This is a genomic window from Rothia nasimurium, assembly GCF_928392795.1.
Lineage (GTDB): Bacteria > Actinomycetota > Actinomycetes > Actinomycetales > Micrococcaceae > Rothia > Rothia nasimurium_F.
Window position 1 is genome coordinate 1 of sequence record NZ_CAKMTJ010000012.1, and the last position, 48611, is coordinate 48611.

Sequence of the window (48611 nt, forward strand, 5' to 3'; positions counted from 1 at the left end):
TGCACGCTCGGCGATATGGTGCACGCTCGCTTAACCTGTGGAAAACTGCCGGCTCAGTCGGTAAAAGCCGCTGAAAACCCCGCGTTATCCACAGTGTCGCTGAAATCTTCAGAAATAAACGGTTCCCGCTCTAAGGCATTTCACAATAGCGCTATGAAAGAACTCAGCGACCGGGTCAAAACCTCACGAGAACTTGCCGAGAGAGGGATCTCGCACACGCGCGTCCGCACCTATTGTGCACAAGGGGTCTACGCCAAAATTGCCCCCAACAGCTACTGCCTAACGCGCGAATGGAATTCCCTCACCCCAGAACAACAACTAAAAGTCAGACACTACGCATTCGCTAAAAATCACCCGGGGTATGTTCTGAGCCATGCCTCGGCGGCACTGTTCTGGGGTGCTCCTTTTCTGAGTCTGCCTGGCCATATCTGGGCTAGCGTGCCCTCGGCGCATATTAGGGCGCGAACGCCACATCATAAGATTTTTTCTAATCGAGCAGTAGAGTGCGAGCGGGCGCTACTGCACGAAGAGGTCTACCTGACCGACCCGCTGCAGACCTCGGTTGATTGTGCCCGCACCCTTCCTCTGATTGAGGCACTGTGCATCGTGGACTACATGCTGAACAGTAAGCTCTGCTCGCCGGCTGCTTTGAAACCACTGCTGATGAACGTGAGTGGGCGAGGTGCTGCGCGGGCCCGCCAGATCGCGCAGCGAATGAGTCGGTACGCGGCCTCTCCTGCAGAGACGATTGCCAGAAACCACATGATTGACTGGAAGTTTCCCCGGCCGCAAGAGCAGGTCAAACTGGTGGTTATGGGAAAAGTTTATCGGCCAGATTTTCTGTGGGAAGAGCTGAAGCTCATCTTAGAAGTCGATGGGGCCATCAAATACGACGGTACCTACGGAGAGCCAACCGGGGTGATACAGCGGGAGCATCTGCGACAAAGAGAGCTTGAACAGCTCGGATACGTTGTGGTGCGTGTGAGGTGGGACGACATTACCGCGCACCCCGAGAATCTTAAAGACCTACTGATGCGCCACGGGCTGAAGCCAGTTACCTAGTGCCGGGGCGGCTTTTTGGCGAGCGTGCGTTAAATCGCCGAGCGTGCGGCAGAAAGATGCACGCTCGGCGATATGGTGCACGCTCGTTGTGTAGGGGGCGGACGCACGGGGCGGCCTCGATCTGGCAGGGAAGTTGAGCGGGCGTAGAGCGAGCTAGGCAGCTCGGTTGAAACTCTGCCTGGCTTCGTGTAAAGTAATGCGAGTTGCGGTTGTAGCTCAGTTGGTAGAGCACCACCTTGCCAAGGTGGATGTCGCGAGTTCAAGTCTCGTCAACCGCTCTCTCGAAAACAACTCGTTTTCGCAACTCAGACCACGGTCTGAGCGTGTGGTGGGGTGGTCGAGTGGTTAGGCAACGGTCTGCAAAACCGTGTACGCGGGTTCGAATCCCGTCCTCACCTCCACGCGCGATTGGCGCAGCGGTAGCGCACTTCCTTGACATGGAAGGGGTCACTGGTTCGATCCCAGTATCGCGCACAAAGAAAGGCTCCCCGGCTTCAGCCAGGGAGCCTTTAGCATGTAGCAGGCACTGGTTCTCCAAGCTCGCAGAGCTCGCTTATTCCGCGGCCTCTTGAGTGCTCGCGCGCTCGCACCCGGCCGCTCCATCCATTAACGCGCACAAAGAAAGGCTCCCCGGCTTCAGCCAGGGAGCCTTTTACTTGCCCCGCATACATCAGGCCACACTGTGCAAGACTAGAACCATGCACCTGACCGTCACGCACTTCGGTTACAGCCCCCTCAAAGGCGCTCGCCATCAAGCGCGCACCACAGCCGAGATCACCGCGTCCGGCCCCCTCTACAACCGCCGCTGGGCCCTCGTCTCACCCGCCGACCGCACCGTGCTCCGCACCGTTGCCCATCCGACCCTGATGGGAATTACCACCGATCTGACCGCCCGCGACGGAAAGACAGACCTTACCCTACACATACCAGGGGCAGGCAGCTACACCGTTCCCTCCCTCACCAAGGCTGTCACCAGCACCTTCACTTCCTGGGGCGCTACAAAGCAGCTGGCGGTCTACAAGCACCCGGTCAATGATGCCCTGAGCACCTACCTGGGCAAGCCCGTGGCCCTGGCCTTCGCACCCCGGCAGAACCTGGTATACGCCGGGGCCTTCTCACTGATCGGCACCGCCACTCTGGCCGAGATTGCCCGGCAGCTCAACCCTGGACAGCCGCCGAACCCGGATGAGATAGCGGCCAGGCTGCGCTGCAACCTGGTGGTAGAAACCTCAACGCCCTACATTGAAGATAGATGGCAGGGGAAAACGCTTACCCTCCAGGCAGGACGCGGCGTGCCAGTTGAGCTGCACGGCCTGCAACTGGTTGCCGGTGAAGGTATCGGCAGGTGCGCCGTCATCGACGTCCAGCCAGACACCGGCCAGCGTACAGCCCGACTGCTCAAACTTCTGGCCTCTTATCGGCCCCGCAACCTGCGCGGTGAGCCAATGGCGGGTATATACGCGAGTCTCATATCTGCCTGACCCTACCCAATGAGCTGCATGGTGCTACAGTAACGTCCATCGAGTTGCAGGGTGGGGAATCAACCTACGCCCTGGCAGGCGTAGACATCTGGTAACAATATGTACCCTGCGGCACCTTTAGGTAGGGTTGTGGTGGTAACACCCCTGCTGAAAGGACCCCACCGTGCGCCGTCACCTCTTTGCCTTCCTCTGCCTGAGCACCCTAGCCCTGGCAGGTTGTAGCTCGCAGGAGACCAACCCGCAGACGACGGAAAGTAGCGGGGCGGACGCCGCCGCTCAGCAGGACGGGCAGGGGCAGTCGGAACCCACAGAGGCAGGGCAGGCCAGCGAATCGGGTACCCTGACCGCTTCAGCCGCCGGCGGGGCCTGCGGCGAGGCGGACTGCGTCTCCCTACTCTTTACCGGTGATTTTCTGATGCACAATATGCTCTGGGATCAGGCAGAGGCTGACGCGGCGGCAGCCGGTAGCTCGGGCCTGGACTTCACCCCCCTCATCAGCGAACAGCGCCCCTACCTAGACCGTGCTGACCTGGCGGTCTGCCAGATGGAAACAGTGGTCGCTGATGCCTCCGGCCCCTTTTCTGGCTACCCCAACTTCAACGTGCCGCCCCAGATTCTGACGGCGGCCGCTGAAACCGGGTGGGACGTCTGCATGACGGCATCTAACCACTCCTACGACCAGGGCACCGAAGGGCTGGAGCGAACCTACCGCGCGGTTGAAGCGGCGGGAATGGGTGTTACCGGCACTTCTCTCACCGAAGAAGAGGCAGCCCAGCCCGATATTTTCACCACCGCCAACGGCGCCCGGGTAGCGATTATCACCGGAACCTATGGGCTCAACGGTTACGTTCCTGAACACTCCTGGCAGGTCGATATGCTCGACTCAGCAGCCATGATTGCTAAGGCTGCCCGTGCCCGCGAAGAGGGCGCTGACCTGGTCATTGCCAACATGCACGCTGGCGATGAGTACGTGCACGAGCCCTCCGCCCAGCAGGTCGAGGTGGCACACGCTCTCGTTGATTCAGGGGAGTTCGACCTGATTGTGGGCCAGCACGCCCACGCCGTGCAGCCCATTGAATACTACAAGGACACCTGGATTGTTTACGGCATGGGGAATAACCTCACCGAGCTTTCACCCAGCTACGTTGCCAACAACGAGGGCATCATGGTCAACCCTATTTTTGAGCGAGGGGAGGGCGGCACCTGGCAGGTGCGCGACCTGCGCTGGGTCTCTAGCACCATGGTTGACTCCCCGTCCTACCGCTACTGCATCACCTCACCCAGCCGCCCCGCTAGTGACTGCGTTGATGAAGCCTACGCCCAGCAGTCTAACGCCCGTGTTCAGCAGATTGTTGAGTCCATGGGAGCGGCTGAGGCTGGCGCTCGCCAGTGGAGCTAGGGTAAGCGGTCTAACCTATCGGCCCTCTCGTACTTGGCAGAGCAGACGCGTATAATCGATAGAGCGCCAAATAGAGCTGAGAAGGCTGGGCGCTTTTTCGATTTTTCCCCGACGTCAGGACGGCCGCGTGACCACACCCATGCTAGCGTCAGCAACCGACCACGGTCGCATGTACGCGCGCGCGGTTGGCGGGGAGCTACTGGTTCCATCTATCACTACGGTCATTGGGCAGCAAGCCAACGACCTCTCGGGCTGGCACGGCTATATGGCGGCCAAGGCCGCCCTGGAAGACCAGCGGTCCTACCGGGCCACCAGTTCAGCCGGGCTCAAGTTCGCGGTGATTCGGGACGCGGCGGCAGCCTCAGAACGCTACCGGGACGCCGCAGCAGCCAGGGGCGATCGCGTGCACAATTACGCGGAACAGGTAGCCCTGCGCGCCATGGGCCTGCCCCACGAGGTAGAGGGCTATCGCGAGAATCTCATCGCCCACGGGGAACAGGCCTACGCAGACCGCTTTGACGAGTGGTGGGACCTCTACCGCCCCAAGCCCCTGGCCACCGAAGTGACCATCTGGAACGAAACCGTGGGCTATGCCGGTACCCTCGATCTGGTCGCCGAAATTGCTGGTCACACCTGCATTATCGACTACAAAACCAAGGGCACCGACCGCAAGGGGCGGGTCAAGCCCCTAGACGATAAAGTGGTCATGCAGCTGGTCGCCGGTGTCAAAGCAGAAGAAGCACTGGTTGACGCTGAACACGGCAGCTGGGAACCCTGGCAACACGGGGGAGCGAGCATCCTCATGGGTGTTGCCCTGGGTGAAACCCAGGTGGTGCCCCAGCAGGCCAACCCCCGGGTACTAGAACGTAACTGGTACAAGTTCTGCGCCCTCAAACGGGTCTGGGACCTCAACCGCGACCTCTCCGAAACCCCCGAAGACTCCCTCATGCCGGTAGTTCCGCCCCCGGCAGCTACCGGAACAGACCTACCTGACGCAGCGGCGTCCTAACCTCACCGACGAGAAAGAGAAGCATGACTATTCTGCCCATTCGCACCGTAGGCGACCCCGTGCTACGCACCGAGTGCGACGACATCACCGTATTTGACGCCGACCTGGAAAAACTGGTGGCCGACATGCTCGAAACCATGTACGACGTTGAGGGAGTAGGTCTAGCTGGGCCCCAGGTGGGTATCTCCAAGCGCATCTTCACCTTCGGCAATATTGACGGCCGCGAGGGGCACATCATCAACCCCGTACTTGAGGTGGGGGACGAACCCCAGGAGGGCGGCGAGGGCTGCCTGTCGGTACCGGGCCTGTCGGCTGCCACCCCGCGCAAGAACTGGGCGCGCGTGACCGGCGTGAACTGCAAGGGCGAGCCGGTGGTCTACGAGGGTGAGGGGCTCTTCGCTCGTATGCTCCAGCACGAAACCGACCACCTCTACGGCACCATGTTCATCGACCGGGTTGAGGGCGAGGACAAGAAGAACATCTGGCGCAAGATTCGCCAGGCAGATTACAACCAGGTTGCCGCTGCGGTGCAGGGTGAACGCGCCGCGAAAACTTCATCGGGCTTTGGTGCCCTGGGTGGTTCCTTCGGCGCTGCTGCCCAGACCGGCGGGGCTCAGCAGCCTGCCGCTAAAAAGCCCGGCGCTTTTGGTATCTAAACCTGCTGGTTCGAAAGTTTGAGTGGAAAGGTAAGCATGAAGGTTCTCTACGCCGGTACCCCGGAGGTCGCCGTCGCGCCCCTGAACGGCCTGCTTGAGGCGGGCTACGAGGTGGTGGGGGTGCTCACCCGCGAGGACGCCCCCGTCGGACGCAAGCGGGTACTGACCCCGTCCCCGGTGGCAGCCCGTGCCCAGGAGCTGGGCCTGCCCATCGTCAAGGCTAACCGCTGGTCCGATGAGGTTGCGGACGCCGTTGCGCAGCTGGGTGCCGATATTGCGGCGGTGGTGGCCTTTGGCGTCCTGCTGCCGCAGAGCGCCCTCGACCTGCTGCCCCAGGGCTGGATTAACCTGCACTTCTCGCAGCTGCCGGCCTGGCGCGGGGCAGCCCCCGTGCAGCGGGCCCTGATGGCGGGGGAAACCGAGATTTACTCCAATACTTTCCGCATTGATGCTGGGCTGGATACCGGCCCGGTTTTCCGCTCTGAATCAGCTACGGTAGGGGAGCTCGATACCGCCGGGGATATGCTGAACCGTCTGGCCGCAACCGGCGGTGCCCTGCTGGCAGCTACCTTTGACGATATCGCTGCCGGTGCTACCGGTACCCCGCAGACTGGCGACGCCACCCACGCAGCCAAGCTCACCATCGCCGACGGGAAAGTGGACTTTACCCGCCCGTCCGCTGAGATTATCGCTCAGGTGCGCGGGGTCATCCCCGAACCCGGTGCCTGGGCTGAACTCGATGGCGCTCGCTTCAAGCTTGGTATGGTGCGGGCTCTTGACCTGGCTCCGACCGGTGAACCTGGCACCCTCTTCTGGGCTGGTAAAAAGGTGGCCGTCACCTGCGCCGACGGTGCTCTAGAACTGACCCAGGTGCAACCTGCAGGCAAGAAAATGATGAACGCCGCCGACTGGGCGCGCGGTCAGGGCTCGGCCCTGGCAGAAGGGAAAGTGGTGCTGGTATGAGCATGAACGCAGGTGGACGCGGAGCAGGCGGACGCTCGAACGGCGGCAAGGGCCGGGCGGGGGCTAACCGCTCCGGTGCTAACCGGGCTGGCCAGGGCCGCAGCGGGGCTCGCAAGCGCGATGACCGCCCCCAGCAGGGGCAGGCCGGGGGCACCCCGAACCCCCGTGGCTCGCGCGGCAACCGCAACCCAGGCGGCGAGCCCCAGGCCAAGCGCGGCGGCGGGGGAGAGACCCGCCGCAATGCTAAGGGGCACGAGCGCAACCGCAAGGCGGTCAAGGACCGGGCGTTTTCGGCGTCCGCCCCCTCCCAGCGCGCCCGCACAGCAGATAGGGCCCGCGCCGTGGCCTTTGAGGTGCTGAGCGCTGTTGCTCTGGACGACTCCTATGCGAACCTGGTGCTGCCCAAGGCGATTCGCTCTGCCCGGCTTGATGCCCGCGACGCTGGCTTTGCCACCGAGCTGACCTACGGCACCCTGCGCAACCAGGGCACCTACGATGCGATTTTGGCCCGCTGCGTTGACCGCCCGGTGGAGAAAATCGGTACCAAGATTCTGCTGGTGCTGCGCCTGGGCGTCCACCAGCTGGTGGCTATGCGCGTGCCCGACCACGCCGCCCTTAACCAGACGGTTGCCCTGGCCCGCGCCGAGATCGGCACCGGCCCGGCTAACTTTGTGAACGCGGTACTGCGCAGGGTTTCTGAGCGAACCCCCGAAGACTGGTACGCCCTTATCGCCGAGGAAGCCCCCGACGAGCTCACCCGCTTGGCCCTTGAGAAGTCTCACCCGGCCTGGGTGGTGCGCTCCTTCCGTCAGGCTCTGGCTGCCCACGGCCGTAACCCTGGCGAAGTTGAGGCCCTGCTGGATGCCGACAACGCCTCACCCGTGGTCAACCTGGTCGCTCTGCCGGGCCTGGGAACCCTGGACGAAGCCCACGCCGCCGGTGCCGAGGACGGCCCCCTGGTCGAGGGCTCCGCCCTCTACTCGGCAGGCGACCTTGCCCGCCTTGAATCGGTGCGGGAGGGGGTTGTGCGAGCCCAGGACGCCGGCTCCCAGCTGGTTGCCCGCGCCCTGGCTGACGCCCCCCTTGAGGGCAGCGACAGTAACTGGCTTGACCTCTGCGCCGGCCCCGGCGGTAAGGCTGCCCTGCTCGGTGCCCTGGGCGCCCAGCGCGGGGCCCGCCTGCTGGCCAACGAAGCTGCCGAGCACCGGGCCGAGCTGGTGCGCCGCTCCCTGGCCCCGCTGCCGTCCGCCTCCTACTCGGTAGTGGCCGGTGACGGCCGCCAGATTGAGCGCACCGTCGCTGCGGGTACCAACCTGCCCGAGGGAATGCCCAGCGATGTGCGCTTTGACCGAGTGATGGTCGATGTGCCCTGCTCCGGTCTGGGCGCCCTGCGCCGCCGCCCCGAAGCCCGCTGGCGTAAGAGCCCCCGCGATATCGCTGAACTGCTGCCCCTGCAACTCGACCTGTTTAAGGCAGCTGCCTCGGTGACCCGCCCCGGCGGCCTGATTGCCTACGTGACCTGCTCACCCCACACCGCTGAAACCCAGAGCATCGTGCACGATATTCTGCGTAAGGTCGATGTAACCCTGCTGGACTCCGGTGCCGCCCTGCGGGCCGTTGCCCGTAGGGACGAGACGGGGGCGTCCGTCCTTGCCGGGGAACTGGACCCGGCTTTCACTCCCGAAGCGCCCAAGGGCGCGACCCTAGCTGATGGGGCTACAACTGCCCAGCTCTGGCCGCACATCCACGGTACCGACGCTATGTTCTTCGCCCTCTTCCGCAAGAACTAGGCTCCCCACAACACTAGGGACCAGGTAAATCAGAAAAGACCACCAATGAGGTGGTCTTTTCTGATTTACCTGGTCCTTTTGGGGTGCTAGAGAACCATCGCCGCTACCCAACCTGCAATCATCAGGGGGATGTTGTAGTGGATGAAGGTGGGAATCACCGAATCGCGGATGTGGTCGTGCTGGCCGTCCACATTCAAACCGGCGGTGGGGCCCAGGGTAGAGTCGGAGGCAGGGGAGCCCGCATCGCCCAGGGCACCTGCGGTACCGATAATAGAAACCGTAGCCAGGGGCGAGAAGCCCAGGGCCAGGCAAAGGGGCACGTAGATGGTGGTGATGATGGGCAGGGTAGAGAAGGACGAGCCGATACCCATCGTCACAATCAGGCCCACTACCAGCATGGCCATGGCAGCTGCTGCCTTGTTGCCCGCGAAGAGGTCAGCCACGGTGGTCACCAGGGGGTCAACGTCGCCGGTGGCGTCCATGACGGCAGCGAAACCCTGGGCCGAGATCATGATGAAGCCGATCAGGGCCATCATGCGCATACCCGCGGTGAAGACGTCGTCGGCCTCCTTCCATTTGACCGCACCGGTCACCATGAAGATGGTCAGACCCACCAGGGCACCAACCAGCAGGGAGTTGGCCTCGGTACCCATCGACTGCATGACTACCTGAACCACGAAGGTTGCAACAATAGCGATGATCGCGACGACCACGTTGAACTTCTTGACCTCGGTGGTCACGGTTTCAGTGGGTGCTAGCTCAACGGTCTGGTAGGCGCGGGGCTTACGGTAGCTGAAGAAGACCGCAATCAGCAGGCCAATGACCATGCCCAGGGCCGGGATTGCCATAGCGGTCATGACGTTGATGTCGCTGGTATCCATACCGGCTAGTTTGATGTTGCCCAGCAGAATATCGTTCAAGAAGATCGCGCCGAAGCCTACGGGCACGTACATGTAGGTGGTGACCAAGCCGAAGGTGAGCACACAGGCAATGAGCCTGCGGTCTAGCTTCAGGCGGTTAAAGACAGCCAGCAGGGGCGGAATAATTAGCGGAATGAAGGCGATATGAACGGGAATCAGGTTCTGCGACATAATCGACATGGCCAGAATACCGGCCAGCAGCAGCCACTTGACGGTGTATTCGATGCGATGGTTGGTCTCTGAGCTTTCTGAGCCGACCTTGGCAATGATGCCGTTGGCGATGAGCTGGGGCAGGCCCGAGCTTGAAACCGCCATGGCGAAAGCACCGAGCAGGGCGTAGGAGAGCGCCAGCATAGCGCCGCCGGAGAGGCCCTCCTGGTAGGCGACCATGGTGCCATCCAGCCCGAGCCCGCCCACAAGACCACCCACGAGAGCTCCGATGAAGAGCGCCAGGACGACGTGTACGCGTACTGCGGAGAGGACGAGCATGACCAGGACCGCAAGCAGAACCGAGTTCATATAATCCAAACCTTTGAATAAGTATGTAAAAGACCGTACAAAGTTTAGTCTGCCCGGCTTATTCGCTAGCCCTCAAAACCACCAGTTGGACTGTGACGGGCCTTGCTTTCTGCGCCCTGTGCCTTCTCGGCACTACGATGGGTATAAGACCGGCAACGAAAGGATCCCTATGACCTGCCTGATTAACCCTTCCATTTTGAGCGCTGACTTCTCCCGGCTGGGGGAGGAGCTCACCGCCATCTCGACCGCTGACGCCGCCCACATTGATGTGATGGACGGCCACTTCGTTCCCAACCTGACCTGGGGGCTGCCGGTTGTGAAGCGCCTTAAAGAGGTCTCGCCCATTCCTTTTGATGTGCACCTGATGATTGAGGACGCCGACCGTTGGGCCCCTGCCTACGCTGAGGTTGGGTGTGAGTCAGTGACCTTCCACGCCGAGGCCGCTATCGCTCCCATCAAGCTGGCCCGTACCCTGCGTGAAAGCGGTGCTAAGGCGGGCATGGCCCTGCGCCCTGCCACCGGCGTTGAACCCTACATGGATATGCTCAGCGAACTCGACATGCTCCTGATTATGACCGTTGAACCGGGCTTCGGCGGCCAGGCCTTCCTTGACGTCACCCTTCCCAAGATTAAGCGGGCGGCCGCCGCCATTGAGGGCTCAGGGGCTGAGGTGATTCTGCAGGTTGACGGTGGTATCACCGAAGAAACAATTGTGCGGGCGGCCGAGGCCGGTGCCACCTGCTTTGTTGCCGGTTCATCTGTCTACGGTGCGGACGACCTCGAAGCCGCTATAGCGGGCCTGCGCCGGGCTGCCGCGTCCGCCCACACCCACTAGGACGCCATGACCCAGAACCTAACTCCCCTTGAAGAAGCCGACCGCGAGCTAGCCCGCGCCCAGGAGCTCATCGCTGCCGGGCAATTGGCCGACGCCCTGCCCGCCCTGCAGACCGCCGCCGGTGGTTTTGAGAGTGCTGGCGAAGTCTTCGGGCAGATTCTTGCCTTGAAAATCTTGAGCGAAGTCAACCGCGACCTGGGGAATCTCGCGCCAGCTCTCACAGAAGTTACGCGCGCCCACGCCCTGCTGGCCGATGCTAAACCTGATGCCGAGCAGCTGCCCGACTTCGCCACCGAGGTGGGTTCCCTGCACGCTGAACTGGACGACTTTGAGCGCTCTAAGACCTGGTACACCCAGGGGCTGCGCGGCTATGAAGCTCAGGGGAATGCCGAGGGTCAGGCCCATAACCTGGTTGCCCTGGCGGGACTTGCCCGCCAGGCCCAGGATGAAGTTGGTGCCCAGAGTTATCTGGCCCAGGCGTACGAGCTGTACGCCGCGGGTAAACACACGGTTCAGCTCATGCACGTGCGCAATGCCCAGGCCCAAGGGTTGTTGGCAGTGGGGGATACGGACGCTGCCCGCCCCCTGCTCAGCGAAGCCCTCAATTTTGCTGAGGAGCTGGACGACCAGGCTTTTCTCGCCGAGACCTACCAGCTGCTTGCCCTGGTCACAGCTCAGGAAGGGGACGCGGACGCCGCCCAGGGCTACCTGGAGCGGTCGGCGGAGCACTACGCCGCCGCTGGGGATGCCGATAACGAGGCCTTTGTGAAGGAGCTTTTAGAAAGCCTCGAAAAGTAGGCATAAGGTCTAGAGATTGTGATGAAAGCCAGGGGTTGGAACCTTTCTGCCCCCTGGTTCTCAAGATGCAAAACCTGGTGATACCTATCACTGCTAACGGTATATGATGTATATATTTGTACCGACCCGTATAAATATTTTGGATAGGGTATGTCTCGTCATATATCAGCGACCAGGTTGGTTAGCCTTAAGCGGCAACTACCTGCCCCCGACGTGCTGAAAGATTTACTGAAGTTTCAAGCACCAGCAATAGACCGCCGTAAGGTCCGCCTCGAAGCGGCAAAGGATATATGGGACCTGAGAGCAATTGCTCAGCGCAGGACCCCTAAAGGCCCCTTTGACTACGTAGACGGAGCAGCAGAAAAAGAGCTCTCACTCCAAAGAGCCCGCGAAGCCTACGATAATCTCGCCTTTAACCCCCAAGTGCTCAAAAATGTGCGCGACGTAGATTTGTCTACGCAGCTTGCCGGAGCACCGTCAGCATTTCCTCTCGCAATCGCTCCTACGGGCTTTACCCGTATGATGCATGCGGAAGGGGAGCTGGGCGGTATTGCGGCTGCCCACCGTTTCGGAATTCCTTTTACCCTCTCGACGATGGGTACAGAAACTATCGAGGACGTTGCTGCGGCAGGGCCCTCCGGGCGCAGATGGTTCCAGCTGTACCTCTGGCAGAAGAACCGTTCAAAAGCCTCTGAGCTGATTGAACGCGCAGCCCAGGCTGGTTACGACACGCTGATGGTTACCGTTGACACCCCTGTTGCGGGCGCTCGCCACAGGGACGCCCGTAACGGCATGACGTTCCCGCCCAAGCTGACACCTGCAACCGTCATTAACGCTAGCTACCGACCGGAGTGGTGGTTTAATTTCCTCACTACCCGGCCACTCGGATTTACAAACTTCGGTGAAGGTACGCAAAGCATCCAGCAAATTGGGTCCATGTTTGACCCCACCCTCACCTACGAAGATTTGAGCTGGTTGAGGGCGCAGTGGCCTGGCCAGCTTCTGGTTAAGGGCGTGCAAACAGCTCAGGATGCCCTGCTTTCTGTTGAAGCCGGTGCGGACGGTGTGGTGCTTTCGAACCACGGCGGACGGCAGCTTGATCGGGCTCCTGTACCTCTGTACACCCTTCCCGCAGTGCGTGAAGCTATCGGCAATGAACCCACGGTTCTCATCGATACCGGCATTATGTCTGGCGCTGATGTGATTGCAGCGGTAGCTCTAGGTGCGAACGGTGCGATGATTGGGCGAGCCTACCTGTACGGTCTGATGGCAGGCGGCGCAGAGGGCGTTGTGAGGGCACTGGAAATCTTCACCCAGGAAATGACGCGCACCGTGCAGCTTCTTGGCGTTAGTCAACTATCAGAACTAAATTCGCAGCATGTATCTCTTGATTGGAGGGCGCGATGAGCGCAGCCTCGACGATTCGCGGCGACCTTAAACCGGGTGCCTCCCGTGCCCTTCTCGCTTCCATGTTGGGCACCCTGGTGGAGTGGTACGATTACGCGCTCTACGGGGCTGCAGCCAGTCTTATCATTGGTCCCCTGTTCTTCTCCCAGATGGACAGCGGCGCAACAATTGCTGCCTTCGCAACCTTTGCGGTGGGCTTTGTAGCCAGACCTCTGGGTGGTCTGCTGATCGCCTGGCTCGGCGATTAGCGCGGACGTAAGCCCGCCATGATGCTGACGATTATCATCATGGGTGTTTCTACGGTAGGTATCGGGCTGTTGCCCACTGCCGAATTTTTAGGTGCTTGGGCAGTTTTCTTGCTGGTATTCCTGCGCCTTTTGCAGGGTCTAGGTGCTGGCGCAGAGCTTACGGGCGCCCTCACCCTGGTAGCGGAGTACACTCCTGTGCAGCGCCGCGGATTCTGGACGTCCCTCGTGCTGGCGATGCCTCCAGCAGGTTCCCTGCTCGCGACCCTCTCGTTTATGCTGGTATCGACCCTGCCCGAAGAAACCTTTATGGGTATCGGCTGGCGTATTCCCTTCTTGGCTTCGGTCGTTCTGTTTGCCGTTGCAATTTTCATTCGAAATAAGCTCGAAGAGTCACCCGAGTATCAGGCAGCTATGGCCGCCCGCGATGAGAAGCAGCAGAAGTCTTCTGTTCCGCTTGCTCAGGTCATTCGCGAGAACTTCAAGCAGGTTGTTATCGGTTTTATGGCTGTTACCGGTCATAACGCCAATAACTACATCATCTCGATTGTGTCGATTACGGTGATGACCACCTACGGTAACCTCGACCGCACTACAGCCCTGACTGCCGTGATGCTGGCGACGGTCTTCGGTATTGTGCTCTCACCGGTGGGCGGTGCCCTGGGCGACAGGATTGGTACGGGTAAGACCATGATGATCGGTGCAACCATCGGCCTTCTCTTTGCTTTCCCCCTGTTTATGTCTCTGACATCGGGTAGCTTCCTCATGAGCTTTGCAGCGTTGGCTATCTCATTTGGTGTAGTGCTGTCTACGACCTCTGGCCCTCAGGGAGCCTTCCTGGTCAATCTGTTCCCCATTAAGACCCGATTTACCGGTGTAGCTTTGGCCCGTGAAACTAACGGTGTAATCATCGCTGGCTTTACGCCCATGATTGTGGCTTGGCTCTTCACCGCAGGTGAGGGGAGCATCGTGCTCCCGGCAGCCTACATGATGCTGTGCTTTGCCGTTACCATCATTGCAACTGTGTGGGCTAAGGAGAGCGGAAATAACTCTGCTGCCCAGACAGTGTAGATAGTGGGGTCTATCCACAATAAAGAAGGCGATGGAACATTTCCATCGCCTTCTTTATTGTGGATAGGTTAGGCTAGGTTCTTCTCGGCCCGCTCGGCAGCCTGCTCATTGCCCATGGAGCGGTGAATGGTGGCCAGCATGGTGTAGTAGGCGGCGGCGTCCTCTGACCCAGCAACCAGTACGGGCTTAGCCAGGGTGAGCACGTTCAGGGCCTGCTTGCCCTGGCCCTCGTCCAATAGCTTCTGGGCACCCTTAACAGCCCGGGCGACAGCCTGCTCGGGCTTGCGCTTGACCAGGTGCGCCACGGCACCGTGCTCCTGCTTGAAGGTGGTATCACGTTTTTGAATATTGGCGGGTTTCGCGTCAGACACAGCTCACCTATGGTCGGGGGTAGAAAACTTTATGCACCTCAAGTGTAGCGACTGATGACCGTCTCGGGGTTAGGTGAGCTGCCTGCCGCGGGTTTCAGGCAGCAGGAAGGTCGCGCCAGCTGCCGTGCAGAAGGCTAGAGCGAACAGAACAAAGAGCCCCGAAATACCTACCAGCGGCAGCAGGGCGGGCACGAGCAGGGGAGCGGTGATAGAGGCTAGGCGGCCGAACCCGGCAGCTGCACCCGTGCCGGAACCGCGCAGGTGGCCGGGGTAGAGTTCTGGTCCGATGGCGTAGAGGGCACCCCAGGCACCCAGGTTGAAGAAGGAGAGCATGCAGCCGCTAGCTACCAGTGCCCAGACCTCGTGCGATAGGCCGTAGGCTACCGCCGCCAGTGCTGAGCCCAGTAAGAAGGTAGCCAGGGTGGAGCGCCTGCCCCAGCGCTCAATCAGCCAGGCGCTCACCGCATAGCCCGGTAGCTGGGCCAGAGTCATGATGAGGGTAAAGGTAAAGGAGCTGATCAGGCTAAAGCCCTGCTGAATCAGTAGCGAGGGAATCCAGATAAAAGCCCCGTAGTAGGCAAGGTTGATGCAGAACCAGATGACCCAGAAGGCAAGGGTGCGGCGGCGCAGCGCCGCTGACCAGATGGAGGTTGCCTGAGCCAGCTCGGCTGAAGCCTGCCCGGCAGCGGCAGGGGCGGACGGCGTCCGCGCAGCTTCTGCCCGCAAGGGCGGGGAGGTAGCGAAACCAGCGACCACGGACCGGGCGCGGGTAAGGTCGCCGCGTCGGGTGAGAAAGCGCACCGATTCGGGGAGCCCCCACCGCACCACCAGGGCGTAGAAGGCAGGGACGCAGCCGATGGCAAGAGCCCAGCGCCAGCCGTCCTCGGAGCGGCTCACGACGAAGGTGCCGATGAGGGCAGCGAGGATCCAGCCGACCGCCCAGAAGGCTTCAAGAACAACCACCATGCGCCCGCGCACAGCCCGCGGGGCAAACTCAGAAATATAGGTGGAGGCTACCGGCAGCTCAGCGCCGAGCCCCAAGCCCACGATGAAACGCAGCACCAGTAGAACCGTGAAAGTAGTCGCTAGCGCAGAGAAGCCGGTAGCCAGCCCGTAGACCAGAAGCGTGCCGGCAAAGATTGCGCGCCGCCCGAACTTATCCGATAAGCGCCCGCCCAGGGTCGCACCGATAGCCATGCCCAAGAAGCCGATTGACCCCAGTAGGGAAGCCTGCCCGGAGCTAATACCCCAGTGGGCAATCAGGGCGGCCATGACAAAAGAGATCAGGCCGATATCCATGGCATCGAGCGCCCAACCAATACCGGTCACCCCCAGCAGGCGGGCATGACGGCGGGTGACTGGCAGCTGGTCAAGGGTAGCGGTGAGCTGTTCGGCGTTCATGGCCTCGGGGTTGAGGGCATCAGCAATCGTGGCGGTAGTGAGTTGGCCGGGTGCGGACGCCCGGGGCTGGTTCTGGTGCGGGGAAGTCATGTGGCTCAGGGGGCAGGAAATAATGTCAAACTGACTTTATCAGCAGGGGCTTTGAGGAAGGCCCCGCACCCGACCAGATAGCGGGAATAAGTCACAATATGACGGTTACACCCCCCGGCCGTGCTATAACTTGAAGAGTAAATATACATATCGTGCTCCGGGACCCGGTGAAAATCCGAACCTGCGGTGACAGCCCGCTAATTGACGGCACATCCATGTGCCCGATACCTGCAAGGTGGAATTCCTTGGCAGACAGTACAGTCTGGATGGAAGGTAGCACGAGCAAACCGTAAGGTGCCCCCGCGGCACCTGCCGTACCCGACTGCCAGGCCCACCGGCGTCCTCACCGACACCCAACGAAGCCAGCCAACGCCGGGTACCCTCGATTTGTTCTCCCGGAGCCACTCGCTTTGGGAGTTTTTTATGGATTTCTTGCGGTGGCTCTTCGACGCTCAAATTGCGATTGGCGATAACCAGTCCCTCTTGGTGCGCGAAGTCCTTGGCAACATCTTTGGCCTACTATCAGCCCTCGGCGGCATGCGCCGCAAAGTCTGGGCCTGGCCCGTCGGTATTCTCGGCAACCTGCTTCTGCTCACCGTCTTCTTAGGTACCCTCTTCGGGTCAACCTACGGCACCGCTAACCTGCTGGGGCAGGCAGGCCGCCAGATCATGTTTATCGCCGTTTCCGTCTGGGGCTGGTACCGCTGGAACCAAACCCGCAAGACCGGCGACGCAGGCCAGGCAGCAGTGATTCCCCAGTGGGCCAGCTGGCGCGAACGAGCTTTCATGGTCGCCTTCATGCTGGTCGGCACCGGCGTCCTTACCCCCATCTTCCGCGCCCTGGGCTCCTACGAGCCAGTCTGGTCAGACGCCTGGATCTTCACCGGCTCCCTGCTCGCCACCTACGGCATGGCTAAGGGCTGGGTAGAGTTCTGGCTGGTCTGGGTCGCCGTGGACGTGGTCGGTGTGCCCCTGCTCTGGTCAGCAGGCTACTACGCCAGCGCCTTCATGTACCTCTTCTACGGGGCCTTCACCCTCACCGGCTTCTTCGTCTGGTGGCGCACCCGCAACCGCGAGGCTGGCAAGGTCGAAGTTGAAACCGGCTTCCCCGACCCCACCGTCGACGTACGCTAACCATGGCACCCCTTACCGACACCCAGGCCATGGGCCTTGCCCTCGATAATGCCCGCAAGGGCGTGCGCGGGGCTAACCCCCTAGTCGGGGCAGTACTTGTGGACGCCACCGGGCAACTACTTGCCACCGGCTGGCACCGCGGCGCCGGCAGCCCCCACGCCGAAACCGACGCCCTAGCAAACGCCCGCGAAGCCGGCATCGACGTGCGCGGGGCCCGCATGTACGTCACCTTAGAACCCTGCAACCACACCGGCCGCACCGGCCCCTGCTCAGTTGCTATAGCCGAGGCCGGTATCGCTGAGGTCACCTACGCCTACGCCGACACCACCGACGACGCCGCCGGGGGAGCAGCCTACCTGCGCTCGCAGGGCATAGCTGTTCATGGCGGGCTGTTGGAAGATGACGCCTACGCCCTCAACGCCCGCTGGCTCACTGCCGCTGCCGGGCGGCGTCCTTTCGTCACCGCCAAAATCGCCAGCTCCCTCGACGGCTACATCGCAGCCGCTGACGGCAGCAGCCAATGGATCACAGGTGAGCACGCCCGCGCCGACGGCCACACCCTGCGCACCCGCGCGGACGCCATCATGGTCGGTACCGGCACCGTCTTGGCCGATAACCCCCAGCTCACAGCAAGGACGCCTGAGGGGCAGCTTGCCGAGCAGCAGCCCCTGCGCGTGGTGATGGGAACCAGCCAGATCCCGGCCGGGCACCTTGCCGACGCTATCGGTGAAGGCAAGGCCGTCCACCTGCCAACCCGCGACCCCCAACAGGCTCTCACCGAACTCTACGCCCGGGGCGTCCGGCATCTGCTCCTGGAAGGCGGGCCAACCCTCATCACCGCCTTTATGCGCGCCAACCTGATCGACGAACTCTACTGGTACCGGGCACCCCTGCTACTCGGTGCCGGTAAACCAGCCCTCGGCGACCTCGGCGTGAGCAGCCTGAACCAGGCGGGGCGCTGGCAGCTGGACCACCTGACCAAGCAACCGGCAGTGCAGACCCTGGGTGCGGACGTCCGTACCCGGCTCGTACCAGCAAACGAATAGAAACCCGACAAGGTGCGCCCGATAGACGCAGCCGCGTGTGACCCTCTCATGTCTCGCGCCGGGGCGCTCGACATGATTCATGCCAGCCCCACGCCAACACGCGGCGCTGCGTCTATCGGCCTCACCATCTCATCTAAGGACCTCATGTTTACCGGAATCATTGCCGCAACCGGCACCGTAGAATCCATAGAACCCGTACTCGATTCTGAGGGGCGGGCTGAGTCAGCCGTCGTCACCATCAAGGCGGGCCCGCTCATCGACGATCTTGAGCACGGCGGATCCCTGGCCGTCAACGGCGTCTGCCTAACCGCCACCCGTACCCGCCAACTGGCTGAGGGCTACTTCGCCGCCGACATGATGGGCGAAACCCTGCGCCGCACCAACCTGGGCCAGCTCGCACCCGGCGACCGAGTCAACCTGGAACGCTGCATGCCAGCTGGTGGGCGCTTCGACGGGCACATCGTGCAGGGCCACGTGGACGGCCTGGGCACCGTAGTCAAGGTAGAAGACCACGAATCCTGGCGTACTGTGCGCGTGCGCGTACCCCGGGATATGGCAGCCCACCTGACCGAAAAGGGCTCAATTACTGTCTCAGGTGCGTCACTGACCGTCACCGCCGTCTCCCACCCCCAGGCCGACACCCACTGGTTTGAGGTGGGGCTCATTCCCGCCACCCTTGAAGCCACCACCTTGGGTGAGCTGACCGTGGGCGATACAGTCAACCTCGAAACCGATGCCCTGGCCAAGTACGTGCAACGTATTCTGGCTGTCTCGGGTTCTGTGGCGGGTCTTGGTGTTACCCCGGGCAGCGCAGGCGGTGGAACCCAGCACCGGGTGGCTGCCCTCGATTCCGTCGAACGCGCCGTCGCCGAAATTGCCCGCGGCGGTGCCGTGGTTGTAGTCGATGACGAAGACCGCGAAAACGAAGGCGACATTATCTTCGCAGCCGAACACGCCACCGCTGAACTCATGGGCTTCACCATCCGCTATACTTCCGGCGTCATTTGCGCCCCCATGAGTGCCGCCCGGGCAGATACCCTGAACCTGCCGCCCATGGTGGCAGTAAACGAGGACGCCAAGGGCACCGCCTACACCGTCACCTGCGATGCCCGCGACGGCGTCACCACAGGCATCTCAGCCGCCGACCGGGCCCGCACCGTGCAGGTGCTTGCCGACCCGGCGTCCTCTGCGGGAGATTTGACCCGTCCCGGCCACGTCCTCCCCCTGCGGGCAGCCGACGGGGGAGTGCGCCAGCGCCCCGGCCACACCGAAGCAGCGGTAGAGCTCTCCCTACTCGCGGGCCTATCGGGGGTCGGCGTGATCTCTGAAATCGTGAACGACGACGGCACCATGATGCGCTTCGACGCCCTCCGCGCCTTCGCCACCCAGCACAACATGCCCATGATTTCTATCGCTGACCTGGTCACCTACCTGCAGGAGCGCGACAGTGACCGATAAAAACACCCTGGTAGCCAGGAGCGAGCCGGTGCTGGTGCCCACCCCTCACGGCACCTTCGCCGTATCTGCCTACGAGTTTGCCGACGGCACCGAGCACATGCTTGCCACCGCCGTCGGCGCGGACGGACGCCCCCTCACACCTGAGCATGAAGGGCAAGACCACCTGGTTCGGCTCCATTCCGAATGCGCCACGGGTGACCTGCTCGGATCCTACCGCTGCGACTGCGGACCCCAACTCGAAAAAGCCCTCGCCACCGTACAGGAGCTGGGCGGTTCTGTGCTCTACCTGCGCGGGCACGAAGGGCGAGGCATCGGCCTCGTCAACAAGCTGAGAGCCTACGCCCTACAAGACGCCGGGGACGACACCCTCGACGCCAACCTACACCTGGGCTTCCCAGCAGACGCACGGGACTATACCCAGGCGTCCGTCATCTTGAAAGCAGCCGGGCTGACCCGCGTCCGCCTACTCACCAACAACCCGGCCAAGGCAGAAGCCCTGACCGAGCTGGGAGTGCAGGTGACAGGGCTGGTGCCCGATATTGTTGCACCCCGGCCCGAAAACGAGCGCTACCTCGCCACCAAACGCGACCGTATGCGCCACATCCTCAACTAGGTACCATCTGAGTCAGAAAAACCCATCTAGTTTGTGGTCATTTCTGAATTAGCTGGTACCTACCCCAAACCCAACCCTAAGGAGAACACCATGAGCGGAGCAGGAGCACCCGCCCCCAAACTCAACCCCGCAGACACCGCAGGTCTGAAGGTCGCCGTGATTGCGGCGTCCTGGCACACCCAGATCATGGACGGCCTGCTCGACGGCGCCCAGCGCGCCGCCGCGGACGCCGGTATCGAACCGACCATCGTGCGCGTGCCCGGCACCTTCGAACTGCCCGTCGCCGCAGCCACCCTGGCTGAGAAGTACGATGCAATCGTCGCCCTGGGTGTGGTCATCCGCGGCGGAACCCCGCACTTTGACTACGTCTGCGACGCCGCCACCAGCGGCCTGACCAAGGTATCTGTAGAAAACAAAACCCCCGTCGGGTTTGGCGTGCTGACCTGCGACACCGAAGAGCAGGGCATCGACCGTGCCGGCCTGCCCGGCTCCAACGAAGACAAGGGCTACGAGGCCATGGCCGCGGCGCTGGAAACCGTGGTGGCACTGCGAGGGCTCTAAAACCTAGGGGCCAGCTCCCGAACGTAATGAGCGGACGCCCGCCCTCCTATCTTTAGCGAAGATAGGAGGGCTCCTCTTTGTCTTTACCTATGCAATAGAACATATTTATAGTATTCTGGCGTTATGCAAGGGTGGACGGTTGAAGTAGGTTTCGTTCAAGACTGGCTCATGGAACTGCCTAGCCAGGAGTATCTTCATGTGCTTGCAGCGCTTGAATACCTTGGGTCTGTAGGTCCTCATGGAGGTAGGCCCTTTATTGATCGCATTACCGGCTCGTCTTTACATAACCTCAAAGAACTGAGACCCCGCGGCCACGCAAAAAATATTAGAATTCTATTCATCTTTGATCCAGAGCAACAGGCGATTCTGTTGGTAGCTGGTGACAAAACCGGCCAATGGAACAAATGGTACAAACAGAATATCCCTCTTGCTGAGAAACGCTATGAAGAGTATCTAAGGAAGCGCCATGACAACTCTTGAAGAACTGAAGCAAATGCGCCCAGTCGATTCTCATGACCTACAGCGCCTAGTGAATGACATGCATGCTGAGGCTCGTGTTTTTCAGCTACAGGAGCTTCGCAAAGATTTAGGTTTGACCCAGACCGATTTGGCTGAAAAAATCGGTGTCTCCCAGAAAAGAATTTCCCAGATGGAAAAAGGGGATATCGAGAGCGTTAGTATCAAAACCTTGCACAAATACCTCGCAGCGCTAGGTGCAGACCTTACCGTTACTGCCGATTTCCCGGTGGGTACGCGCCACAAGATTTACAGCACCCTGTAAGAAATTGCGGACGCCCGCCTTCCTGCCCTGCCGCTGGCGGTAGGGCGGGCGTCCGTCCGCGCATCTTATCCTGTGCGCGTGACCGAAAGATGAAATCTAAACCTACCCGGTAACGCCAGCACCTCAAAGAGCGGTACTCTAGAAACCGTGAAGAACTTTGAAACCTTATTCGCAGAACTGACCGAAAAGGCAGCAACCCGCCCTGAGGGCTCCGGCACCGTTGCGGAACTCGACAAAGGCGTGCACTTTATCGGCAAGAAAATCGTAGAAGAAGCAGCGGAAGTCTGGATGGCCGCTGAATTCCAGTCTGACGCCGAGTTCGCTGAAGAGGCTTCACAGCTGATTTACCATTTGCAGTGCATGATGATCGCCAAGGGACTGACTCCCGAAGATATCTACAAGTACCTCTAAACCATCACTGCAAAGGAAAAACCTATGCTACGCGTTGCAGTTCCTAACAAGGGCATGCTCTCTCAGGCTGCCATCACCATGCTGACCGAGGCCGGCTACCTCCAGCGCCGCGACTCCCGCGAGCTAGTGCTCGTTGACCAGGACAACGAGGTTGAATTTTTCTACCTGCGCCCCCGCGACATCGCCGTGTACGTGGGCGAGGGCACCCTGGACGTCGGTATCACCGGCCGCGACCTGCTGCTGGATTCTGGCACCCACGCTGAGGAAGCACTCAAGCTCGATTTTGCCCGCTCCACCTTCCGCCTGGCCGGGCCTGCCGGTACCTACGCTGACCCGTCCGAACTTGAAGGTAAGCGTATCGCCACCAGCTACAAGCGCCTGCTGACCGACTACCTGGAACGCTCCGGTATTAAGGCCTCGGTGGTTCGGCTTGATGGGGCTATCGAGTCCTCGATTCGCCTGGGCGTTGCCGACGCCATTGCCGACGTGGTAGAAACCGGCAACACCATGCGCGCTGCCGGTCTTGAACCCTTTGGCGACCCGATTATGCGCTCTGAGGCCCTGCTCATTAAGCGCCCCGGTGTTGAGGACCACGCCGGTCTTGAGCGCCTGCAGCGCCGCTTGCAGGGTGTGCTGATTGCCCGCCAGTACGTGATGATTGACTACAACATCGAAGAGGCTAACCTGGGCGCGGCTAAGGAACTGACCCCCGGCCTGGAGGCCCCCACCATTTCACCGCTCTCGCGCGAGGGCTGGGTTGCCGTGCGCTCCATGGTGCCGCGCAAGGCGGCGAATAAGGTCATGGATTCCCTCTACGACATCGGCGGCCGCGGCATCCTAGTCACCGCCATTCAGGCCGCGCGCCTGTAACTTTACCCGGCGGCGTCCTTGCCCCTGATATGGGCGGACGCCGCCGCTTCAGTTTTTGATTCAAGGAAAGGGGGCGCGCCCGTGGGTGTTGCCATTCGTGTTATTCCGTGTCTTGATGTGGACGCCGGCCGCGTGGTCAAGGGCGTCAAGTTTGAGGGCCTGCGCGACGCTGGCGACCCGGTAGAACTCGCCAAGCGCTACAACGCTGAGGGCGCCGATGAGCTGACCTTCCTGGATGTCACCGCCTCTTCTTCTGGCCGCCAGACCACCTTCGATGTGGTTTCTTCCACCGCCGAGCAGGTCTTTATTCCCCTGACCGTGGGCGGGGGAGTGCGCACCCCTGAGGACGTTGACCGTCTGTTGCGCACCGGGGCTGATAAGGCCTCGATCAACACTGCTGCGATTGCCCGGCCCGAGGTGATCAACGAGATTACCGAGCGGTTTGGATCCCAGGTGCTGGTGCTCTCGGCGGACGCCAAGAAGTCGGATGCTACCCCGTCCGGCTACGAGGTGACCACCCACGGCGGCCGCACATCCACCGGGCTTGACCTGCTCGAATGGGTTGCTGAGGCCCAGGAGCGCGGCGTAGGCGAGATCCTGCTGAACTCCATTGACGCCGACGGCACTAAGGCCGGCTTTGACCTGCCCATGATCCGCGCAGTGCGCTCTGTTGTCACCGTACCCCTGATTGCTTCGGGCGGCGCGGGCGCAGCCGAGCACTTCCCACCCGCCATAGAAGCAGGAGCGGACGCCGTCCTCGCCGCTTCCATCTTCCACTTCGGCGAGGTCAGCATTGGGGAAGTGAAGGACGCAATCCGAGCGGCGGGGTACGAAGTACGGTAGGAGAAGACGAGTAAAGCGCACCAGGCTCACGCTTGACGTGCCCTCGGGCTCGCGCTCGCTGCCGACCCTCTCGCCTGGTTCGCTTCGCTCACAAGGCGATTCACGCCAGCCCCGAGCCAGCAGCTTCGCTGCGAGCCCGAGAGCACTTCTAGCCTAATAAGTAAGTCTCAGAATGGGAATAATCCTGCTCTTCGCGTTTCTGGAAAGGCACATCATCTAGTGCCTTTAGTACCCAGTCAGGGTTCAGTATAAGGTCTCGCATTCCTAGCATGTATCGGCTGAAATATTCGTTATTGTACTCAATGCCAGTTGAATGAGTTCAGCGGCATCAAAGTCGACCTTGACCTGCTCATGACTCGGGCGATTGGTATATCACGAGGTTACTTCATTCATCCAGATAATATTTTGCCCCCTCTTGCTGAGGCGTACGTAATTCCGTATTGTTGGGGTATGACTACGATTTCAGTAACTAACGCCCGCAGTGACCTCTACCAGTTGGTTGACCAGGTCAATGCTGACTCGCACCCTGTTACCATTGCAGGAAAGCGAGGTAATGCTGTGTTAATTGGCGAAGATGATTGGCTGGCTATCCAAGAAACTCTATACCTCAGCTCTATCCCTGAAGTCCGAGAAAGTATCCAGCAGGCTCGCAAGGAGCCTCTGAGCGAAGGCAGCACGGAGCTTCCTTGGTGAGCTGGAAACTGATTTATTCCAAGCAAGCGCAAAAGGATGCACTCAAACTCAAACGTTCTGGCTTGCAACCTAAGGCTCAGAAGCTGCTAGAGGTAATTGCTGAAAACCCTTGGCAGAACCCTCCACGCTACGAAAAACTCGTTGGAGACATGGCGGGCTTGTATTCCAGACGAATCAACGTTCAGCATAGACTTGTTTATGACGTGTTCGAAGAGGAACACACTGTCCATGTGCTAAAAATGTGGACCCACTACGAGTAAACCGTACAGAGCCCATCTAGCAGTTCATTTCGAGCATGAACTCGACAAATTGCTCAGCTGGTATCTTGCGCACATGTACAACTTGATCTATAGCGTTCTATCCCAGACTCCTTGATACTAAGAAACTTGACCTACTTGCTGTTGTGCCTGTCGTGGTTATAGAGGGGGCTCGTACAGTTGGGGAAGACAATCTTGGTGAACAAGCTGGCTCACAGAGCGATTCACGCCCCGCCTAGCGGTGGATTGCGTTCGTTCTAGCGTTTCTCTGAAGCTAGACGGCTAAATGCCTTTTCGAGGTCTTTGACGGGCAGGCTGTTGGGCAGAGACTTTGCCTGCAGAGCATAGAGACTCCGTTTTGCGTCTGTTAGCCCATCTGTGCCACGCGTATGCTCGGTGCGTGAGCGACAAGTTGTGGTTTTACTATTGGTCTTTAGTGCCTTTTTAGCTTTTCTGGCTGCTCTATACATCGCAGAATTTACAGCGCTAATAGTCATTTCCTACCCTCCTATCCCTTGAAGATGACTACTGAGGTGAACTGGTCAATTCACCTAGTACTTTACCAACTTGTACATCCGATGTACAAAATTTTGTGCATCGAATGTACAATTTGACCTATGACCTTCTATCCCAGATTCCTTGAGCCCAAGATACTTGACCTGCTTGCTGTTGCGCCTGTCGTGATTATCGAAGGCGCTCGTGCAGTGGGGAAGACAAGCTTAGTGAACAAGCTGGCTCATGAGGGGCATCTGAAGGCAGTTTATTCGATGGCTGATGCCGGTCTGCGAGCAGTGGTTGAGGCTGATACAGTGGGTTGGCTCCGTGGTTTAGAGTGGCCCTGCGCAATCGACGAAGCTCAGCTGGTTCCTGAGCTGCCGGTTGCTGTGAAACAGGTTCTAGATGAGAACCAGGACTCAATTCGTCTAGTTCTTACCGGTTCTTCAAGCATCGGGCAAAGCGGCTTTGGCGGCACTGACCCTCTGGCACGCAGGGCTTTACGAGTATCATTAGAGCCTTTAAGCGAGGCAGAAATCAACTCTCCCCATCAGCAGCCGTGGTCTGTGATAGATGCTCTATTTGATGCAAATCCGGTTACAGGGGAACAAACACAACCTCTGGATATTGAATCTGACGCGATTGTTTTAGGGGGTATGCCCCAGTATCGTCGGTTTGCTGGCAATTCAGTGACCTCAACGTTAGGCCTGGCTATTGACGAGGGGATAAGAAGCATCCTAACTCAGCGGGTAAAGCCAGGTGAGTCGTTTGATCAGGTACGTGCACACGAGATTTTGGCTTATGTTTTAAGGCACCCTGCTTCAGAGCTAAATATCTCTGAAATGGGCAGAGAACTCTCAATGGACCGCCGCACAGTTGATTCTTATCTCGACGCTCTCGAAAAACGATTCTTAATCTATGAGGTTCCTAACCTACATCGGGCTTCAAAGAGGTCTTTGCGGTCTTCAGCAAAGTTTTTCCCCGCAGATGTGGCTTTATCCGCTCGGTCTTTGGTAAGCACGAGTGATGCACAGTTAGTTGATGCAGATGTACGAGGGCGTCTGATTGAGACGCTGGTGATGCAGCAGATACGTGCCCATGCTGGATGGGCTGAGCGTAGTGTGGATATATTCCATTGGCGACAGCGGATTAAGAATAAGGACGTTGAGGTCGATGTAGTCTTGCGTGATTCTGCGGGTTCTCTCATCGCACTGGAAGTGAAAGCTTCTGCGCGTGTAAAGCCTGAATTCTTGAAGGGGTTGAAGAGCTTTCAAGAATTGTATGGTGACAGGGTTACACGGGGCTTCGTCGTTTGTAATGTGGCTCGGCCTGTGCCTTTAGGTGAGAAAATTTGGGCTCTTCCCTTGGCCGCCTTGTGGGACGCTAGTTTGTGGCAGGGGTTGATGAACAGAGCGCGCGCAACTGCGATAGAGCCACGGGCAGAGCTTGAGCCCTCTAAGAAAACTGGCGATGTTGATGTGCGTGTCGTTGCTAGTTTCGCTGCGGCTGATGAGGGCTCTGCGTTAGCAGGGAATATTCGTGGCTTTGCTGAAGATGTTGCTGATGCCGTTGAGGGTCTGTCTGGTTTGAGCGTTGAGCTCATCTTTGATGATGACTCGACAGGTCTCGCCGATACCTTTGGGGCGGACGCTGACGAGCAGGTACCCCTTGTTGGCTTGGCTTTGGTGACACCTCGCTGGGTCAAGCAAATAGGTGACTTGTCTGTGTTAGACGGCAAGAATATTGTGCCGGTTCTGTGGATTGCTAACTCTAAGATTCCAGAGGAACAGAGTAGGGCTGTTCTTGATTTAACGGATGTGCGTCGTGCAGATCGTGATTCCGCACAGTACCGCCTGGGTGTGGAGCAGGTGGCGGAGAGCTTGCTCTCTAAGATGTCCCACAATATCTAGTGGCTCATCTCCTCCACCTTCTCGCCCCGCAGCAGCTCGTAGAGGCCCATGCGGAATATTAGTTATTCCAGATTTCTAATTCTTGCCAGTTGCCAGGAAAACCCATGTTACGTTCGGCAGTAATAAGCGGTTCAGATAATTCTTGCAGATATATTTGGGGTAGCTTTTTAACCTGTGTTTTGAACGTGTTGTGCCAATTAGTTCCAGATTCATGGCATCTAAGCATATGGGCGAGTAAGACACACGGCATGTATATTTTGTCGGCAGGGAGTTCCTTATCTATATGCTTTAAATATTTTTTGAAGTAAGAGTTTGAATGAACAGACACATTCCTTTTCATGCTCTTATTGAAAACTCTAGCACCATGAGCGCAGTCGTTTCTTAAGTCCATGATTGCAAGTAGCCAGGAGCCAAACTTGGTGCCTTGTCGAACCCCGAACTTTCTTGCCACATCATTTTGGTCTTCTACCTTCATTAAAAGATAAAAGTGAATTAGGGTTCCAAAGGACACAATTTCTAGTGCTGCCCATACAGGAATTTCTGTCTTGTGAGGCTTATTCAAAAGTCCCACCCGCAGCCAAAAACACCAACCCCCGCACCACCGAAAACACCCGCCCATACAACCCCAACGGCCGCCTAAACCCCGTATGAAGAATCCGCCAAGTCTTGATATGAGCGATAACCCGCTCCACCACCGACCGCAGCCGATTCAGCACCCGATTATTCCGCCTCTGCTCCCGACTCAGCCGCTGACCCGGCTTGCGCCTGGCCGGGGTAGCCAACCCCAACCCGATATAGCCCTTATCAGCCACAGTGCTCTCATCAAGATATCTTTCCAAGCCATGATGTTTGAAGGCGTAAGCATCATGCCTGGCCCCGGGCACCGGGTCTGTGATAGCCAGCAACTTTCCATCCAAGGTGCAAATGACTTGGTGGTTGAATCCGGCTCGTTTGTGCTTTCCAGAGAAATTTGTTTTACCAAGTGAACGCCAATTCCACGTGGGTATCAGAGTCCCGTCAACTACTAAGGACCCGGGTGCTTTGAGGCTTTCTTTCAAAGGCTGAGTCAGCGGAGTGAGAATCTTCTCCAGGGCCTTTTCGATGGTGTTGATAGCTCGTGAGACTGTCGATTGAGAGACAGCAAAAAGTTCTGCGAGGAGTTCTTCGGTGAGGTTATGGCGGTGGTAGAGCAGGGTGATTTTGAGGGCTTGGTTGAGGGTTAGCGCTGGTGGTCTTCCGCCTGGTTTTGACCAGGTGAGGTGATGGGTGAGGGCTGTGATGAGTGTGGCGAATTGCGTGGCTGTGAGGCCGGTTGTACGCTGGTGTAGCAACGGTCTTGTCCGGTATGGCTTGAGGTTATTTGTAGAGATTTAACGCTCATATTTTTGCCGCGGGTGGGGCCGTTGTCTAGTTGGTGGGTGTGGGGTGCGTGTCTACTTTTGAATAAGCCTCTGTAGACAAGAGTATGGTGCGCTATGAAATCGTCATTATTTTTGGATTTTTTAGCGCTCTCGTACTGAGCTTTCCAAGCCTCAAACTTGGTTGTTTTATCTCGAGAAGAAGTAAGTTCACAGCATTTAATGGAATCTAAGCATGAAATCTCAAGATGCCCTTTGGGATTTTTCTGTGCGATCACATGCGCGATAGCAGTTCTTAGTCTTACCTCTAAGTCAAAGATGCCAGTCAAGATGACGGCCCGGAGCTTGGTATCAAAATCAGCAAGCGCGATAGAGTCTTCGAATCTTGAGCCAGCTTCAAACTCATCATGGCGGAACTCTCTGCGTCTAATGAGCTCATCTGTGAGGGGCTCTCGAAGTTTTCTAAAGGGATACCTGTAGCCACTCGTGCGGTGATAGCCGAGCCTTCTGAGCTCTGCTTCTGCTTTAGTCTTATCGTTGATTTGCATTCCCAGTTGCTCAAGTCTGTCGATGAGATCTGGGTGGTCTAGGAAGCCTTTTTCAGCCATAAGTACCTACTTAAAATGAAAACCGCCACATGATACATGCAGAACTTTGGGGTTCCATGTAACAGAGGTGGGCGGTGTCTGATATCTCAACCATATCACATGAAATGTTCCATTGTCTCTCAAGAGTAACTTACAGATTTAGTGGCTCAGCTCCTCCACCTTCTCGCCCCGCAGCAGTTCGTACAGGCCCATGTCGAGCATGAATTCCACGAACTGCTCCGCTGGCAGCTTGCGCACGTGGTCAATCAGGTCAGCTGTATCTGAGCTGTAGTCCCAGAGCTTATTCGCCAGGCCAACGCGCACATTCTTCGAATGGTAGAAGTCCACCTTGGTGTTGGCCATGGCGCTTTGTTTGAGCCCGGCGTCCTTGGCCGCCTCAGCCACGAAGGTAGTAGCAAAGCCCACCTGGTGCTCGTCACTCAGGTCAAGGCCGTGGAAGTACTTATTAATCTTCTCAATCAGTTCAGAACGGGCCTTGCGCTCGCGCTCCTGAATGCTGGCTAGGCCGGCCTCCGTCATGCCCTGTAGACCAGCCGCCTGGGAGGACGCGAGCTTCAAGTCTTCCTCGTCGCGCAGCTTTTCGAGGCGGTAGTGGGTGAGCACGATATCGTCCACGTTCACTACCTCGGGCGACACCTCGTCGAGGGTGAAGCGGCGCAGCTTGCGCGCGAGCAGGTCAGCGAAGGCAGAGAGTTTCTCGTAGTAGGGGTCGCCGAAGTTGAAGATTTGCGAGAAGAAGGCGTAGGACTTCACGTACTGGGCGAGGGTTGAGCGGAACTCCAGCAGGGTCTCAAGGGCAGCCCTATCAGCAGAACCATCAAGCCCCTCTTGGGCCGCCTTCCAGCGGGTGACAAAGCGCTGCACGGGTATAGAAATCAGGGAGTCAAAGGTAGCCTGCCGAGCACCGGGGCTAACCCATTTTTCCCAGAACTGTTCCACATCTGCCCGGTTGTAGATACCTGCCGCCTCAAGCTTATCGACCTGCTTGGCCACCAGGTCGAGGTCTGATTCGGTCTCGATGCGGGCGTCCTCGTAGTACTCGGCGAAGGCGGCGCGAATCTGCTCGGGGTCGTTGACGAAGTCCAGAATGTAGGTGTTCTCTTTGCCGTCAGCCCGGCGGTAATCCCCGAGAGTTTCTTATCCACATACATGGCCACCAGGAGGGGCTGGTCGAAGCCGGTCTGGTACTTGTTGGTTACGATTAGAATGTGCTGGCCGTCCTGGCTGAAGACCTCAGCTAGGTTTCTACCGACAAAGTTAGGTCGGCATTAAGCATCCATCTAATTTAATATAGCCCTCTAGCTTATTATCAAAGAACCGTAGCTTTATTAATGTCTTAAATAGGTAGGTTAGGCAGTAATCGTTAAATAAATCCCCAACTGTTTAATTGAGAAAAATTATTTAAGGCTTATTTAAAACTGGTGATGAAATAATTTTAACATTATTACTATTTTTTGTAACGCTAGTGTCTCTAATAACAACAGTACCTGAATTCCAATCTTTCCCTTTCCTTGTATGCTGATCAACATATGAGTATAGCTTTAAAATTTCTTCAAATTTTGCTGTGGGGTTATCCAGTAGCTTCAGGACTCTGTAATTATTGGGTGACAGCAAGGACTTCTCAAGTATTGATATCTGATGCCCATTTGATTCTTCAAGAAATTCATTCGAGGAGAAGTATTCGCTAGCAATTGAGTCATAAATTGAATCGCTACCCCATATGCTCCTTTTTATATCAGTAGAACCTGGGTGATAAATTACTAGGGATTCATCTTGAATTTTGTATTTGGTGAAGATTCTACAAGACGAAGTTTTTGAGTTATTTAAATTAATTTCAATAGGGGCTGGGAATTCTCCATGTTTATTATATAATTTAAGATCACAATTGATAATCAAGCAGTTTTCGAAGATCACTGATTCCGGATGAATCATCAGAAAGCAGTCGATTAATACCAAGTTGCTTATTCTTATAGGGGTATTTCTATTTCTATTTCCTAACTCGCCAATTCTGCTGGCATCTAAGTTGAAGGTAATTCCGTAGAATGTTCTAAAATTGCGGGTATTCCGAAGCAGGATGTCTATACCCATATGGCAACTTAAATTATGGGAGACTGCAAATGTTTTAAAATCCATACTCGCGCAGCTGAGTAGGTATTGAATGCTTCGGGAAGCCATCTTTTTATTGAAGGCTATCGAATCTATTTCAATTTTTGAATTGCTGCTAGAAAAATTTTTAATATTGCAGTCATAGATAGAAACGTTCTTAATAGTGACATCACTGAGATGGATAAAGTCAAAATTTGCGTTCGTGAAATAAATTCTTTCAGATAAGGTTATATCAGATAAGGAAATGTCGGAAATATCTATATTGTTTACTTTAAAAAATTTATCATTTGACAATGCTGAGAGTTTTCTGTAGGCCTGTAAAATTTTATCGCTATCCTTTTTTTCTGCCTTATCTAAAATATTATTGAGGATGTAGCTTCTTTTGATGAATGACTTAGATTCCCAATGCTGTCTGCTATCAAAACCCGAATCGCTTGATGCAACAAACTCCCAGTCGTTGTAAAGATTTAGTAAACTATTTATCTGGTGCGCGTTAAGAGAATTCCCCGTAATAAAAGAGTCAAGTTTTGAATCAAGGTATTTCTCATAGTCGAATGAAAATCGTCTATTTTCCTTTGATTTTTCAAAATCTAATTTTTCTCTTTCGTTATTGGAATCAATTTGTTGACGTGTGTAGTCGAATTTTCTTTGAGTTTTACTGTTAATGTAAACAATAAAAGCTGCGCTAACGGTTCCAAGTATAGTAATTAGTGCGGCTAAAGAAGTCCCGATTGGGGAGAGTGAATTAATCCATGTTTGATTCGGATTGATTTTATTTAACCATGATATTCCTAGTATTGAGTAAATTAGAATAATGCAAAGTGAAAGAATAATCGGAATGGTAAATTTTAGCACTGATAAAATATCTCGTATTGCGCTGGAGTCTGGCTTGGTCCCCTCGTCTTTGCCTATCGGTGATTTTTCCTCGATTCTATTAAGTAGTTTGTAGGAAATGTTTGAAGATAGGTAAACTAGTAGGAATAAGCTGATAAATTCACGTATTACACTGGTTCCTGTTCGCCCTGTTGAAGGAGCGTGGCAGATTATTGCTATTTTGCAATAATTAGTAGCATCGGTTAAACCTGCATATATTAGTATCAAACAAATAGGTATCGCTCCAAAATTAATTTTACTGCTATCCCAAATTTTTTTGATCATCCAATCACGCACCTTCCGATTTTTCTTCTGATTTGAATATTTATTGGTTATGTAGGTTGCTTTAAATATTTTTTTCGATAATCTGTAATATTATTGCTTTCAAGTTTTGGTCTGCTCAGAAAAATTTCACCTTAATCTGTTGCATGAAGACTTATTGTTGCAGCTTCGCTGATGAAGATTTTTGAACCTTTTTAATCTTGTTCATATTTTGAAAAATTTTCTTTAAGGAAAATCGCTGATTTGATGGAATTAAAATTGGGTTATTCATTGTTAATTTCAATTTCTAGTATATAAAGTTTTTATGGTTGACAACTGCTCGTCCGTTGAAAAGTGAGTAATTTTCTGTAGGTGTTCTGACGTGGTGTATAGAAATGCATGTTGGCAGTCTTATTCGAGGTTGTATCAGGTTTGCGAATCAGCTCCTCAAAGATATTGCCCATCTGCTCATTGCTCACCTTGTTTGGGTGCAGGTTCACCCGCGAGAAATGCTGAATCACCTGATAGAGCAGGTTCTGGGCGGCTAGGTCTGCGATGGTGTCTTCGAATTTATACTTCTCAAAAATATCGCGCACGTTCTCACTGAACTGGTTAATGTAAGAACGCAGGTTCTGCTCAAGAGTATCGGGGTCATTAGCCACGGTCTTGAGGTTGTGCTGGGAGAGGTTATAGAAACTGTAATCATGCCCCGCCCGGGCAGACAGCATAGCCGGAGGAATCGTATCGAGCACATAGCCCTCTGTTGCCTCTAGAACAGCCTGCTTGGTCGGCTCAAGCACCGCATCAAGACGTGCCAAGACCGTGAAAGGCAAAATAATCTGACCGTACTGATGCTGCTTATAGGTACCGCGCAACACATCAGCCACATTCCAAATGAACTGAGAATAGTTCAAAGAAGACACACAAGCCCCTCAAGATTGGCAAACTAACGGCTCAGCATAAAAGCCCTAGCCACCAGGCAGAGCTTTTACCCTGATGAAAACTAATCATACTCAAGGGGCAGGCTGGGAAGACGAAGTGCAGCACTTGTGTCTCACCTTCTCACCAGGGCTGGGCGGTGAGCTAGCCAGCTGCCGGGTAGGGTAGAAGTAAACCCCATAGAGGCGCAGGCGAAAGGACCCCACATGAAAATCCGCCCCTTCACCCAGGTCGATGTGTTCGGCTCGGTTCCGCTCAAAGGCAACCCCCTCGCCGTGGTGCTCGATGGCAGCGGCCTCACCGACGAGCAGATGCAGGACTTTGCCCGCTGGACCAACCTCTCAGAAACCACCTTCATCACCCAACCGACTGACGCTCGGGCAGACTACGCCGTCCGCATCTTCACCCCCAGTGGCGAACTGCCTTTCGCAGGGCACCCCACCCTGGGCAGCGCCCACGCCTGGCTAGAAGCCGGTGGTCAGCCGCAGCGCCCCGACGTCATCGTGCAAGAATGCGCCGCCGGGCTCATCGACATCACCCGCACCGGCCAAGAGCTCGCCTTCGCCGCACCGGCAACCGTCCGCTCCGGTGCCCTCGACGAAGCAACCCTGGCAGACATCGCCACCGCCCTAGGGCTAGAGCGCAGCCAGATTCTCTCCCACCAGTGGGTCGACAACGGGCCCGGCTGGTCCGCCGTCGAAATCGCAGACCCCGACCGGCTGCTCGCCCTCACCCCGGACTTCGCCCGCGGCGCAGACCTCAAGCTTGGCATCTTCGCCATGCACCCGGAAGGTTCAGACATCGCCTACGACATCCGCGCCTTCGTGCCCGGCATCGGTGTTTCTGAGGACCCGGTCACTGGCTCCCTCAACGCCTCCGTCGCCCAGTGGCTCGCTCGCGAAAACCGGGTTGCCGGAACCTACACCGTACGCCAGGGCACCTGCCTGCACCGCGACGGCAGACTCACCATCACGGTAGGGCAGGACGCCGGCCCCACCGGCACACCCGACATCTGGGTTGGCGGGACAACCCACACCCTCATCAGGGGAGAGGTTAGCCTCTAGGTCTTTACACCATCTGCTGGCTTGTGCTGCCCCGCCAAGCCGGGGCGGGCGTCCGTCCGCCCATTGAAGGTAATCGAAAATGCCATCTGCGCGGTCAAAGAACACGCAGATGGCATTTTCGGTTACATTCGGGAGCGACTGTGATATAAAGGTGTGAGGCGTCACCCACCGCCCAGCGCTTTGCCCCTGTGACTCTAGCAAGCAGGCCATCAGCGCGAAGGGAAGAGAATTCTCGGGTTGCACCGGCATTTCAAGGCCGGGGTAGGCACCACCGAACCGTCGATTGATACCGCAGCTAGAGTGCGAAGAAAGTCGATACCCGTGACTGCCCAATCAAACTTCAAAAAGCTCGTGCGTGCCCGCATGGAAGAAACCGGTGAGAACTACACCACCGCCCGAGCAGCCCTCCTCAAGACCAGGCCGACGACCGACGTCCTAACCGATCCCCGCGAACAAGCCTACGCAGAGCACCGCACAGTCGTTGACCGTTTTCTGCAGGGCGGACGCCTGACCTCCTGGCCCTCCAAGCGCCGCACCCGCGCCCACCTGCTGTTGCACCTGGTGACCTATTTTGAGCCAGGGCGCACCTACACCGAGAAACAGGTTAACGAGATTCTGGCCGCCCTCTGGCCCGACTTTGCCTTTATGCGTCGGGAAATGGTCGAGTACGGTTATCTGGTGCGAACTGCTGACGCATCCGCCTATTGCTTGGCGACCCAGGTTCCTGACCGGGCAGGTACCGTGCTGGCTGCCGAGGCCCCGGCCTGGGAAGCGATGTGGCTGCCGGGTTACCTGGCCGCAGAGGCTATGTAGCAACTAGGGACCAGATTCCTCCCAAAATCCTTGTGGTGCACACATACTATTGGGAGTTTTCTGGTCCCTACTTGGGGCAGAGCTGAGCAGGCGCGCGCCACAACCGGCCCTTAGCTCACCTCAACCCGGGCCGCAGCCTCGCGCCCGAAGAGGTAGAGCACCAGTTCGCCCGGCTCGCCGGTCAGCACTGTTGCCACCCGGCCAGCAGGCGGGGCGATCACGGTATGAACAGCGGGGGAGTAGCCCGGCGCTTCCAACACCAGCCCGTCAGGGTACTTCTTCCCGGCCATCATACGGGCCCTCGCCCTCAGCACCTGCCACATCTTCTCCTGCACGCCTTCGGCCAGGACGCGCGGGGGCAGCTGCTCGCCGTCAGTCAGGGAGGCGCGGCGGACGTCCTCGGTATGCACAAAATACTCAATCAGGTTCATGGCCTCGTCCAGGCTGGGAAAGTGCGAGCGCATGTGCAGGTAACCCGGCAGGGTCTCAAAGTCGCGGAGGGCCTTCTCGTAGCGGCGCTGGCCGGTCAGTTCATCGGCTAGCTGGTTGGTGGCGCGTTCGGTGCGGGCTCCCAGCGGGCCTCCCATGACCCCGGCTGCCAGGGTGGGCTTGGACTCGCGCAGCAGCAGGTGGGCTGCCAGGTGGCGGGTTTCCCAGCCCTCACAGAGAGTGGGGGCGGACGGCCCCGCCGCAGCGAGAGCATCAAGTAGGGCGGTGCGTTCTGAGGTAACAAGGGCAGAAGAAGTCATACGCCCAGTCTAAACCCGAAGCCGGACCAGAGAGCGAGCCAGGGCAACTGTCGAGACAGGTTACGGCTTGCAGGAAACACTCAGCGTCCGCCCACTCCGTCTTGACCCACAGCCGCTAGGCTTTCACCAGAACCCAACCCCTGAAAGGTCGTATGACGATTTCCGCTAGAGCGCGCCTGACCCCCTTCCTGGCTCTCGCCGCTCTTACCGTGAGCGGATGTTCCGCTAGCTACCAGGGAGCATCACGCGAGAACTTGCCCACCACACTCCCTGCCGCGCCCGAGCAGGTGCTGCCGGCGTCCGCGCAACAGAGCGTAACAGAGCAGACCCCTATCGCCGAGCTGGCTGACAGCTCCTGGCTCGATGCCACCGCAGATGCGACCGATATTCCCCGGCGGGTGCTGGCGGCGTATGCGGGGGCGTCCTTGCGCGTGGCGCAGACCTACCCGGAGTGCAGGTTGGGCTGGAACACCATTGCGGGCATCGGCGCGGTGGAAACCCTGCACGGCACCTACCGGGGTGCCAGCACTGATCAGAGTGGCCAGGTAACCCCCAAAATTTTCGGCCCGGCCCTCGACGGGTCCGAAGGGGTGATGGCGGTTGAAGACTCCGACGGCGGGCAGCTCGATGACGACACTCAGTGGGACCGGGCGGTGGGGCCGCTCCAGTTCATCCCCTCCACCTGGGATTACATCGGGCAGGACGGCAACGCCGACGGTAAGCGCGACCCCCACCAAATTGATGATGCGGCTCTGACCACTGCCGTCTACCTCTGCCAGGGGCAGCGCGACACCAGCACCGACGAGGGCTGGCAGCGCGGAGTGCTGGCCTACAACCGGTCGGTGGTCTACGCCAACCAGGTAGCTCACCACGCAGAAACCTACCGGCAGGCTGCCCCACCCAGCGCAGGCACCAGCCCTACAAGCAGCAGCCCCAGCCCGTAGCCAGATGCTGAGAGCTGCCCCAGCCCCGCTACCACCATCAGCTAGGATGGAAAGGTGAGTACACCAGCACCCAGCGCCACCGAGGGCGTTTCACTGCCCGCCGATATCGCCGCCCGCCTCAAACGCGATGAGCACGGCTTATTCGCTGCCATCATCCAGCAGTACGACACCCGCGACGTGCTCATGCTCGGCTGGATGAACGACGAAGCCCTGCGCCGCACCCTCACCGAAGGGCGGGTCACCTTCTGGTCCCGCTCCCGCCAGGAATACTGGCGCAAGGGCGACACCAGCGGCCACTACCAGTACGTCAAAAGCGTCAGCATCGACTGCGACGGCGACGCCCTACTTATTGAGGCAGACCAGGTAGGCGCAGCCTGCCACACCGGAACCACCACCTGCTTCGAAGCCGGCGGGCAGCTGCCCGCCGCAACCGGCGTCCGCCCCGAATAGCACCCCAGACACACCACAACCAGAGGACACCATGCACGACTTGGGAATCGTAGAACCGACCCTAGAAGAGTTCCGTGAACTAGCGACCAGCCGCCGCGTCATCCCCGTGCGCGTCAAGGTTCTCGCAGACGCCATGACCCCCATCGGCATCTACCGTGCACTGGTTGCTGCCGACGGGGTGCCCGCCCCCGGCACGTTCCTACTGGAATCAGCCAACGAGCAGAAGCAGTGGTCCCGCTACTCCTTTATCGGGGCCTCAAGCCGCTCAACCCTCACCACCAAGAACGGGCAGATCGTGTGGCAGGGGCTCACCCCCTCCGGCGCACCCACCGAGGGCGACCCCGTTGAGGCTATCCGTGAGACCCTCGAAATGCTGCATACCGAGCCCCTCGATAACCTGCCCCCTCTCACCAGCGGCCTGGTCGGCTACATGGGCTGGGACGTGGTGCGCCACTGGGAGAAACTGCCCGGCGGACCAGCGGACGACGTCAACCTGCCCGAATTCGCCCTCAACATCGTCTCAGACATGGCAGTGCACGATAACGCCGACGGCACCGTCACCCTGATTGCCAACGCCATCAACTTCAACGGCACCGACGAAAACATCGACGCGGCCTACGCCGACGCCCTCTCCCGCGTCTACGCCATGATGGACAAGCTGGCCCAGCCCGCCCCCGACTCCGTCTCAACCCTCACCGGCACGGCAAACGTCGAAGCAAAAGTCGCCCAGGTCAAGCACACCTGGGCTGAGCAGGGCTTCTTGGATGCTATCGATAAGTCCAAGAAAAACATCCTGGACGGTGACGTTTTCCAGATCGTCATCTCCCGCCGCTTTGAGGCCGAGAACCGCGCCAGCGCCCTGGACGTCTACCGGGTACTGCGCCAGTCCAACCCCTCGCCCTACATGTACCTCTTCAACTTCGAGTCCACGGTCGATGGCGAGCCCTTCCAGATTGTCGGCTCCTCACCCGAAGCCCTGGTCACCCTCAAAAACGGCACCGCCACCACCCACCCCATTGCCGGGTCCCGTCCGCGCGGTGCCACCCGCGAAGAAGACCTAGCCCTGGCTGAAGAACTGCTGGCGGACGAGAAGGAACGCTCCGAGCACCTCATGCTCATCGACCTGGCCCGCAACGACCTCTCCCGCATCGCGGTACCCGGTTCTGTCAACGTCACCCAGTTCATGGAAATCGAGCGCTTCAGCCACATCATGCACATCTCATCCGAGGTGCAGGCCCAGCTAGCCGAGGGCATGAACGCCTACGACGTGCTGCGCGTAGCCTTCCCCGCAGGCACCCTCTCGGGCGCGCCCAAGCCCCGCGCCATGCAGCTACTCGACGAGTACGAGGTGAGCGCTCGCGGCGTCTACGGTGGCGTGTGCGGCTACTTCGATTTTGCGGGCAACATGGACATGGCCATTGCCATCCGCACCGCCGTGCTCAAGAGCGGACGCGCCTACGTGCAGGCAGGAGCCGGTATCGTCATGGACTCCGTGCCCGCCTCCGAGGCCCAGGAGACCGTGAACAAGGCGGCAGCGCCCCTGCGCGCTGTGCTCACCGCATCAGGTCTGGCCCCTCTGTCAACCGAGGTGATCGACTAAATGGGCGAGAATCAGGCTCTGCCTGCTGAAGCTGCACGTGTGCGCCCGGTGCCGGGTTGGGCTAAACCTGCCCGCGTGATGCTGGGGGCCATGGCGGTTTCTGCTGCCGCCTTCCTAACCACCCTGCCCACCTGGATTCGGGCCGAGGTCAGCACGGTCGTGGCGACCTCCACCCTGGACATTTCCGGTGCGGACGCTGGCCCCACCGTCTCTGCCCTGGCCCTGGTTGCCCTGGTGGCGTCGGTTGCCCTGCGGATTGCCGGGCCTAAGCTCCGCAAGGTACTGGCCCTCTTGCTGGTGGGCGTGGGGCTGGGTCTGGCGGTAGCTGCCTTTGGCGTGAACGCCGACCCGCAGGCTGCCTCTATGGCCCAGGTCAGTGCGATGACCGGTACTAACGCCCCGGCTAACTCCTACGCTGTGACCGTCATGCCCCTGCTGGCGACCGTGTGCGGTGTGCTGGTTGCCCTGGCCGGTGTGTGGGCCTTTGTTGCTACCTCCCACTGGAAGACCGGGCGCAAGTACGACCGGTCAGCTGCCCGGGCTGCCCGCGTGGCTTCTGCCGAAGAAACGGACGAAATCGACGCCTGGGACTCCCTGAGCGAGGGCAAGGACCCCACACAAGACTAGCTGCCAAAAGACCCTTCGAGTCTGCTGCGGGAGCCGGGGTGCAGCAGCACTACCTGGCTGATGAGTTCATCGCCCGACCAGGTGCTGCGCAGTAGGCGCAGGCAGGGGTCGGCCGGGGTGATGTGCAGGTCGGACGCCTGGGTGCTGGTGGGTAGCACAGCCTCAACGGTGTGCGTACCCCGGGTAATAGGGGAGCACTGCCCCAGGTAAAAGTTGGGGGTAATCCTGGTGAAGTCCTGCTCTAGATAGTTGGGTATGGCTACGGCGTTGACGTAGCGTTCTTCGCGCTGGATGGGCAGCCCGTCGTCGTAGTGGACCAGCACGCTGTGGAAGACCCTCTCGCCCAGCTCTGGGGCTAGGCGGCGCTGGGCCTGGGCTGCCGGTATCTCTTCGAGGGTGAGTACTGTGCTGCTGTGGGTGTGGCCGCGTTCGGTGATTTCATCGGCAATGTTGCGCACCTCAAAGAGGGCAGAAGATTTTTTGTGCTCTGCCACGAAGGTGCCCACACCGCGGGTGCGCACCAGCAGACCCTCCAGCGTCATTTCGCGGATTGCGCGGTTAACCGTCATACGGGAGAGCCCCAGGGCGCTGGCTATTTCGTTTTCTGAGGGGATGGTTTCACCTGCGTCCCAGTGCCCGCCGGTGATTTGCTCGGTGATGATGGTTTTGAGGAGCTGGTAGGCGGGGGCCTTGCTGTCTTTGTGGTCAGCGAACTGCTGGGACAAGTCGGTAATTTTTTCCACGCCTACTCCATTGACAACCAGTTGTATATACAAGAAGATAGGTGTGTGACCCTCTTCATCTTTCAACTGTACCGCCCCGGCGCGGTCAGGCAAAAGTAAAGAACCAGAAGCTGGGCAAAGCAGACCATCATGTACAAAGGAGTAGACATGACAACCAGCGGCCCCCGCCCCGTCCGTGCCCCTCGCGGCTCCGAACTCAACACCCTTGGCTGGCAGCAGGAAGGCGCCCTGCGTATGCTCATGAACAACCTCGACCCCGAGGTAGCCGAGCACCCCGATAACCTGGTGGTCTATGGCGGCACCGGCCGCGCAGCCCGCTCCTGGGAAGCCTTTGACGCTATCGTCGCCACCCTCAAGACCCTCAAGAGCGATGAGACCATGCTGGTGCAGTCCGGCAAGCCCGTGGGTGTCTTCCGCACCAACGAATGGGCCCCGCGCGTGCTGCTGGCTAACTCCAACCTGGTGGGCGACTGGGCTAACTGGGAGCACTTCCGCAAGCTCGAAGCCGAAGGCCTGATGATGTACGGTCAGATGACCGCGGGCTCCTGGATCTACATCGGCACTCAGGGCATTCTGCAGGGCACCTACGAGACCTTCGGTGCGGTAGCCCGCAAGCGCTTTGGCGGCACCCTGGCCGGAACCATTACCCTGACTGCCGGCCTTGGCGGTATGGGCGGTGCCCAGCCCCTGGCTGTGACCATGAACGAGGGCGTGGCTATCTGCGTGGACGTTGATGAGTCCCGCGTTGACCGCCGCATCGACCACAAGTACCTGGACATCAAGGCCCGCGACCTCGACCACGCCCTAGAGCTCGCCATCGAGGCCCGCGACGCCAAGAAGCCCCTGTCCATCGGCGTCGTCGGCAATGCCGCCGAGATCTTCCCCGAGCTACTGCGCCACAAGGCCCCCATCGACATCGTCACCGACCAGACCAGCGCCCACGACCCGCTCAGCTACCTGCCCACCGAGGTCACCTTCGAGGACTGGAAGGCAGAAGCCGCCCGCGACCCCGAGCTCTTCACCAAGCGCTCCCGCGAGGCAATGGCAGCCCACGTTGAGGCAATGGTTGGCTTTATGGACGCCGGCGCCGAGGTCTTCGACTACGGCAACTCCATCCGCGACGAGGCCCGCAAGGCAGGCTACCAGCGCGCCTTTGACTTCCCCGGCTTCGTGCCCGCCTACATCCGCCCCCTCTTCGAAGAGGGTCTGGGCCCCTTCCGCTGGTGCGCCCTCTCTGGCGACCCCGAAGACATCAAGAAGACCGACCAGGCGATTCTCGAACTCTTCCCCGAGAACGAGCACCTCAAGCGCTGGATCACCATGGCCGGTGAAAAGGTCGCCTACGAGGGCCTGCCCGCCCGTATCTGCTGGCTGGGCTACGGTGAGCGCCACAAGGCAGGTCTCAAGTTCAACGAGATGGTAGCAAACGGTGAGCTCTCTGCCCCCATCGCTATTGGCCGTGACCACCTGGATTCCGGTTCGGTTGCCTCCCCCTACCGCGAAACCGAGGGCATGAAGGACGGCACCGACGCGGTCGCTGACTGGCCCCTGCTCAACGCCCTGGTCAATACCTCATCGGGTGCCTCTTGGGTCTCCATTCACCACGGTGGCGGCGTAGGTATGGGCCGCTCTATCCATGCGGGCCAGGTCTGCATCGCAGACGGCTCTGAGTTAGCTGCTGCCAAGCTGGAGCGGGTGCTGACCAACGACCCCGGCATGGGCGTGATTCGCCATGCGGACGCCGGCTACGAGTACGCCCAGCAGGTTGCGGCTGAGCGCGGGGTTCGTATTCCCATGCAGGAAAACCGCTAGCCATGACCAGCCGTCTCTTTACCAACATCGGGTCGCTGGTCACCAACGACCCCGCTCTGGACCGCGGGCCCCTGGGCGTGCTCGAGAATGCCGCCTTCGTGGTGGAGCAGGGCCGCATCACCTGGGTTGGTGCAGCCAGCCAGGCACCGGTGTCCGACCGCTGCCTAGATATGGGCGGGCGTGCCGTGCTGCCGGGCTTCGTGGAATCCCACTCCCACCTAGTCTTTGCCGGGGACCGCTCGCACGAGTTTGCCGCTCGCATGGAGGGCAAACCGTATGAGGCCGGTGGCATCCGCACCACCATCGAGGCCACCCGGGCCGCCAGCGCAGCGGAGCTGGAACTCAATACCCGCTCGCTCATGCAGGAGTACGCCCGGGCCGGGGCGACCACGATTGAGGTAAAGACCGGCTACGGCCAGTCAGCCGAGTCTGAGCTGAAGTCGGTGCAGGTCGCCGCTGCCTGCACCGACGAGGTCACCCTGCTCGCTGCCCACGTGGCTCCGCCGGAGTACCGGGATAAGCAGGACGAATATGTTCAGATGGTGGTAGACACCATGATTCCCAAGTGTGCCCCCTACGCCTCCTGGATTGATGTTTTCTGTGAACGCGGGGCCTTTAGCGAGGACGAGTCGCGGGCAGTTCTTCAGGCAGGTATAGCTGCCGGTTTGAAGGCTCGCGTGCACGGCAACCAGCTGACCTACGGGGCCGGTGTGCAGCTGGCAGTGGAGCTTGGAGCCGCCAGTGTGGATCACGTGGTCTACTTGTCGGACGCGGACGTTGACGCCCTGGCTAATAGCTCTACGGTGGCTACGGTTCTCCCCGGGGCCGACTTTTCTACCCGGGGTGACTACCCCAACGCCCGCCGCCTGCTGGATGCCGGGGCTACCGTGGCTCTGGGGGCTGACTGCAACCCCGGCACCTCCTTCACCACCTCCATTCCCTTCTGCATCGCTCTGGCCGTGCGCGATCTGCACATGAGCCCGGATGAAGCTGTGTGGGCGGCAACCGCCGGGGGAGCGGCAGCCCTGGGGCGCACCGACATCGGTGCCCTGACCGTGGGTGCCCGCGCCGACGTCCTTGCCTTGGACGCCCCCAACCACCTGCACCTGGCCTACCGCCCCGGCGTGCCCCTGGTCGCCGGCGTCTGGAAGGACGGGCAAACCGTCGTACCCCTGCACGAGGAGGACATCTAGTGATACAGGCTTTTACCGACCGGCAGGCCCCGACCTGGAGCGGACGCGACGACGGCCCCGGTGCCGAGCACCGCAGACTCTTCCAGACGGTGCAGCCGCTTGCCCAGCTGACCCAGCGCCCGGACGCGGTCTTCGTCGGCTTTGCCTCCGACGAGGGGGTCCGCCGCAACCAGGGGCGCACCGGCGCAGCCGAAGGGCCCACCGCCCTGCGCTCAGCCCTGGGAACCCTAGCCCTGGCTCAGGGAACCACCGGTAACCGCCGCACCGACCTAGTCCTGGGCGACGCCGGTGACGTCGTCGTCACCAACCGCGACCTCGTCGGCGGCCACCGCAGGCTCTCAGAAGCCGTCACCGCCACCATCGACGAAGGCTCCCTGCCCGTGGTACTCGGTGGCGGGCACGAAGTCGCCTACGGCACCTACCTGGGGCTAGCGGCGTCCGCCCGCAGAAAAAACCATCGGGGGCAGGGCAGAGCCGCACGTATCGGCATCCTCAACCTCGACGCCCACTTCGACCTGCGCGAAGCGGACGAACCCACCAGCGGAACCCCCTTCAGCCAGGCGCTCGCCGACGAAGAATGGGCGGGCACCGAACTGACCTACGCGGTCGTGGGCATCTCTGAGGCAGCCAACACCCAGGTACTCTTCGACGCCGCAGACCGCGCCCGCGTGCACTACCTGCTCGATGAAGAAACCCACTGGGGCAACCTACAAGCCATCGACAAGTTCGTTGAGGTCTTCACCGCAAACGTCGACCTGATCTACCTGACCCTGGATCTAGACGTCCTGCCAGCGGCCGTTGCCCCCGGCGTCAGCGCCCCTGCCGCACTCGGCGTTGACCCAGCCATCATCAACCGCATCATGAGCAGGGTTGCTGCCTCGGGCAAGCTCGCCGCCTTCGACGTGGCCGAACTCAACCCCTCCCACGACATCGACGGACGCACCGCCAAAACAGCAGCCCGCCTGATCCACACCGTCCTGACCCGGCACACGCCTTTGCCGGAGTAGGGCATCTCTAAATTTTCAAAGGAGAAAACCATGACCACCACCGTCACCGTGGGCCTTGGGCCCGTGAGCTTCGCCGACCTGATCGCTGTTGCCCGCCACGGCGCAGCCGTCACCATCAGCGAAGAGGCCCTGGCTGAAATCGAAAAATCCAGCCAGCGCATCCGCGATTTGGCCAACTCAGACACCCCCGTCTACGGCGTCTCCACCGGCTTCGGTGCCCTGGCCAACAAGCACATTCCCCTGGAGATGCGCAAGGCCCTGCAGCGCGGCCTGATTCGCTCCCACGCAGCAGGATCTGGCCCCGAGGTTGAAACCGAGGTCATCCGCGCCCTTATGCTCCTGCGTCTGTCAACCCTGGCAACCGGCCGCACCGGCGTCCGCCCGGTCGTCGCCCAGGCCTACGCCGATATGCTGTCAGCCGGCCTGACCCCGGTAGTGCGCGAGTACGGTTCGCTGGGCTGCTCCGGCGACTTGGCGCCCCTGTCCCACTGCGCCCTGGCCATCATTGGTGAGGGCCAGGTACGGGACGCCGGCGGTCAGCTCTACGAGACCGCTGAGGCTTTTGAGAAGTTCGGGCTGACCCCGGTTGAACTGGCCGAGAAGGAGGGCCTGGCCCTCATCAACGGTACCGACGGTATGCTGGGTATGCTGGTGATGGCCCTGACCGACCTGGACGCCCTGGTCAAACTCGCTGACGTCGCTGCGGCCATGAGCGTTGAGGGTCTTGCCGGTACCGACCGCGTCTTTGCTCCCGAACTGCATGAGCTGCGACCCCACCCCGGCCAGGGGGCCGCTGCCGCCAATATGAAGAAGGTGCTGGAGGGTTCCGGCATTATCCAGCACCACGCTGAGAACGTGACCACCTACGTGCAGGACGCCTACTCCTTGCGCTGCGCACCCCAGGTTGCCGGTGCTGTGCGCGACACCATCGAACACGCCCGCACCGTTACCCTGCGCGAGCTGGCATCGGCGGTTGATAACCCCGTGGTGACCCTCGACGGCCGTGTGGAATCAAACGGTAACTTCCACGGCGCTCCGGTAGCCTACGTGCTGGACTTCCTGGCCATCGCAGTGGCCGATGCTGCCTCCATCTCGGAGCGCCGCACCGACCGCTTCCTCGATGTTGCCCGCAACCGCGGCCTGCCGCCCTTCCTAGCCGACGACCCCGGTGTGGACTCGGGCCACATGATCGCCCAGTACACCCAGGCCGCGATTGTCTCTGAGCTCAAGCGCCTGGCCGTACCTGCCTCGGCAGATTCCATTCCTTCGTCCGCCATGCAGGAGGATCACGTCTCCATGGGCTGGTCGGCTGCCCGCAAGCTGCGCAAGGCAGTGGACGGGCTCACCCGCGTCCTTGCCATCGAAATCCTCACAGCCGCCCGCGGCATCGACCTGCGCGCCCCGCAGACTCCCGCCCCGGCAACCGCCGCTGTGATTGAGCGCCTGCGCAAGGACGTTGCTGGCCCCGGCCCCGATCGCTTTCTCTCACCCGAAATCGAGCAGACCGTTCAGCTGGTCGCTAGCGGCGAACTGCTGGCGGCGGCTGAGAGTGTAGTGGGGAAGCTGTACTAGCAGGTTCTTGCCGGAACCTGTAGTGAGATGTGGCAAAGAGCCTCACTGCTCTTGAATCAATAAGTTTGTACCGCGGGGTGCCCAGAAATAATGTGAAAATGCATTGTTTCTGGGCACCCCGCGGTACAAAGTCTTGAACTGAAGCAGTAGAGACCTATGGGGTGGTGCTGTAAGAGTCTGCTGACAACTTGAACCCATAATTTTGCCCCTGGCAGATGATGAAAGTTCCATCATTGAGGCAAGAAGAACTCGATATGCTGATCGACTGACCGACTGGCAGCATTGGTGCATCACTATTTGACGGTTGGCCGTGGGAGACGTTAGGTTCGCCAGAAAAATTGTGTCTTGGATTTGGATTATCGTAGAAATGGATGCTCACTGAATCCGCTGCTGTGGTGCTACAGCCTGTACTGGTGCCGCTAGAACCTGTCCAAATCCTGCAGTGAGCAAAGCCCGTAGAAAATACAATATCTGTGTCCGGACGACCATTAGGGTCGGTATACACGGAGTTGGAGACTACGGGTACCCCTCCGGCGTTATAGACAGTCATTGCTTCTAGCCGGGTGCCGTTATTCGTGCAGGTGACTGAGCGTCCTTCTCTCCAAATGTCAGAATTACCTCTGGTATGACAGGCGAACCCTTGGATCTGATGGTGAGTGGCTCCGCCGTTTGCGAAGGCCGCGTTGAAGTCAGCGAAGATGGACTGTACCTGGTCGCAGTTGAGACCAGCCGCATTTTCGGCGACTACCAGAGTGGAAGCACCGGTATTTGAAGCCCCACACGAAGTGCCGGGAGCAACGCCTGAGGGAGCTAGTGAAGATGCTTCAGCCTCCGTGCCGCTATCTGCTTCCAGAGTCTGCTCGGAAGATGCAGACACTGCAGGGAGACTTGGTTCGGGTGACGCTGATGCTGTAACTGTCGTTACCTGAGGTTCAGGCTGAGCAGTGGGCTGCTGATTGACCGTAATACAACCAGTCATTAATAAAACTGATGAGGCCGATAGTGCAGCGAATTGAATAAATTTTTTCATTATTTAACCGATTAGCTAATGATTAGTGAAAAGTATGCCCATTTTGAGTAACAGTGAACCCCTGGTCACCAGAAACACAAGTAACTGAATCACCGTTGTTGATACAAGCGATATTTTTATAGTAGAAAGATTGACCTACTGGAAGTTGAACGAAACCTGGACGCGGTGATCGCTGTGCTAGTTCTCTGGTGCCCGGACCTGGTGTCGCATTGCCAAGAACTTGGAGTGCAATTCCAGCGGAAACAGGGTTTTTCCCATCAGGGTAATAGGTGCATCCGAAACCATAAGCGTCCACACCACCCATCGAGCAGTCAGCAAATGAAGTGCTGAAATCTGCGCCTAACCCGTATTCACCATCCACGTAGATCCTGGGATTTGCAACTGGGACTCCACCGAGACCAAATTGAGTCATTGCTTCCAGGCGAGTTCCGCCCTGAGTACAGGTTACGGAGCGGCCCTCTATTTCCACATCACCGGGTGAGCGGGTGTGGCAAGCGAACCCCTGAATCTGATGATGAGTGGCGCCGCCGTTTGCGAATGCCGCGTTGAAGTCAGCGAAGATGGACTGCACCTGGGCACAGTTCAGATTAGCTGCGTTTTCAGCAACCACGAGGGTTGTTCTACCAGTGTTGGAAGGCCCGCACGAAGTGCCGGGAGCGACACCTTCAGGCGCAGCGGGTTGAGGCGCTTGGGTCTGTGTAGCAGGTGCTGAGGTCGCTGTATCCTGAGGAGCTTCGGCTGAGCTAGCTTCAGTAGGTGCGGGGGAACTCGTCTCAGGTGTTACCACCACGGTGGTCACCTGCGGCGATGGCTCGTCGCTAGCCCTGTTGATGGTGACGCAGCCAGTGAGCGTTAGCGTTACAGCAGCCGCAATTGACAGGAATGATGCTTTATTTTTCATCGTTATCTTCTCGCTCAGCTTTCTATAGCGAATCGCCCGTCGGGCTAATCGAGAACCTGTACACACCGTTGTCGCAGGTGATCTGGTGCCCTTCGTTGAGACAGGCCATCCCGCTGTAGGTGAGCGTATATCCTGCAGGTAGGTAGATGGGAGAACTACCTTGGCTGGGGTAGGACCCACCAGTGGGAAGGTAGTGAGGCGGAGTGGACTGATCCATGACTAGTGGGTTAGAGGGTGGAGCTGTCTTAGTGCGTGTGCACGAAACAGTACTGTTAATTGGAATCATCGAACAGTATCCGAAGTCCGTTTCAAACCAGGCAATATCTTTAGCATCCGGTACTAGATACTCACTGGTAAACTCCACTGGTATCCCACCCAACGGGTGCACCGTCATCGCTTCAAGACGGTTACCAACCCGAATGCAGGTAACCGACCTGCCGCTTTTTTCAATTTCAGGATCCCTCAGAGCGGCACAGGAATACCCCTGAATCACATGGTGGGTACCGCCCTGGGCAAATGCTGCGTTGAAGTCAGCGAAGATGGACTGCACCTGGTCGCAGTTAAGGTTGGCGGCGTTTTCAGCAACAACAAGTGTTGATGCACCGGTATTGGAAGAGCCACAGGAAGTTCCCGGGGGACTGTCAGATTAACGGTGTAAACCCACAACAAATCTAGCGACCAGCCACCTGCGGCAACCGATCACCAAAAACAATAGCAAAAGCATTCAACGCCGGCTTCCACCGACTCATCCACCGCCGAGCACCAGCACCTGAAGGATCCAAAGACCGAACCGTCAAATACATAAACTTCAAAGCCGACTCCTCAGACACAAAATGCCCACGCGACCTGGCAGAACGCCGCAACCTAGCATT

46 protein-coding genes, 3 tRNA genes, 2 pseudogenes and 1 riboswitch are annotated in these 48611 nt (G+C 58.8%); of the genes and pseudogenes, 38 read left to right on the forward strand and 13 right to left on the reverse strand.

From position 1 onward, the window contains the following. The 10 genes from L6963_RS11060 to L6963_RS11105 all read left to right on the forward strand — a co-directional run. Positions 1-1062 (forward strand): DUF559 domain-containing protein (locus L6963_RS11060; protein ID WP_237225467.1); only part of this gene is annotated, 1062 nt, incomplete at its 5' end. 205 nt (positions 1063-1267) lie between these two features. Further along, positions 1268-1340: transfer RNA gene (locus L6963_RS11065), tRNA-Gly, on the forward strand. Between the two features lie 49 nt (positions 1341-1389). Continuing rightward, positions 1390-1463 (forward strand) — tRNA-Cys (locus L6963_RS11070). A gap of 1 nt (position 1464) precedes the next feature. Then, positions 1465-1536 (forward strand) — tRNA-Val (locus L6963_RS11075). 224 nt (positions 1537-1760) lie between these two features. After that, a complete protein-coding gene (locus L6963_RS11080) occupies positions 1761-2543 on the forward strand; it encodes an MOSC N-terminal beta barrel domain-containing protein (RefSeq protein WP_237207121.1) in 783 nt (260 codons plus the stop codon). Positions 2544-2706: 163 nt separating this feature from the next. Next, a complete protein-coding gene (locus tag L6963_RS11085; protein ID WP_237207120.1) occupies positions 2707-3942 on the forward strand; it encodes a CapA family protein in 1236 nt (411 codons plus the stop codon). A 127-nt stretch (positions 3943-4069) separates the two neighbouring features. Next, positions 4070-4951, forward strand: a complete 882-nt coding sequence (locus L6963_RS11090; RefSeq protein WP_237195645.1) for a PD-(D/E)XK nuclease family protein — start codon at positions 4070-4072, stop codon at positions 4949-4951. 23 nt (positions 4952-4974) lie between these two features. Continuing rightward, positions 4975-5607 carry a peptide deformylase gene (def, locus tag L6963_RS11095; RefSeq protein ID WP_237207119.1) on the forward strand — a complete coding sequence of 211 codons (633 nt, stop codon included), beginning with the start codon at positions 4975-4977 and terminating at the stop codon, positions 5605-5607. Positions 5608-5643: 36 nt separating this feature from the next. After that, a complete protein-coding gene (gene fmt, locus L6963_RS11100) occupies positions 5644-6570 on the forward strand; it encodes a methionyl-tRNA formyltransferase (protein WP_237207118.1) in 927 nt (308 codons plus the stop codon). A gap of 2 nt (positions 6571-6572) precedes the next feature. Then, the gene (locus L6963_RS11105; RefSeq protein WP_423816809.1) at positions 6573-8360 is read left to right on the forward strand and encodes a transcription antitermination factor NusB; all 1788 of its coding nucleotides are present in this window, start codon (positions 6573-6575) and stop codon (positions 8358-8360) included. A gap of 86 nt (positions 8361-8446) precedes the next feature. On the opposite strand, the gene L6963_RS11110 is transcribed toward L6963_RS11105, so the two are convergent. Next, on the reverse strand, positions 8447-9799 hold the full coding sequence (locus L6963_RS11110; protein WP_237207116.1) for a Na+/H+ antiporter family protein: 1353 nt from the start codon (positions 9797-9799) through the stop codon (positions 8447-8449). Between the two features lie 169 nt (positions 9800-9968). On the opposite strand from L6963_RS11110, the gene rpe reads away from it, so the two are divergent. The 5 genes and pseudogenes from rpe to L6963_RS11135 all read left to right on the forward strand — a co-directional run. Further along, positions 9969-10634: a ribulose-phosphate 3-epimerase gene (rpe, locus tag L6963_RS11115; RefSeq protein ID WP_185173050.1), complete on the forward strand. Its 666-nt coding sequence runs from the start codon at positions 9969-9971 to the stop codon at positions 10632-10634. A gap of 6 nt (positions 10635-10640) precedes the next feature. Further along, positions 10641-11432, forward strand: a complete 792-nt coding sequence (locus L6963_RS11120; protein ID WP_237207115.1) for a tetratricopeptide repeat protein — start codon at positions 10641-10643, stop codon at positions 11430-11432. Positions 11433-11582: 150 nt separating this feature from the next. After that, a complete protein-coding gene (locus L6963_RS11125; RefSeq protein WP_237207114.1) occupies positions 11583-12839 on the forward strand; it encodes an alpha-hydroxy acid oxidase in 1257 nt (418 codons plus the stop codon). Further along, the gene (locus L6963_RS11130; RefSeq protein ID WP_237207113.1) at positions 12836-13087 is read left to right on the forward strand and encodes a hypothetical protein; all 252 of its coding nucleotides are present in this window, start codon (positions 12836-12838) and stop codon (positions 13085-13087) included. Before L6963_RS11125 ends, L6963_RS11130 begins: the two co-directional genes overlap by 4 nt. A gap of 15 nt (positions 13088-13102) precedes the next feature. Next, positions 13103-14155 (forward strand): annotated as a pseudogene (locus L6963_RS11135) (MFS transporter); the annotation flags it as partial. Between the two features lie 68 nt (positions 14156-14223). Here the strand turns inward: L6963_RS11135 and L6963_RS11140 are convergent. Together L6963_RS11140 and L6963_RS11145 are read right to left on the reverse strand one after the other, a co-directional pair. Beyond that, a complete protein-coding gene (locus L6963_RS11140) occupies positions 14224-14526 on the reverse strand; it encodes a hypothetical protein (protein ID WP_237195670.1) in 303 nt (100 codons plus the stop codon). A 69-nt stretch (positions 14527-14595) separates the two neighbouring features. Then, positions 14596-16017, reverse strand: a complete 1422-nt coding sequence (locus L6963_RS11145) for an MFS transporter (protein WP_423816807.1) — start codon at positions 16015-16017, stop codon at positions 14596-14598. Positions 16018-16166: 149 nt separating this feature from the next. Continuing rightward, a riboswitch (FMN riboswitch) is annotated at positions 16167-16300 on the forward strand. Positions 16301-16440: 140 nt separating this feature from the next. On the opposite strand from L6963_RS11145, the gene pnuC reads away from it, so the two are divergent. The 13 genes from pnuC to L6963_RS11210 all read left to right on the forward strand — a co-directional run bounded on the left by pnuC (position 16441) and on the right by L6963_RS11210 (position 27089). Further along, complete coding sequence (gene pnuC / locus L6963_RS11150) at positions 16441-17151, forward strand: nicotinamide riboside transporter PnuC (RefSeq protein WP_237207111.1); 711 nt, start codon at positions 16441-16443, stop codon at positions 17149-17151. Between the two features lie 2 nt (positions 17152-17153). Next, positions 17154-18197 (forward strand): bifunctional diaminohydroxyphosphoribosylaminopyrimidine deaminase/5-amino-6-(5-phosphoribosylamino)uracil reductase RibD, encoded by a 1044-nt coding sequence (gene ribD / locus L6963_RS11155; protein WP_237207110.1) that lies wholly within the window; start codon positions 17154-17156, stop codon positions 18195-18197. A gap of 144 nt (positions 18198-18341) precedes the next feature. Further along, on the forward strand, positions 18342-19655 hold the full coding sequence (gene ribB / locus L6963_RS11160) for a 3,4-dihydroxy-2-butanone-4-phosphate synthase (protein ID WP_237207245.1): 1314 nt from the start codon (positions 18342-18344) through the stop codon (positions 19653-19655). Beyond that, positions 19645-20268, forward strand: coding sequence for a GTP cyclohydrolase II (locus tag L6963_RS11165; RefSeq protein ID WP_237207109.1), 624 nt, complete (start codon positions 19645-19647; stop codon positions 20266-20268). The genes ribB and L6963_RS11165 overlap by 11 nt, the downstream gene beginning before the upstream one ends. 90 nt (positions 20269-20358) lie before the next feature. Continuing rightward, a complete protein-coding gene (gene ribH, locus L6963_RS11170) occupies positions 20359-20829 on the forward strand; it encodes a 6,7-dimethyl-8-ribityllumazine synthase (RefSeq protein WP_237195683.1) in 471 nt (156 codons plus the stop codon). A gap of 168 nt (positions 20830-20997) precedes the next feature. Further along, a complete protein-coding gene (locus tag L6963_RS11175; RefSeq protein ID WP_219336373.1) occupies positions 20998-21309 on the forward strand; it encodes a type II toxin-antitoxin system RelE/ParE family toxin in 312 nt (103 codons plus the stop codon). Continuing rightward, positions 21296-21610, forward strand: a complete 315-nt coding sequence (locus L6963_RS11180; RefSeq protein WP_237195687.1) for a helix-turn-helix domain-containing protein — start codon at positions 21296-21298, stop codon at positions 21608-21610. The genes L6963_RS11175 and L6963_RS11180 overlap by 14 nt, the downstream gene beginning before the upstream one ends. Before the next feature lie 147 nt (positions 21611-21757). Beyond that, positions 21758-22021, forward strand: a complete 264-nt coding sequence (locus L6963_RS11185; protein ID WP_237195689.1) for a phosphoribosyl-ATP diphosphatase — start codon at positions 21758-21760, stop codon at positions 22019-22021. A 24-nt stretch (positions 22022-22045) separates the two neighbouring features. Then, entirely contained in the window at positions 22046-22891 is an 846-nt protein-coding gene (gene hisG / locus L6963_RS11190) for an ATP phosphoribosyltransferase (RefSeq protein WP_237207108.1), read from the forward strand. Between the two features lie 81 nt (positions 22892-22972). After that, on the forward strand, positions 22973-23734 hold the full coding sequence (hisF, locus tag L6963_RS11195; RefSeq protein WP_237207107.1) for an imidazole glycerol phosphate synthase subunit HisF: 762 nt from the start codon (positions 22973-22975) through the stop codon (positions 23732-23734). A 450-nt stretch (positions 23735-24184) separates the two neighbouring features. Next, positions 24185-24427, forward strand: a complete 243-nt coding sequence (locus tag L6963_RS11200) for a type II toxin-antitoxin system Phd/YefM family antitoxin (protein WP_237185321.1) — start codon at positions 24185-24187, stop codon at positions 24425-24427. Continuing rightward, positions 24424-24687, forward strand: a complete 264-nt coding sequence (locus L6963_RS11205; protein ID WP_237185320.1) for a Txe/YoeB family addiction module toxin — start codon at positions 24424-24426, stop codon at positions 24685-24687. The genes L6963_RS11200 and L6963_RS11205 overlap by 4 nt, the downstream gene beginning before the upstream one ends. Before the next feature lie 614 nt (positions 24688-25301). After that, a complete protein-coding gene (locus L6963_RS11210; protein ID WP_237207105.1) occupies positions 25302-27089 on the forward strand; it encodes an ATP-binding protein in 1788 nt (595 codons plus the stop codon). Positions 27090-27147: 58 nt separating this feature from the next. On the opposite strand, the gene L6963_RS11215 is transcribed toward L6963_RS11210, so the two are convergent. The 6 genes from L6963_RS11215 to L6963_RS11235 form a co-directional block, all read right to left on the reverse strand. Beyond that, positions 27148-27651: an Abi family protein gene (locus L6963_RS11215; RefSeq protein WP_237207104.1), complete on the reverse strand. Its 504-nt coding sequence runs from the start codon at positions 27649-27651 to the stop codon at positions 27148-27150. Beyond that, positions 27644-28420 carry a transposase gene (locus L6963_RS11940; protein WP_237207103.1) on the reverse strand — a complete coding sequence of 259 codons (777 nt, stop codon included), beginning with the start codon at positions 28418-28420 and terminating at the stop codon, positions 27644-27646. The genes L6963_RS11215 and L6963_RS11940 overlap by 8 nt, the downstream gene beginning before the upstream one ends. Beyond that, on the reverse strand, positions 28309-29055 hold the full coding sequence (locus tag L6963_RS11220) for an Abi family protein (protein ID WP_237207102.1): 747 nt from the start codon (positions 29053-29055) through the stop codon (positions 28309-28311). The genes L6963_RS11940 and L6963_RS11220 overlap by 112 nt, the downstream gene beginning before the upstream one ends. Positions 29056-29193: 138 nt before the next feature. After that, a complete protein-coding gene (locus L6963_RS11225) occupies positions 29194-30048 on the reverse strand; it encodes a hypothetical protein (RefSeq protein ID WP_237207101.1) in 855 nt (284 codons plus the stop codon). A 408-nt stretch (positions 30049-30456) separates the two neighbouring features. Next, the gene (locus L6963_RS11230) at positions 30457-32331 is read right to left on the reverse strand and encodes a hypothetical protein (protein WP_237209157.1); all 1875 of its coding nucleotides are present in this window, start codon (positions 32329-32331) and stop codon (positions 30457-30459) included. Positions 32332-32618: 287 nt separating this feature from the next. Next, entirely contained in the window at positions 32619-33218 is a 600-nt protein-coding gene (locus L6963_RS11235; protein WP_237207099.1) for a type I restriction-modification system subunit M N-terminal domain-containing protein, read from the reverse strand. A gap of 222 nt (positions 33219-33440) precedes the next feature. Between L6963_RS11235 and L6963_RS11240 the strand changes: the two genes are divergently transcribed. Both L6963_RS11240 and L6963_RS11245 read left to right on the forward strand, forming a co-directional pair. After that, positions 33441-34298: a PhzF family phenazine biosynthesis protein gene (locus L6963_RS11240; RefSeq protein WP_237207098.1), complete on the forward strand. Its 858-nt coding sequence runs from the start codon at positions 33441-33443 to the stop codon at positions 34296-34298. A 321-nt stretch (positions 34299-34619) separates the two neighbouring features. After that, positions 34620-35111 carry a DUF2087 domain-containing protein gene (locus L6963_RS11245; RefSeq protein WP_237207097.1) on the forward strand — a complete coding sequence of 164 codons (492 nt, stop codon included), beginning with the start codon at positions 34620-34622 and terminating at the stop codon, positions 35109-35111. Between the two features lie 110 nt (positions 35112-35221). Here L6963_RS11245 and L6963_RS11250 read toward each other — a convergent pair whose 3' ends face one another. Beyond that, positions 35222-35860 (reverse strand): TIGR03085 family metal-binding protein, encoded by a 639-nt coding sequence (locus L6963_RS11250; protein ID WP_237207096.1) that lies wholly within the window; start codon positions 35858-35860, stop codon positions 35222-35224. 152 nt (positions 35861-36012) lie between these two features. Between L6963_RS11250 and L6963_RS11255 the strand changes: the two genes are divergently transcribed. Genes L6963_RS11255 through L6963_RS11270 form a run of 4 tightly spaced genes read left to right on the forward strand, consistent with a single transcriptional unit; the run spans position 36013 to position 39481 of the window. After that, positions 36013-36804, forward strand: coding sequence for a lytic transglycosylase domain-containing protein (locus L6963_RS11255; RefSeq protein ID WP_237207095.1), 792 nt, complete (start codon positions 36013-36015; stop codon positions 36802-36804). A 54-nt stretch (positions 36805-36858) separates the two neighbouring features. Further along, positions 36859-37254 (forward strand): phosphoribosyl-AMP cyclohydrolase, encoded by a 396-nt coding sequence (gene hisI / locus L6963_RS11260; protein WP_237207094.1) that lies wholly within the window; start codon positions 36859-36861, stop codon positions 37252-37254. 31 nt (positions 37255-37285) lie between these two features. After that, positions 37286-38854 carry an anthranilate synthase component I gene (locus L6963_RS11265; protein ID WP_237207093.1) on the forward strand — a complete coding sequence of 523 codons (1569 nt, stop codon included), beginning with the start codon at positions 37286-37288 and terminating at the stop codon, positions 38852-38854. Then, positions 38855-39481 carry a Trp biosynthesis-associated membrane protein gene (locus L6963_RS11270; protein WP_237207092.1) on the forward strand — a complete coding sequence of 209 codons (627 nt, stop codon included), beginning with the start codon at positions 38855-38857 and terminating at the stop codon, positions 39479-39481. Here the strand turns inward: L6963_RS11270 and hutC are convergent. Then, positions 39478-40224, reverse strand: coding sequence for a histidine utilization repressor (gene hutC, locus L6963_RS11275; RefSeq protein WP_237207091.1), 747 nt, complete (start codon positions 40222-40224; stop codon positions 39478-39480). The two genes, L6963_RS11270 and hutC, sit on opposite strands and share 4 nt — an antisense overlap. A 147-nt stretch (positions 40225-40371) precedes the next feature. Here hutC and hutU point away from each other — a divergent pair, with 147 nt between their 5' ends. From hutU to hutH, 4 genes are read left to right on the forward strand one after another with little or no spacing between them, the layout of a single operon-like run. After that, positions 40372-42036: a urocanate hydratase gene (hutU, locus tag L6963_RS11280; RefSeq protein WP_237207090.1), complete on the forward strand. Its 1665-nt coding sequence runs from the start codon at positions 40372-40374 to the stop codon at positions 42034-42036. Positions 42037-42038: 2 nt separating this feature from the next. Further along, the gene (gene hutI, locus L6963_RS11285; RefSeq protein ID WP_237207089.1) at positions 42039-43229 is read left to right on the forward strand and encodes an imidazolonepropionase; all 1191 of its coding nucleotides are present in this window, start codon (positions 42039-42041) and stop codon (positions 43227-43229) included. After that, positions 43229-44236, forward strand: a complete 1008-nt coding sequence (gene hutG, locus L6963_RS11290; protein WP_237207088.1) for a formimidoylglutamase — start codon at positions 43229-43231, stop codon at positions 44234-44236. Before hutI ends, hutG begins: the two co-directional genes overlap by 1 nt. 30 nt (positions 44237-44266) lie before the next feature. Beyond that, positions 44267-45808, forward strand: a complete 1542-nt coding sequence (gene hutH / locus L6963_RS11295) for a histidine ammonia-lyase (protein WP_237207087.1) — start codon at positions 44267-44269, stop codon at positions 45806-45808. A 1052-nt stretch (positions 45809-46860) separates the two neighbouring features. Here hutH and L6963_RS11300 read toward each other — a convergent pair. Together L6963_RS11300 and L6963_RS11305 are read right to left on the reverse strand one after the other, a co-directional pair. Beyond that, positions 46861-47448: a hypothetical protein gene (locus L6963_RS11300; RefSeq protein ID WP_237195764.1), complete on the reverse strand. Its 588-nt coding sequence runs from the start codon at positions 47446-47448 to the stop codon at positions 46861-46863. Positions 47449-48410: 962 nt separating this feature from the next. Further along, positions 48411-48611 (reverse strand): annotated as a pseudogene (locus tag L6963_RS11305) (IS256 family transposase); the annotation flags it as partial.

What these genes read in the sequence shown, in the direction of transcription:
- L6963_RS11080 (WP_237207121.1), top strand. Translation starts at nt 1,761, where the DNA reads ATGCACCTGACCGTCACGCACTTCGGTTACAGCCCCCTCAAAGGCGCT.
- def (WP_237207119.1), top strand. Translation starts at nt 4,975, where the DNA reads ATGACTATTCTGCCCATTCGCACCGTAGGCGACCCCGTGCTACGCACC.
- fmt (WP_237207118.1), top strand. Translation starts at nt 5,644, where the DNA reads ATGAAGGTTCTCTACGCCGGTACCCCGGAGGTCGCCGTCGCGCCCCTG.
- L6963_RS11105 (WP_423816809.1), top strand. Translation starts at nt 6,573, where the DNA reads ATGAACGCAGGTGGACGCGGAGCAGGCGGACGCTCGAACGGCGGCAAG.
- L6963_RS11110 (WP_237207116.1), bottom strand. Translation starts at nt 9,799, where the DNA reads ATGAACTCGGTTCTGCTTGCGGTCCTGGTCATGCTCGTCCTCTCCGCA.
- rpe (WP_185173050.1), top strand. Translation starts at nt 9,969, where the DNA reads ATGACCTGCCTGATTAACCCTTCCATTTTGAGCGCTGACTTCTCCCGG.
- L6963_RS11120 (WP_237207115.1), top strand. Translation starts at nt 10,641, where the DNA reads ATGACCCAGAACCTAACTCCCCTTGAAGAAGCCGACCGCGAGCTAGCC.
- L6963_RS11125 (WP_237207114.1), top strand. Translation starts at nt 11,583, where the DNA reads ATGTCTCGTCATATATCAGCGACCAGGTTGGTTAGCCTTAAGCGGCAA.
- L6963_RS11130 (WP_237207113.1), top strand. Translation starts at nt 12,836, where the DNA reads ATGAGCGCAGCCTCGACGATTCGCGGCGACCTTAAACCGGGTGCCTCC.
- L6963_RS11145 (WP_423816807.1), bottom strand. Translation starts at nt 16,017, where the DNA reads ATGACTTCCCCGCACCAGAACCAGCCCCGGGCGTCCGCACCCGGCCAA.
- pnuC (WP_237207111.1), top strand. Translation starts at nt 16,441, where the DNA reads ATGGATTTCTTGCGGTGGCTCTTCGACGCTCAAATTGCGATTGGCGAT.
- ribD (WP_237207110.1), top strand. Translation starts at nt 17,154, where the DNA reads ATGGCACCCCTTACCGACACCCAGGCCATGGGCCTTGCCCTCGATAAT.
- ribB (WP_237207245.1), top strand. Translation starts at nt 18,342, where the DNA reads ATGTTTACCGGAATCATTGCCGCAACCGGCACCGTAGAATCCATAGAA.
- ribH (WP_237195683.1), top strand. Translation starts at nt 20,359, where the DNA reads ATGAGCGGAGCAGGAGCACCCGCCCCCAAACTCAACCCCGCAGACACC.
- L6963_RS11175 (WP_219336373.1), top strand. Translation starts at nt 20,998, where the DNA reads ATGGAACTGCCTAGCCAGGAGTATCTTCATGTGCTTGCAGCGCTTGAA.
- L6963_RS11180 (WP_237195687.1), top strand. Translation starts at nt 21,296, where the DNA reads ATGACAACTCTTGAAGAACTGAAGCAAATGCGCCCAGTCGATTCTCAT.
- hisG (WP_237207108.1), top strand. Translation starts at nt 22,046, where the DNA reads ATGCTACGCGTTGCAGTTCCTAACAAGGGCATGCTCTCTCAGGCTGCC.
- L6963_RS11200 (WP_237185321.1), top strand. Translation starts at nt 24,185, where the DNA reads ATGACTACGATTTCAGTAACTAACGCCCGCAGTGACCTCTACCAGTTG.
- L6963_RS11210 (WP_237207105.1), top strand. Translation starts at nt 25,302, where the DNA reads ATGACCTTCTATCCCAGATTCCTTGAGCCCAAGATACTTGACCTGCTT.
- L6963_RS11220 (WP_237207102.1), bottom strand. Translation starts at nt 29,055, where the DNA reads ATGGCTGAAAAAGGCTTCCTAGACCACCCAGATCTCATCGACAGACTT.
- L6963_RS11240 (WP_237207098.1), top strand. Translation starts at nt 33,441, where the DNA reads ATGAAAATCCGCCCCTTCACCCAGGTCGATGTGTTCGGCTCGGTTCCG.
- L6963_RS11250 (WP_237207096.1), bottom strand. Translation starts at nt 35,860, where the DNA reads ATGACTTCTTCTGCCCTTGTTACCTCAGAACGCACCGCCCTACTTGAT.
- L6963_RS11255 (WP_237207095.1), top strand. Translation starts at nt 36,013, where the DNA reads ATGACGATTTCCGCTAGAGCGCGCCTGACCCCCTTCCTGGCTCTCGCC.
- L6963_RS11265 (WP_237207093.1), top strand. Translation starts at nt 37,286, where the DNA reads ATGCACGACTTGGGAATCGTAGAACCGACCCTAGAAGAGTTCCGTGAA.
- L6963_RS11270 (WP_237207092.1), top strand. Translation starts at nt 38,855, where the DNA reads ATGGGCGAGAATCAGGCTCTGCCTGCTGAAGCTGCACGTGTGCGCCCG.
- hutU (WP_237207090.1), top strand. Translation starts at nt 40,372, where the DNA reads ATGACAACCAGCGGCCCCCGCCCCGTCCGTGCCCCTCGCGGCTCCGAA.
- hutI (WP_237207089.1), top strand. Translation starts at nt 42,039, where the DNA reads ATGACCAGCCGTCTCTTTACCAACATCGGGTCGCTGGTCACCAACGAC.
- hutH (WP_237207087.1), top strand. Translation starts at nt 44,267, where the DNA reads ATGACCACCACCGTCACCGTGGGCCTTGGGCCCGTGAGCTTCGCCGAC.